The organism is Streptomyces sp. NPDC030820 (assembly GCF_055572075.1).
Genome location: NZ_JBVIEB010000007.1, coordinates 54,697 through 112,367, shown reverse-complemented (window position 1 = coordinate 112,367; position 57,671 = coordinate 54,697). Strand labels below are relative to the sequence as shown.

45 protein-coding genes and 2 pseudogenes (2 of these 47 only partly in view) are annotated in these 57,671 nt (G+C 73.3%); 19 read left to right on the top strand and 28 right to left on the bottom strand.

Annotation, left to right across the window (positions count from 1 at the left end):
* A protein-coding gene (locus tag ACZ418_RS20550; RefSeq protein ID WP_468364677.1) for a DUF885 domain-containing protein crosses the window boundary here: on the top strand, positions 1-1,235 show its 3' portion. Its footprint begins 457 nt before the window's first position; 1,235 of the gene's 1,692 nt are visible here — the last part of the coding sequence; its start codon lies off the left edge, out of view; its stop codon occupies positions 1,233-1,235.
* A 9-nt stretch (positions 1,236-1,244) separates the two neighbouring features.
* On the opposite strand, the gene ACZ418_RS20545 is transcribed toward ACZ418_RS20550, so the two are convergent.
* On the bottom strand, positions 1,245-2,093 hold the full coding sequence (locus ACZ418_RS20545; protein WP_468364674.1) for an SDR family oxidoreductase: 849 nt from the start codon (positions 2,091-2,093) through the stop codon (positions 1,245-1,247).
* Between the two features lie 535 nt (positions 2,094-2,628).
* Between ACZ418_RS20545 and ACZ418_RS20540 the strand changes: the two genes are divergently transcribed.
* From ACZ418_RS20540 to ACZ418_RS20525, 4 genes are all read left to right on the top strand, one after another.
* The gene (locus tag ACZ418_RS20540; RefSeq protein WP_468364671.1) at positions 2,629-3,306 is read left to right on the top strand and encodes a hypothetical protein; all 678 of its coding nucleotides are present in this window, start codon (positions 2,629-2,631) and stop codon (positions 3,304-3,306) included.
* 169 nt (positions 3,307-3,475) lie between these two features.
* Positions 3,476-3,706 (top strand): ferredoxin, encoded by a 231-nt coding sequence (locus ACZ418_RS20535; protein ID WP_468364668.1) that lies wholly within the window; start codon positions 3,476-3,478, stop codon positions 3,704-3,706.
* Positions 3,696-5,087, top strand: coding sequence for an NAD(P)/FAD-dependent oxidoreductase (locus ACZ418_RS20530; RefSeq protein ID WP_468364665.1), 1,392 nt, complete (start codon positions 3,696-3,698; stop codon positions 5,085-5,087). Before ACZ418_RS20535 ends, ACZ418_RS20530 begins: the two co-directional genes overlap by 11 nt.
* A gap of 33 nt (positions 5,088-5,120) precedes the next feature.
* Positions 5,121-6,347, top strand: coding sequence for a cytochrome P450 (locus ACZ418_RS20525; protein WP_468364662.1), 1,227 nt, complete (start codon positions 5,121-5,123; stop codon positions 6,345-6,347).
* An 18-nt stretch (positions 6,348-6,365) separates the two neighbouring features.
* Here ACZ418_RS20525 and ACZ418_RS20520 read toward each other — a convergent pair whose 3' ends face one another.
* Positions 6,366-6,881: an immunity 21 family protein gene (locus ACZ418_RS20520; RefSeq protein ID WP_468364659.1), complete on the bottom strand. Its 516-nt coding sequence runs from the start codon at positions 6,879-6,881 to the stop codon at positions 6,366-6,368.
* Positions 6,882-6,907: 26 nt separating this feature from the next.
* Positions 6,908-7,384 (bottom strand): rhodanese-like domain-containing protein, encoded by a 477-nt coding sequence (locus ACZ418_RS20515; RefSeq protein ID WP_468364656.1) that lies wholly within the window; start codon positions 7,382-7,384, stop codon positions 6,908-6,910.
* 94 nt (positions 7,385-7,478) lie between these two features.
* Here ACZ418_RS20515 and ACZ418_RS20510 point away from each other — a divergent pair, with 94 nt between their 5' ends.
* Positions 7,479-7,925 (top strand): Lrp/AsnC family transcriptional regulator, encoded by a 447-nt coding sequence (locus ACZ418_RS20510; RefSeq protein ID WP_468364653.1) that lies wholly within the window; start codon positions 7,479-7,481, stop codon positions 7,923-7,925.
* Between the two features lie 13 nt (positions 7,926-7,938).
* Here ACZ418_RS20510 and ACZ418_RS20505 read toward each other — a convergent pair whose 3' ends face one another.
* The 6 genes and pseudogenes from ACZ418_RS20505 to ACZ418_RS20480 form a co-directional block, all read right to left on the bottom strand.
* The gene (locus tag ACZ418_RS20505) at positions 7,939-10,929 is read right to left on the bottom strand and encodes an AAA family ATPase (protein ID WP_468364650.1); all 2,991 of its coding nucleotides are present in this window, start codon (positions 10,927-10,929) and stop codon (positions 7,939-7,941) included.
* The gene (locus ACZ418_RS20500; protein WP_468364647.1) at positions 10,926-12,089 is read right to left on the bottom strand and encodes an exonuclease SbcCD subunit D; all 1,164 of its coding nucleotides are present in this window, start codon (positions 12,087-12,089) and stop codon (positions 10,926-10,928) included. Before ACZ418_RS20500 ends, ACZ418_RS20505 begins: the two co-directional genes overlap by 4 nt.
* A gap of 106 nt (positions 12,090-12,195) precedes the next feature.
* A complete protein-coding gene (locus ACZ418_RS20495) occupies positions 12,196-12,822 on the bottom strand; it encodes a YigZ family protein (RefSeq protein WP_468364645.1) in 627 nt (208 codons plus the stop codon).
* Between the two features lie 126 nt (positions 12,823-12,948).
* Positions 12,949-13,491, bottom strand: coding sequence for a SixA phosphatase family protein (locus ACZ418_RS20490; RefSeq protein ID WP_468364643.1), 543 nt, complete (start codon positions 13,489-13,491; stop codon positions 12,949-12,951).
* Positions 13,488-13,832, bottom strand: a pseudogene (locus tag ACZ418_RS20485) (hypothetical protein); the annotation flags it as partial. The pseudogene ACZ418_RS20485 and the gene ACZ418_RS20490, both read right to left, overlap by 4 nt.
* Before the next feature lie 390 nt (positions 13,833-14,222).
* Positions 14,223-14,624 (bottom strand): annotated as a pseudogene (locus ACZ418_RS20480) (hypothetical protein); the annotation flags it as partial.
* Between the two features lie 107 nt (positions 14,625-14,731).
* Between ACZ418_RS20480 and ACZ418_RS20475 the strand changes: the two are divergent.
* From ACZ418_RS20475 to ACZ418_RS20465, 3 genes are all read left to right on the top strand, one after another.
* Positions 14,732-15,139, top strand: coding sequence for a CoA-binding protein (locus tag ACZ418_RS20475; protein ID WP_468364640.1), 408 nt, complete (start codon positions 14,732-14,734; stop codon positions 15,137-15,139).
* A gap of 214 nt (positions 15,140-15,353) precedes the next feature.
* Positions 15,354-16,997 carry an APC family permease gene (locus ACZ418_RS20470; protein WP_468364637.1) on the top strand — a complete coding sequence of 548 codons (1,644 nt, stop codon included), beginning with the start codon at positions 15,354-15,356 and terminating at the stop codon, positions 16,995-16,997.
* 63 nt (positions 16,998-17,060) lie between these two features.
* Complete coding sequence (locus ACZ418_RS20465) at positions 17,061-18,284, top strand: 4-hydroxybenzoate 3-monooxygenase (protein WP_468364634.1); 1,224 nt, start codon at positions 17,061-17,063, stop codon at positions 18,282-18,284.
* Positions 18,285-18,324: 40 nt separating this feature from the next.
* Here the strand turns inward: ACZ418_RS20465 and ACZ418_RS20460 are convergent, their stop codons facing one another.
* Both ACZ418_RS20460 and ACZ418_RS20455 read right to left on the bottom strand, forming a co-directional pair.
* Positions 18,325-18,882 carry a YbaK/EbsC family protein gene (locus ACZ418_RS20460; RefSeq protein ID WP_468364631.1) on the bottom strand — a complete coding sequence of 186 codons (558 nt, stop codon included), beginning with the start codon at positions 18,880-18,882 and terminating at the stop codon, positions 18,325-18,327.
* 32 nt (positions 18,883-18,914) lie between these two features.
* Positions 18,915-19,487 (bottom strand): XRE family transcriptional regulator, encoded by a 573-nt coding sequence (locus ACZ418_RS20455; protein WP_351807939.1) that lies wholly within the window; start codon positions 19,485-19,487, stop codon positions 18,915-18,917.
* Between the two features lie 106 nt (positions 19,488-19,593).
* On the opposite strand from ACZ418_RS20455, the gene ACZ418_RS20450 reads away from it, so the two are divergent.
* The gene (locus ACZ418_RS20450; RefSeq protein WP_468364627.1) at positions 19,594-20,451 is read left to right on the top strand and encodes an EamA family transporter; all 858 of its coding nucleotides are present in this window, start codon (positions 19,594-19,596) and stop codon (positions 20,449-20,451) included.
* 655 nt (positions 20,452-21,106) lie between these two features.
* Here the strand turns inward: ACZ418_RS20450 and ACZ418_RS20445 are convergent.
* Positions 21,107-21,871 (bottom strand): acyltransferase, encoded by a 765-nt coding sequence (locus ACZ418_RS20445; RefSeq protein WP_468364623.1) that lies wholly within the window; start codon positions 21,869-21,871, stop codon positions 21,107-21,109.
* 109 nt (positions 21,872-21,980) lie between these two features.
* Between ACZ418_RS20445 and ACZ418_RS20440 the strand changes: the two genes are divergently transcribed.
* Positions 21,981-22,508, top strand: a complete 528-nt coding sequence (locus tag ACZ418_RS20440) for a gamma carbonic anhydrase family protein (RefSeq protein ID WP_468364620.1) — start codon at positions 21,981-21,983, stop codon at positions 22,506-22,508.
* 15 nt (positions 22,509-22,523) lie between these two features.
* Here the strand turns inward: ACZ418_RS20440 and ACZ418_RS20435 are convergent, their stop codons facing one another.
* Complete coding sequence (locus ACZ418_RS20435; RefSeq protein ID WP_468364617.1) at positions 22,524-23,168, bottom strand: DedA family protein; 645 nt, start codon at positions 23,166-23,168, stop codon at positions 22,524-22,526.
* 250 nt (positions 23,169-23,418) lie between these two features.
* On the opposite strand from ACZ418_RS20435, the gene ACZ418_RS20430 reads away from it, so the two are divergent.
* Positions 23,419-24,480, top strand: a complete 1,062-nt coding sequence (locus ACZ418_RS20430; protein ID WP_468364615.1) for a lysylphosphatidylglycerol synthase transmembrane domain-containing protein — start codon at positions 23,419-23,421, stop codon at positions 24,478-24,480.
* A 7-nt stretch (positions 24,481-24,487) separates the two neighbouring features.
* On the opposite strand, the gene ACZ418_RS20425 is transcribed toward ACZ418_RS20430, so the two are convergent.
* The 8 genes from ACZ418_RS20425 to ACZ418_RS20390 form a co-directional block, all read right to left on the bottom strand.
* Entirely contained in the window at positions 24,488-25,600 is a 1,113-nt protein-coding gene (locus ACZ418_RS20425) for a class I SAM-dependent methyltransferase (RefSeq protein WP_468364612.1), read from the bottom strand.
* Entirely contained in the window at positions 25,597-26,778 is a 1,182-nt protein-coding gene (locus tag ACZ418_RS20420; protein ID WP_468364609.1) for a glycosyltransferase, read from the bottom strand. Before ACZ418_RS20420 ends, ACZ418_RS20425 begins: the two co-directional genes overlap by 4 nt.
* A complete protein-coding gene (locus tag ACZ418_RS20415; protein ID WP_468365476.1) occupies positions 26,775-27,572 on the bottom strand; it encodes an alpha/beta fold hydrolase in 798 nt (265 codons plus the stop codon). Before ACZ418_RS20415 ends, ACZ418_RS20420 begins: the two co-directional genes overlap by 4 nt.
* A 9-nt stretch (positions 27,573-27,581) precedes the next feature.
* Entirely contained in the window at positions 27,582-27,902 is a 321-nt protein-coding gene (locus ACZ418_RS20410; protein WP_468364606.1) for an acyl carrier protein, read from the bottom strand.
* Positions 27,899-33,082 (bottom strand): type I polyketide synthase, encoded by a 5,184-nt coding sequence (locus tag ACZ418_RS20405; protein WP_468364603.1) that lies wholly within the window; start codon positions 33,080-33,082, stop codon positions 27,899-27,901. Before ACZ418_RS20405 ends, ACZ418_RS20410 begins: the two co-directional genes overlap by 4 nt.
* Position 33,083: 1 nt before the next feature.
* Positions 33,084-40,373 (bottom strand): SDR family NAD(P)-dependent oxidoreductase, encoded by a 7,290-nt coding sequence (locus tag ACZ418_RS20400; protein WP_468364600.1) that lies wholly within the window; start codon positions 40,371-40,373, stop codon positions 33,084-33,086.
* A 388-nt stretch (positions 40,374-40,761) separates the two neighbouring features.
* Positions 40,762-42,690, bottom strand: coding sequence for an RICIN domain-containing protein (locus ACZ418_RS20395; protein ID WP_468364597.1), 1,929 nt, complete (start codon positions 42,688-42,690; stop codon positions 40,762-40,764).
* A gap of 427 nt (positions 42,691-43,117) precedes the next feature.
* On the bottom strand, positions 43,118-43,570 hold the full coding sequence (locus tag ACZ418_RS20390; RefSeq protein WP_468364595.1) for a DUF4442 domain-containing protein: 453 nt from the start codon (positions 43,568-43,570) through the stop codon (positions 43,118-43,120).
* Positions 43,571-43,696: 126 nt separating this feature from the next.
* On the opposite strand from ACZ418_RS20390, the gene ACZ418_RS20385 reads away from it, so the two are divergent.
* Positions 43,697-44,722: a DUF8017 domain-containing protein gene (locus ACZ418_RS20385; protein WP_468364593.1), complete on the top strand. Its 1,026-nt coding sequence runs from the start codon at positions 43,697-43,699 to the stop codon at positions 44,720-44,722.
* Between the two features lie 83 nt (positions 44,723-44,805).
* Here ACZ418_RS20385 and ACZ418_RS20380 read toward each other — a convergent pair whose 3' ends face one another.
* From ACZ418_RS20380 to ACZ418_RS20370, 3 genes are all read right to left on the bottom strand, one after another.
* Positions 44,806-45,651, bottom strand: a complete 846-nt coding sequence (locus ACZ418_RS20380; protein ID WP_468364590.1) for a spermidine synthase — start codon at positions 45,649-45,651, stop codon at positions 44,806-44,808.
* 16 nt (positions 45,652-45,667) lie between these two features.
* Positions 45,668-46,840: an elongation factor Tu gene (gene tuf / locus ACZ418_RS20375; RefSeq protein ID WP_468364588.1), complete on the bottom strand. Its 1,173-nt coding sequence runs from the start codon at positions 46,838-46,840 to the stop codon at positions 45,668-45,670.
* Positions 46,841-47,099: 259 nt separating this feature from the next.
* Positions 47,100-47,822 (bottom strand): DNA alkylation repair protein, encoded by a 723-nt coding sequence (locus tag ACZ418_RS20370; RefSeq protein WP_468364585.1) that lies wholly within the window; start codon positions 47,820-47,822, stop codon positions 47,100-47,102.
* Between the two features lie 140 nt (positions 47,823-47,962).
* Here ACZ418_RS20370 and ACZ418_RS20365 point away from each other — a divergent pair, with 140 nt between their 5' ends.
* Entirely contained in the window at positions 47,963-49,114 is a 1,152-nt protein-coding gene (locus ACZ418_RS20365) for a glutathione-independent formaldehyde dehydrogenase (protein WP_468365473.1), read from the top strand.
* Positions 49,115-49,213: 99 nt separating this feature from the next.
* The gene (locus ACZ418_RS20360; protein WP_468364582.1) at positions 49,214-49,981 is read left to right on the top strand and encodes a TVP38/TMEM64 family protein; all 768 of its coding nucleotides are present in this window, start codon (positions 49,214-49,216) and stop codon (positions 49,979-49,981) included.
* A gap of 12 nt (positions 49,982-49,993) precedes the next feature.
* Here ACZ418_RS20360 and ACZ418_RS20355 read toward each other — a convergent pair whose 3' ends face one another.
* Positions 49,994-51,163, bottom strand: a complete 1,170-nt coding sequence (locus ACZ418_RS20355) for a thiolase family protein (protein ID WP_468364579.1) — start codon at positions 51,161-51,163, stop codon at positions 49,994-49,996.
* A 136-nt stretch (positions 51,164-51,299) separates the two neighbouring features.
* Here ACZ418_RS20355 and ACZ418_RS20350 point away from each other — a divergent pair, with 136 nt between their 5' ends.
* On the top strand, positions 51,300-51,770 hold the full coding sequence (locus ACZ418_RS20350) for a winged helix-turn-helix transcriptional regulator (protein ID WP_468364577.1): 471 nt from the start codon (positions 51,300-51,302) through the stop codon (positions 51,768-51,770).
* Positions 51,771-51,835: 65 nt separating this feature from the next.
* On the opposite strand, the gene ACZ418_RS20345 is transcribed toward ACZ418_RS20350, so the two are convergent.
* Genes ACZ418_RS20345 through ACZ418_RS20335 form a run of 3 tightly spaced genes read right to left on the bottom strand, consistent with a single transcriptional unit; the run spans position 51,836 to position 54,677 of the window.
* Positions 51,836-52,576 (bottom strand): cupin domain-containing protein, encoded by a 741-nt coding sequence (locus ACZ418_RS20345; protein WP_468364574.1) that lies wholly within the window; start codon positions 52,574-52,576, stop codon positions 51,836-51,838.
* On the bottom strand, positions 52,570-53,499 hold the full coding sequence (locus tag ACZ418_RS20340) for a DUF6807 domain-containing protein (RefSeq protein WP_468364571.1): 930 nt from the start codon (positions 53,497-53,499) through the stop codon (positions 52,570-52,572). The genes ACZ418_RS20345 and ACZ418_RS20340 overlap by 7 nt, the downstream gene beginning before the upstream one ends.
* Entirely contained in the window at positions 53,496-54,677 is a 1,182-nt protein-coding gene (locus ACZ418_RS20335) for a Gfo/Idh/MocA family protein (RefSeq protein ID WP_468364568.1), read from the bottom strand. Before ACZ418_RS20335 ends, ACZ418_RS20340 begins: the two co-directional genes overlap by 4 nt.
* Positions 54,678-54,941: 264 nt before the next feature.
* Between ACZ418_RS20335 and ACZ418_RS20330 the strand changes: the two genes are divergently transcribed.
* The 3 genes from ACZ418_RS20330 to lnt all read left to right on the top strand — a co-directional run.
* On the top strand, positions 54,942-55,121 hold the full coding sequence (locus ACZ418_RS20330) for a hypothetical protein (RefSeq protein ID WP_468364566.1): 180 nt from the start codon (positions 54,942-54,944) through the stop codon (positions 55,119-55,121).
* Positions 55,122-55,780: 659 nt separating this feature from the next.
* Positions 55,781-56,257, top strand: a complete 477-nt coding sequence (locus ACZ418_RS20325) for a nuclear transport factor 2 family protein (RefSeq protein WP_468364564.1) — start codon at positions 55,781-55,783, stop codon at positions 56,255-56,257.
* 97 nt (positions 56,258-56,354) lie between these two features.
* A protein-coding gene (lnt, locus tag ACZ418_RS20320; RefSeq protein WP_468364562.1) for an apolipoprotein N-acyltransferase crosses the window boundary here: on the top strand, positions 56,355-57,671 show its 5' portion. 258 nt of this gene lie beyond the right edge of the window; only the first 1,317 of its 1,575 coding nucleotides appear in the window; its start codon is at positions 56,355-56,357; its stop codon lies off the right edge, out of view.

The window sequence follows — 57,671 nt, the reverse complement described above, 5'->3', positions numbered from 1 at the left end:
TGGACCGCAAGCTGTTCGCGGCGCCGCGGCCGACGGCGACGTACATCGAGCAGCTCACCGAGTGGACGGACACGGACGGCAAGGGCCGTGGCTGGTACGAGGACTTCACCGCCGCCGGGCCCCAGGCGCTGCGCGCGGAGCTGGACGAGGCGGCCCGCGCGGCGACCGGCGCCCTGGTCGAGCTGCGGGACTGGCTGCGGGACGTGTACGCGCCGGCGATCGAGGGCGCCCCGAACACGGTGGGCCGTGAGCGGTACGCGCGCTGGTCCCGCTACTTCAACGGCACCGATCTGGACCTGGACGAGGCGTACGCGTACGGCTGGTCGGAGTTCCACCGGATCCTCGGCGAGATGAGGCAGGAGGCGGAGAAGATCCTGCCCGGCGCCGAGACCCCCTGGGTGGCGCTCGCGCACCTCGACGAGCACGGCCGGCACATCGAGGGTGTGGAGGAGGTGCGGGAGTGGCTGCAGGGCCTGATGGACAAGGCCATCGAGGATCTGGACGGCACGCACTTCGAACTCGCCGAGCGGGTGCGGAAGGTGGAGTCGCGCATCGCCCCGCCCGGCGGCGCGGCGGCCCCCTACTACACGGCTCCGTCGGAGGACTTCTCCCGCCCCGGCCGCACCTGGCTGCCCACCATGGGACAGACCCGCTTCCCGGTCTACGACCTGGTCTCGACCTGGTACCACGAGGGCGTGCCCGGGCATCACCTCCAGCTCGCGCAGTGGGTGCACGTGGCGGAGAACCTCTCCCGCTACCAGGCGACGGTCGGCGGGGTCAGTGCCAACGCCGAGGGCTGGGCGCTGTACGCGGAGCGGCTGATGGACGAGCTGGGCTACCTCACGGATCCCGAGGAGCGGCTCGGCTATCTGGACGCGCAGATGATGCGGGCGGCCCGGGTGATCGTGGACATCGGCATGCACCTGGAGCTGGAGATCCCCGCCGACTCGCCGTTCCGCCCCGGTGAGCGGTGGACGCCGGAGCTGGCGCAGGAGTTCTTCGGTGCGCACAGCAGCCGGCCGGCGGACTTCGTGGAGAGCGAGCTGACCCGGTATCTGACGATTCCGGGCCAGGCGATCGGCTACAAGCTCGGTGAGCGGGCGTGGCTGCTGGGCCGGGAGAAGGCGCGCGAGCGGCACGGCGACGCGTTCGACCTGAAGGCCTGGCACATGGCGGCACTGTCGCAGGGTTCGCTGGGCCTGGACGACCTGGTGGACGAGCTGGCCCGGCTGTGACGTACGGCGTCAGCGCCGGAAGCCGCCTTCCGAGTTGATGACCTCCCCGGTGATCCAGCCAGCCTCGTCGGTGGCCAGCCACGCGATGAGGCGGGCCGGGTCGTCGGGGAGCCCCCAGCGTCCGCCGGGGAAGCGGGCGGCGACGGCGGCGTGGGCCTCGCCGGTGGCGTAACCGGTGTCCACCGGGCCGGGGTTGACGGCGTTGACGGTGATACCCTGCTCGGCCAGCGTGCCGGCCAGTGAGCGGGTGATCGAGGCGAGGGCGCCCTTCTGGAGGGCGTAGGCGATCTCGCCCGGCATGCCGCCGCCGAGGTCCTGTCCGGAGGTCATCAACACCACCCGCCCGCCGGGCGTGCCGCCGCCCTCGGGCAGCCGGGCGCGCAAGCGGGCGTAGGCCTGGACGAGCAGCAGGACGGAGCGGGTGTCGACCGCCCAGTGCGCGTCGAGCATCGCGGCGTCGATCTGGTCCAGGGTGCCGTCGGAGCCGCTGAGCGCGTGGTTGGCGACGAGGATGTCCAGACGGCCGAACTCACCGACGACCGCGTCGATCAGCCGCGCCGGCTCGGCCGGCTCGGCGAGGTCTCCGGGTCCGGCGACGACGCGGGCCCCGGGATCACCGAGCGCCTCACGCACGGAGCCGACGACAGCCTCGGGACGGTCGGCGCCCCACGGCATGGCGGCGTCGTGCGGCACATGGTGATGCAGATACACACTCGCCCCGTACGCCGCCAGCCGCCGCGCCACAGCATGCCCGATCCCGGCCCGCCGGCTCGCCCCGGTGACCAGAGCGGTACGGCCGCGCAGGGGCAACGGGTCGCGGCGCAGCTCTTCCGGGGCGGGGGGCGTGTTTGCCGACATGGCGGATCACCTTAGGGGGAGGGGGATCGGGGTGCGAGCGAATTGGGGGCGGGGGGTAAGGGGCGCGGTGTGGGCGGTGGGGGCGGTGGGGGGCTGGGGTACCTGGGCCGGCGGCGGGTAGGTGGGGGCGCGCGGGTGTGGGGGCAGGTGTCGGACGAGACCGCATCGGAGGCCGGGCGGGAGCAGGATCGGAGGCCGGCTCGAGGCACGCGCGCGTTGCGGGGCCGAGCCGAAGAACCCGCGCACGGGGAGGTCCGGGCCGAAGGACACGCGTGGAGGCCGGGCCAAGCCACACGCGCGTGGAAGGCTCGGCCGAGACAAGGCACACGCGCGGGAGGCTGGACCAATGCAGGGCACACGTGCGTGGAAGGCTGGACCGAGGCAAGCCACACGCAGCGGATGTGACGCCGACTCACGCCCCCCACCCCAGCCCACCCCACCGTGCATCGCTCGGCCGTCCGGCCGTCCCCGGTGGCGTGGGTCGGCGGGTGGGGGCTAGCTGGTGCCGGAGTCGATGCGGAGGAGGCGGGCCGGCATGCAGCGGAAGAGGTCGGCGCGGCACGCGCTGGAGACGCCGCGGGCCGCCGGGCTGGCCGGAGTCGTGTTCGCGCTGCTGCTGGCGGCGGCGATCGTCCTGGTCCGGCTGGGGATGCCCCAGGGAGCCGACGCGGTCACCGCCCAGGGGTTCACGGACTCCGCGCGGCGCAGCGCGCTGCAGACGGCCCTCGCGCTCGTGCCGTTCGCCGGCATCTTCTTCCTGTGGTTCATGGGCGCGATCCGGGCGCATGTGGGTGCGGCCGAGGACAGGTTTCTGGCCACCGTGTTCCTGGGCAGCGGCCTGGTCTTCACGGCCACGATGTTCGGGGCCGCCGCGGCGGCCGGTGCCGTCCTCTCCGTCACGCACCCGGCCGGCACGGCGCCCGCGCCCGCGTCCTGGGACTTCGGCCGCCACTTCGCGTACACGATGATGGTGGGGTACGCGATGCGGATGGCGGCCGTCTTCGTGTCCGCCGTGTCGGTGATCGGCCACCGTCTCGGTGTGCTGCCCCGCCCGCTCACCGCCCTGGGCGGCCTCACCGCCCTGACGCTGCTCTTCGTGTCGAGCAACGTGCCCTGGTCGGAGCTGGTCTTCCCGGCCTGGTCGCTGGTGCTCAGCGGGTACATCCTCCTGGCGGGCGACGGCTCACGCGCACGTGCCGCGTCTCGGGCGTGACGGATCGGTCCGGCGCGCCCGGCGTGGCCGCCGACCCGGACGGGTTCCCCGACGGGCGATCTCACCGCACGGGACCCATGCTGGCAATCGGGACATGACCGCCGTCCGGGTATGCCGCGCGACACGGCCGGCGCACACCGGACCTGGCCACCGGAAGGGCGGAGCGTCGATGCGGCTCGTCGTCGATCTCAACAAATGCCAGGGGTACGCCCAGTGCGCGTTCCTCGCTCCCGATGTCTTCGCGCTGCACGGCGAGGAGTCACTGATCTACAACCCGCACGCCCCCGAGGAGCAGCGGGAACGGCTGGCCCGCGCCGTCGCCGCCTGCCCGGTGCAGGCGATCACCGCGGACGGGCTGGACGACACGGGAGACGCTCGGGAGGCGTCCGATGGCCGCTGATCACATCGACTGGCTCAGGCGCGAGGGCCGGATCGTGATCGTCGGCGCCTCGCTCGCGGGGCTGCGGGCCGCCGAGACCCTGCGTGCGGAGGGCTTCGCCGGCGAGTTGACCCTGATCGGTGACGAGCCGTACGAGCCGTACGACCGGCCGCCGCTGTCCAAGTCCGTCCTGCTGGGCATGGCGTCCCCGCACCGCACGGAGCTGCCGCACCGCCGGGAGATCGACGCCAAGTGGCGGCTCGGTGTCCCGGCGACCGGGCTGGACCTGACGGCCAAACGGGTCCGGCTGGCCGACGGCGACGAGGTGGAGTACGACCGGCTGCTCATCGCGACCGGCGTCCGCGCCCGACCCTGGCCGAAGGAGGACGAGGCCCGGCTGGACGGCGTCTGCCTGCTGCGGACCCGCGACGACGCGGCCGATCTGTACCAGCGGCTCAAGGCAGGGCCGCGCCGGGTGTTCATCATCGGCGCGGGCTTCGCCGGTTCGGAGGTGGCGTCGGCCTGCCGGGAGATGGGTCTGCCCGTGACCGTGGCGGAACGCGCCGGGGCACCGCTGGTGGGCGCGCTCGGCGGGGTGGTCGGCGCCGTCGCCGCCGACCTGCAGACCGGAAACGGCGTGGACCTGCGCACGCACGTCACGGTGACCTCGCTGGAGGGCGACCCGGTCGGCCGGGTGCGGGCGGTCCATCTGTCCGACGAGAGTGTCGTCGAGGCGGACGTGGTCGTGGTCTCGCTGGGCTCGCTGCGCAACACCGACTGGCTGGCCGGGTCGGGGCTGGGCGCCGGGCCCCGGGGCATCGCCTGCGACGCGGGCTGCCGGGCCTTCGACTTCCGGGGCATCGTCACCGACGACGTCTTCGTGGCGGGTGACGTCGCGCGCTCCCCGCACGCGCTGTTCGGCTACCAGTTCCTCTCGCTGGAGCACTGGGGCAACGCCGTCGCGCAGGCGGAGACTGCCGCGCACAACATGATCTGCCGCGGTGCCGACCGGCGACCGCACCTGTGGATGCCCGCCTTCTGGTCGTCGATGTTCGGCGTGAACATCAAGTCGGTCGGCGTGCCGCCCATGGGTGACCAGCTCATGATCACGCAGGGTTCGCTGGCCGAACGCCGGTTCGTCGGTGTGTACGGCTACCAGGGCAGGATGATCGCCGCCGTGAGCTTCGACAACACCCGGTGGCTGGAGTTCTACGCGCGGCAGATCGAGCGGGGCGCGCCGTTCCCGGTGGAGCACCCGACGATGGACCGGCGTCCCGAGGGCCGGCAGCCGGTGGCGGCCGACTTCCCCGACCCGTCCCTGCCGTCCCACGGCCCCACCGTGACACTCACCGGTTACTCACCGGCCGACCAGCAGCTGGTCTTCCACCCCGCCCGGCACTGACCGCCGCCCGGCCCGACGCTCCAAGGACGTGTCATGACGCAGGCCTCGTTGTTCCGTCAGATCACCGACTTCGCCAACCGCGCCAACCCGTACCCGCTGTACGAGGAGCTCCGCAAGACTCCGGTGCTGCGCGAGGAGGACGGCCCGTTCGTCATCAGCTCGTACTGGGACATCGAGGCGCTGCTCCACGATCCGCGTATCAGCTCCGACGCCGCCAATCTGGCCGCCGCCGGGGACGACGAGCTGTCCGGGCCGGAGGCTACGGGGCTGCCTCCGAGCTTCATCCGACTCGACCCGCCTGAGCACGACCGGCTGCGGAGGATCGCCAACAGCTCCTTCGGGCCGCCGCACAGGCCGCGCCGGATCGAGAACATGCGGGGCGAGCTGGGTGAGATCGTCACCGGGCTGATCGACGGCTTCGGGGACGCGCGGCAGATCGACCTGGTCGACCAGTTCGCGTACCCCTTCCCGGTGGCTGTGATCTGCCGGCTGCTCGGCGTGCCGCGCGAGGACGAGCCCCGCTTCCGTGCCTGGGTGGACCCGATCGTCGCCGGCCTGGACCCCGACTCCCGCACGAGCGCCGAGTCCCAGCGAACCGCGCAGGAGGCACGGTTGCAGCTCGGCATGTACCTGAACGGGCTGGTGGAGCAGCGCGCCAAGGAACCCCGTGACGACATGCTCTCCGACCTGGTGAACGGTCACGGCCCGGACGGCGCCATGACGACGATGGAAGTACTCAGCACAGCGGTGCTGCTCCTCATCGCGGGCCACGAGACGACCGTCAACCTCATCACCAACGGCATGCTCACGCTGCTGCGCCATCCGGAGGTCCTGGAGCGGCTGCGCAACGACCCGGGCCTGTCGGTGCGGATCGTGGAGGAACTGCTGCGTTACGAACCGCCGGTGCAGATCGTGCCGCAGCGCACCACTATCGCCGACATCGAGCTGCGCGGAGTCACCATTCCCAAGGGCTCGCGCATCTGGCTGATGCTGGCCGCCGGCAACCGCGATCCCGAGCGGTTCAAGGACCCCGAACGCTTCGACCCGGACCGCGAGGACATCCAGCACCTCGGATTCGGCAGCGGCATCCACAGCTGCTTCGGTGCTCCGCTGGCCCGTCTCGAAACCCAGATCGCGCTGTCCGAGCTGGCCCGGCGGCTGGAGCATCCCCGCCTGGTCGAGGACCCGCCGCCGTACCGGCAGAACGCGGTGCTGCGTGGCCCCCGGCATCTGAACATCGCGTTCGACAACCTGCGTTGACAGCCGTCGGCGGTCGGGTCAGTGGCCGAGCCGTCTGAGCTGCACCAGCCCGACCCAGGTCTCGGGCCCCGGCTGCGCATACGCGGCCCGCACCGCGTACGTGCCCGGCTCCAGCGGCACCCTCAGGTGCTCGTTGCGGTCGGCCGCCGGGCCCGGCCAGGCCGAGTCGAACAGCAGCACCGGGCCGGGCACCCGCCAGTGCACCTCGCTCCCCCACACCGCCGTGTCCAGGGCGGCGGGGACACCGGCGAGGAGTTCCGCCTCCGAGTTCGCGGCGGACCACCGTACGAAGGTGGCGTGGTCCGGCAGGTACGAGGTGGCGGCGGGTTCGTCGCCGAACACCAGGGCCGCGCTGTCGCCGACGGGCAGCAGGCCGACGTAGCCGTCGACCTCGCACGCCCGGTCGTAGTCGGTGTCGAGTTCCTCGCTGTCGGCGCCCGCCCAGAACGGCAGCACCGTCTCCGGGACGGCTATCAGCGGGCCACCGCCCGACTCCACCCACTCCAGCGCGCCTGGATCCGCGTATCGAGCCATGGGCACAGAACCTACACGGGTGTCGATCAGCAGCCGCACTCGCCTTCGACGGGCGCGGTCAGCAGGTCGGCGTCGCGCTGTGCAGGCCCCTGCCAGGTCTCGAAGGCGAAGCCCTCGCGCGCCCAGTACTCGAAGCCGCCGAGCATCTCCTTGACCTGGTAGCCGAGTTCGGCGAGGGCGAGGGCGGCGCGGGTGGCGCCGTTGCAGCCGGGGCCCCAGCAGTACGTCACCACCGGCACGGACTTGTCCAGGAGCTGCTCTGCCTGCTCGGGGATGAGTGCGGTGGGCAGGTGGACGGCGCCGGGGATGTGCCCCTGGTCCCAGGACTCGATCGAGCGCGAGTCCACGACGACGAAGCCGGGGTCGCCGCCGGCCGCGAGCGCGGCGGCCACGTCGGAGACATCGGCGTGGAAGGCCAGGTTGGCCCGGAAGTAGGCGGCCGCCTCGGCGGGGGCGGCGGGGGCGACGCGCAGGACGGGGTTCTCAGTGGTCTTCGTGATCATGACTGGAAATCTACGGCTCGCGGCCCGGCCACTGAAGCGTGGATCCACGGCGTTGCCCTTGTCCACGCCGGGATTTCCCTGCTATCCATCCGGGATGACCGTGTATTCCCCGGACGCCACCGACTGGCGCATTCTCGAGGTCCTCCAGCGGGAGGGACGGGCCAGCTACGCCGAGCTGGCGCGGGCCGTCTCCATGTCGCCGAGTGCCGTCACCGAACGGGTCCGCCGGCTGGAGGAGGCGGGCGTGATCCAGGGGTACGCGGCCGTCGTGGACCCCGAGCGCCTCGGCCTGCCGATCCTGGCGTTCGTACGGCTGCGCTACCCGAACGGCAACTACAGGCCGTTCCACGATCTGGTGGCCGCGACGCCCGAGATCCTGGAGGCGCACCATGTGACGGGCGACGACTGTTTCGTCATCAAGGTCGCCGCGCGGTCCATGTCCCATCTGGAGGAGATCTCCGGGAAGATCGGCGCGCTGGGCTCGGTGACCACCAGCGTCGTGTACTCCTCACCCCTGCCCCGGCGCGCACTGGGCCACTGAGCCGGGTACCTGGTCAGACCCCCCGCTGCCGCAGCTCCGACCCCGTTCTGCCCTTGACGACCTCCAGTTGGGCGTGGATGCGGCGGCGCAGGTCGGGGACGTGGCTGACGATGCCCACGCTGCGGTCGCGTTCACGCAGGGAGTCGAGGACGTCGAGGACCTCGTCGAGGGTCTGGTCGTCGAGGCTGCCGAAGCCCTCGTCGATGAAGAGGGTGTCGAGGCGGACGCCGCCGGCCTCGTCGGTGACGACGTCCGCGAGGCCGAGGGCGAGGGCGAGGGAGGCGAAGAAGGTCTCCCCGCCGGACAGGGTGGCGGTGTCGCGTTCGCGTCCGGTCCAGGCGTCGACCACGTGCAGCCCGAGCCCGCTGCGGCCGCGCCCGCTGCGGTCGTCGGAGTGGACGAGGGTGTAGCGGCCCGACGACATGCGCTGCAGCCGCGCGGTCGCGGCGGCGGCGACCTGCTCCAGCCGGGCCGCGAGCACATACGACTCCAGGCGCATCTTGCGTTCGTTGTCGGCGGAGGTGCCCGCGGTGAGGGCGGCGAGGCGGGCCACCCGGTCGTACTCCTCACGGAGCGGAGCGAGCCGTCGTACGGCCTCGCCGGCGCGCGCCGAAAGGCGGTCCAGCTCGGCGCAGCAGCGGGCCGCCGCGTCGCGCGCGGACGCCGCCTCGCGCAGCCGGTGTTCGGCCGTGGCGGCCGCGCGCTCGGCCGTGGCCGGGTCGGCGGGCGGGCGCTGGGCGGCGGCCGCGGTGTCGGCCTCCGCCAGCACCGCGCGTACGGCGGCCTCCTCGGCCTGCCAGGCGTCCAGGCGGTGCTGCAGCTCGCGGTGGGCCGCGGCGTCCAGGAGGGCGGCGGCCGCGGCCTGCGGGGTGTCGAAGCCGGCCCGGTAGGCGGCGTCGGCGAGGCGGGCGTCGGCGTCCTTCAGACGCTGGGCGGCGTCCTCGGCGGCACGCACGGCGTCGGCGGCGTCGGTGAGCAGCGCCGCCTGCCGCTCCAGCTGCGCGGCACGTGCGGCCACACTGCCGGAGTTGCCGCGCGCCTTGCTCAACTCGTCTTCCAGTTGGGCCTGTTCGCGCTCCAGGGTCTCGCGCCGGGTGAGCCGGGAGGCGGCCCGTACGGCGGCCTGCTGACGGTCGGCGAGGCGCTGTTCGCGCTCGTGCTCGGCGCGCCGCAGCTCCTCGTGGGCGGCGTGCAGCGCGGAGGCGTCGCGGCGGGCGCGGGCGTACTCGTGCTCCAACTCGGCAGCAGCTTCTTCGAGTTGGGTGGTGGGCGTGTCGCCGGCCTCGGCAGTGGCGGCGGCCAGGGCCTCGCGGACGACGCCGAGCCGCCGCTCGTCCTCGGTGTGCTGCTCCTCGGCGCGCCGGCAGGCGGCCAGGGCCCGGTCCTCTCCCTCGCGGTCGACGTGCCCGGCGACCTTGCGGGCCGGCGCCGGGTGTTCGGTCGCTCCGCAGACCGCGCAGGGCTCGCCGTCGGTGAGGTGGGCGGCCAGTTCTACGGCGATGCCGTTCAGGCGCTGTTCCTTGAGGTCCAGCCAGTGGGCGCGGGCGTCCAGGGCGCGCTGACCCGAGGCGGCCGCTTGCAGCCGGGCCCCCTCCAGGTCGGCGGCCAGCTGGTCCCGGGTGCGGGCCGCTTCGAGGCGCCCGCGCATCGGTTCCCGCTGGACGGCGAGCTGTTCGGCTCGGGTGGCGGCCTCCTGGGCGGAGTCGACGCGGGACTGCAGCGACGCGCGGGTGGCGTCCCAGCCGTCGAGCCAGGCCTCGGCCTCGCGGAGCACGTCCTCGTCGGCGCGCTCCTGGCGGTCGAGCCCGGACCGCTCCTCGGCCAGCTCGGCGAGCCGCTGCTCGGCCCGCCGGGCCGCTTCCAGACCGCCCAGCTCCTCGGCGGCCCGGCGTGCGGCGGCGGCGAGTCCGGCCGCGCCCGCGTCGGCGTAGGAGTCGGGGAGCATGCCACGCGTGCGTGCCTCGGCCGCGGCCGTCTTGCGGTGCTCCTCCTCGGCGGCCTCGCGCAGCTCCAGCGCGGGCGCGACGGCCTCCGCCTTGCGGGACCGCTCCATGCGCCGCTGGGCCTCGTGATGGGCGCCCGCCCGCTCCTGAAGTCGCTCGGCGCGCTGCCGGGCCTCGGCGAACCGGCTCTGCAGACGGGCGAGTTCGCGTACGTCGTCCAGGGCGCGCCTGGCCTTGGCGTGGGCGGACTCCGCGGCGGCGAGCCGGCAGTGGGCGACGGTGAGGCGTTCGCGGGCGGTGGCGCGGGCGACGGCGGCGGCGCCGAGCACGGCGTCGGCCAGGCCCGGGTCGCCGGGGGCCAGCTCGGCCAGCTCCATGGCGTCGCCGGCCTCCTGCTGCATGCGGTGGGCGTCGGCGAGCAGCGCCGCGTCGCCTTCCCGCACGCGTGCCTCGGTGGCGCGGCGGCGCTCGGCGAGTCGCTTCTCGACGTCGGCGAAGCGCTGGGTGTCGAAGAGGCGCCCCAGCAGCCGGCCGCGGGCCTCGGCATCGGCGCGCAGGAAGCGGGCGAAGTCGCCCTGGGGCAGCAGCACGACCTGGCAGAACTGCTCGCGGCTCATGCCGAGCAGCTGGGTGATCTCCTCGCCGATCTCCTGGTGGGAGCGGCTGCGGTCCTTCCAGGCGCCGGCCGCGGCGTCGTACTCGCGCAGCCAGGTCTGGGCCTTGTCGACGGTGGTACCGGTGCCGCGCAGTTTGGGCCGCTCCCAGGGCGGCTGCCGGGTGATCTCCAGGCGGCGGCCGGCGACGGTGAGGTCGAGGCGTACCTCGGTGCGGGTGCGCGGCTCGGCGTGGTCGCTGCGCAGCAGCATGCCCTGGCCGCTCTGCCGGGCGCCGGGTACGGAGCCGTACAGGGCGTAGCAGACGGCGTCCAGGACGGAGGTCTTGCCGGCGCCGGTGGGGCCGTGCAGCAGGAAGAGCCCGGCGGCGGACAGGGCGTCGAAGTCGACGCTCTGGGAGCCGCCGAAGGGCCCGAAGGCGGTGATGTCGAGCCGGTGCAGCCTCACCGGGCCACCTCCCGTACGGCGGCGTCGGCGCGCACGGCGTCGAAGGCCTCGCGCAGCACGGCCGCCTCCCGTTCGTCGGGCCCGGCGCCGCGCACATGGGCGACGAAGTCCTGGGCGATCTGCTGGTCACTGCGGCCCGCGAGACGCCGGGCGTAGGACACCTGGGGGTCGTCCGGGCCGCGCTCGGGGGCGAAGACGAGGCTGAGGGTGTGCGGGAAGCGCTCGGTGAGCCGGGCCATGGGATCGGCGGGGCGGACCGGGTCGGTGAGGGTGGCCTCGACCCAGGCGTCCTCGTGGCGGGCCAGCGCGGGGTCGGCGAGGAGGTCGTCCAGCGTGCCCTTGATGCGGGCCAGCGGGCGCGGCACCGGGCAGTCGACGCGCTCGGCGGAGACGGAGCCGTCGGGGCCGAGGTCGATCAGCCACATGCTCTTGCGCTGGTCGGCCTCGGAGAAGGAGTAGGCGAGCGGGGAGCCCGAGTAGCGCACGCGCTCGGTGAGGGTCTGGCAGCCGTGCAGATGGCCGAGCGCCACATAGTCGACGCCGTCGAAGACCCCGGCCGGTACGGCGGCGACCCCGCCGACGGTGATGTCCCGCTCGCTGTCGCTGGCCTGGCCGCCGGTGACGAAGGCGTGGGCGAGGACGACCGAGCGGGTGCCCGGCGCGCGGCCCGCGAGGTCGGCGCGGACACGGTCCATGGCGGCGCCGAGCACGGCCTCGTGTCCGGCCTTGTCCACCGCGAACTCGTCCTTCACCAGGGCCGGTTCGAGATACGGCAGACCGTAGAAGGCGACGTCGCCGTGGGTGTCGGTGAGCACCACGGGGGTGCCGGCGGCCGACGGTTCGGTGCGCAGGTGGATGCCGGCGCGGTCGATGAGCCCGGCGCCGACGCCGAGGCGGCGGGCCGAGTCGTGGTTGCCGGAGATCATCACCGTGGGCACCCCGAGGTCCGCGAGGCGGTGCAGGGCGTCGTCGAACAGCTCGACCGCGGCGAGCGGGGGCACCGCGCGGTCGTACACATCGCCCGACACGACCACCGCGTCCACCTCGCGCTCGCGCACGGTGGTGACGAGGTGACCGATGAACTCGGACTGGGCCCCGAGCATGTTCACCCGGTGGAAGGCCCGGCCGAGATGCCAGTCGGACGTGTGCAGGAGTCTCATGATCCCCGAGACTAACGGCCGGGTCTGACATCACGGGCGGTTACTCCCGTATCGACCCGACACAGCCGGTCAACTATGGCCACTTTTGCCCGATCAGGGCGGAGTGTCAGGCATCTCCGTAGGCTTCGCCGCCCAGTTGGAACCCTGCCGTGCCCGCCGTCACATCGGCGAGCCAGGCGCGGAAGGCTTCCACGTCCGCGTCCGGCAGGCCGATCTCGATGGTGACCGCCTCGGCGTAGCGGACGTCCCGTACCTCGCGTCCGGTGGCGCGCAGGTCGTTCTGGACCTTGCCTGCGCGCTGGTGGTCGACGGTCACCGTGGCCAGCCGGAAGCGGCGCCGGGTGATCGTGCCGAGGCTGTCGAGGGCCTCGCCGACCGCGCCGCCGTAGGCCCGGATGAGTCCGCCGGCGCCGAGCTTGACGCCTCCGTAGTAGCGGGTGACGACCGCGACGACGTAGCGCATCTCGCGGCGCAGCAGCATCTGGAGCATGGGGACGCCGGCGGTGCCGCCCGGTTCGCCGTCGTCGCTGGCCTTCTGCACGGAGGCGTCGGCGCCGATGACGTACGCCCAGCAGTTGTGGGTGGCGTCGGCGTGCTCCTTGCGCACGGAGGCGATGAAGTCCTGCGCCTCCTGCTCGGTGGCGGCCGGGGCGAGGGCGCACAGGAAGCGGGAGCGGTTGATCTCGATCTCGTGCACGCCCGCGCGGGCGACTGTGCGGTACTCGTCCTGCATCCCGCAAGCCTATGTGGTGACGGGGAGTGTGCGGCGACGGGCGCATGCCGGCGGTGGAGGCACGGACGTCCGGGCACGCGCGTACCCCGGTCGTCCCGGCTCGGGCACGCCCACGCGCGCGTGGGCCTACTTCTTCTTCCCGCGAGCCACGATCAGCGAGGTCAGGAGGGCCGTGCCGGGGCCGAGGGCGGGCCAGCCGGTGCCGTGCCAGGACAGGACGGCGATCGCGGACGTGGGGAACTTCGTCCGCACCCGCTCCAGCGTGTCCTCGAGACCGTCCCGGGCCAGCTCCAGGACCAGCTCCTCGAGGCCGGGGTTGTGCCCGACCAGCAGCAGCGTCTCGACCTCGGGCGGCGTCTCGTGGACCACCTCCAGGAGCTCCGGTACGCCGGCCGCGTACAACCGCCGGTCGTAACGCACCGGTGGCGGAGTGCCCCACTCGGCGGAGGCCAGCTCCCAGGTGCGGCGGGCGCGTACCGCCGGGGAGCACAGGGCGAGGTCGGGCAGGCAGTCGGCCTCGGCGAGGGCGCGTCCGGCGGCCGGGGCGTCGCGCAGGCCGCGCGGCGCGAGCGGCCTGCGGTGGTCCTCGACGCCCTCGGGCCAGGCGGACTTCGCGTGCCGCAGGACCACCAGCCGACGCAGCGAGCCCCTGCCCGCCCGCGTGATCACGCCGGGCTCCCGAGGTCGCGGGCGAGGTCGAGGGCCAGCAGCCGGTCGGCGTAGACGTAGGTCTCGAAGCGGGCTCCGTCGGGCAGGTCCGGGGCGCTCTCCACGTCCCGCAGCACCTCCAGCACTCCGGGCAGGTCGAGGTCGTCCTCCCACGCGGAGCGCAGCCGTGCCCGCACCTCGTCGGGCACGGGCCGCGAGGGCTGCCGGGCCCACTCCGCCACCGCCCGCCGCCACCGGGCCAGCCGCCCGGCGGCCTCCTCCAGCACGGCGGAGTCCAGCCGGACAGGCTCGCCACGCGGGACGCAGAGCAGCGCGAGCCGAAGGGCAGCGGGGTCGGAGAGACCGGAAAGGAGGGCCGGGAGCGCGGGGTGGGCAGCGGGCTCGGGGGCACGGCCGGAACCGAGGCCAGGAGCGGGGCGGCGACCGGATCCAGAAGCGGGGCGACCGGCACCGGACTCACCCGCGCCGGACTCGGGAGCACCACCAGGAGGGGTCTCGTGGGCACCGCCAGGAGCCGGCGGCTCGGCAGCCTGCCCGTGAGCGGGCCGGCCGGCGGGCTCCTCCTGCCCCTCGGTGGACTGTCCTGCCCCTTCAGGCACCCCACCACCACAGGTCCGTCCGGCCTCACCAGCCGCCCCGGCCGCGGACCGGCCCGCACCCCTCGCCCCGGACGAGCCCACGCCCCCCGCCGAAGCCGTATCCGCCTCCCACCCGCCCCTGGGCTCCCCCGTCCACTCCACCGGTGCGACCCACACCACCGGCCCCCCGCCGGAGGCGTCCGGGGTTTCGGTCGTCACATGGAGCGTCTGCGCCTCCCCGAGGCCCGGTGTGACGTCGTGGGCGTCCTCGAAGGGGCGGATGGCCAGGGTGGTCGCGGCGGTGCGCAGGTCGGCGGGGCGGTGGGGTGCGGCGAGGGTCGCCCAGACCGGTGTGCCGCCCAGTTCCAGGGCGCGGACCAGGAGGTCGGCGGTGAGCAGCACGCGCAGGGAGGTCGGGTCCGGGCCACAGGCGTGGGCCTCGATGCGGGTCAGGCCGCGGCGGGCGGGCGCGGCTGGGACGGGCTCACCGGTTCGGGCGTCGAGGATGCGCAGCACGGGCTGAGCGTAGGCGGGCGGACGGTCGTACGCAGGCATCTTGTGTCCATTCCGGACAGGGTGGCGAGGTGGCGGGCCGGGAATCCGGACCGGCCGGGCTGCTGTTGTCCAGGGGACCAGTTTCCCGCAGCCCCGAGGAGGCGGCCGTGTATGGCGACGAAGCGACGATCCGCAGGATCCTGACCGAGCTGGGCGACACCTGGGCGGTGGTCGGCCTGTCCGGCAACCGGAGCCGGGCCGCGTACGGTGTGGCGCAGGTGCTGCAGCGGTTCGGCAAGCGGATCGTGCCGGTGCATCCGAAGGCGCAGACCGTGCACGGAGAGCAGGGCTACGCCTCCCTCGCGGACATCCCCTTCGAGGTCGACGTGGTCGACGTCTTCGTCAACGGCGACCGGGCCGGGGCGGTGGCCGACGAGGCCGTGACCAAGGGCGCGCGGGCGGTGTGGTTCCAGCTCGGTGTCGTGGACGAGGTCGCCTATGAGCGCACCCGGACGGCAGGGCTTGACATGGTCATGGATCGGTGTCCGGCGATCGAAATTCCCCGTCTGGGCTAACGAATCTCTCCTTCTACTCACAATTGGTCGCTGAATATTGACATTCCGACTAGGCATCTGACCTGTGACAAGTCAGTGACCGAGTGTGCGCCCAAGACACCGGAGATCCTGGGTCAAAATTTGGTTAACACTCTTTTGCTGAGTCGGAAAGTTTCCCTAGCCTGTGGCCTCCTTGCTCGTTAACCCTGCGTATAGATCTGAGAGGCCACTAGACATGGCGAAAGTCGACCAGGCTGCTACGCCGGTAGCCACAAGCGACACCGGCGGCGGCTTGCGCCGCGATGTGGGACTCATCGGCCTGATGTGGGCTTCGGTGGGTTCCATCATCGGCTCCGGCTGGCTCTTCGGTGCCGAGAAGGCGGTCACGGCGGCCGGCCCCGCGGCGATCATCTCGTGGGTGATCGGTGCCGTGGCGATTGTGCTGCTCGCCCTCGTGCACGCCGAGCTCGGCGGCATGTTCCCGGTGGCGGGCGGTACCGCCCGTTACCCGCACTACGCCTTCGGCGGCCTGGCCGGCATGTCCTTCGGCTGGTTCTCCTGGCTGCAGGCCGCGACGGTGGCCCCGATCGAGGTCGAGGCCATGATCGGCTACGCCAAGCACTGGCACTTCGCCGACGGCCTGCAGAACGCCAACGGCACGCTCACCACCAGCGGCATCGTCGTCGCGGTGCTCCTCATGGCCGTGTTCGTCGCGGTCAACTTCCTCGGCGTCCGCGTCCTGGCGCACACCAACAGTGCTGCCACCTGGTGGAAGATCGCGGTCCCGCTCGCGGCGATCTTCGTCATCGCCATCGGCAACTTCCACCCGGCCAACTTCACCTCCGAGGGCTTCGCGCCGTTCGGCGCCAAGGGCGTCCTCACCGCGATCAGCTCCAGCGGCATCATCTTCGCGCTGCTGGGCTTCGAGCAAGCGATCCAGCTGGCCGGTGAGAGCCGCAACCCGAAGCGTGACCTGCCGCGCGCGACGCTCGGTTCGGTCGCGATCGGCGCCACGATCTACGTCCTGCTCCAGGTCGTGTTCATCGCCGCCCTGCCGCACGCCACCTTCGCGAAGGGCTGGGCGAACCTGGCCTACGCCGGCATCAGCGGCCCCTGGGCGGGTCTCGCCTCGCTGGTCGGCCTGGGCTGGCTGGCCTGGGTCCTGTACGCCGACGCGATCATCTCCCCCGGCGGCACCGGCCTGATCTACACCACCGCCACGTCCCGCATCTCCTACGGCCTGGCCAAGAACGGCTACGCGCCGAAGGTCTTCGCCAAGACCGACTCGCGCGGTGTGCCGTGGTTCGGCCTCGCGATGTCGTTCGTGACCGGTGTGATCTGCTTCGCGCCGTTCCCGAGCTGGCAGACGCTGGTCGGCTTCATCACCTCGGCGAGCGTGCTGATGTACGCGGGTGCCCCGCTGGCCTACGGCGTCTTCGCCGACCGGCTGCCGAACCACGAGCGTCCGTACAAGCTGCCCTTCGGCAACTTCATCTCGCCGCTGTCCTTCGTGGTCGCCAACCTGATCATCTTCTGGTCCGGCTGGGACACCCTGTGGCGCCTGGGCTGCGCGATCCTGATCGGCTACGTGCTGCTCGGCTCCTACGCCTGGTACGCGATCCGCAAGAACCTGCCCAACGCGCCGCGCCTGGACTTCAAGGCCGCGCAGTGGCTGCCGCCCTACCTGGTGGGCATCGGCGTGATCTCCTACCTGAGCACCTTCGGCGGCACCAACGACCTGCCGCTGTGGTGGGACATCCTGGTCGTCGCGGTGTTCTCGCTCGCCATCTACTACTGGGCCAAGGCGACCGCCTCCAAGCCCGAGCAGATCGAGCGCGACATCGAAGAGGTCGTCGTCACCGACGCCCCCGCGCACTGACCCTGCTCCCCCTGGTGTCCCGTCGGCCGGATCCGGCTGACGGGACACCGTCATAATGCGGGGATGATCTCCCCTTCCCCCCACCTCGGCTCCGCGCCCGAGGAACGCCGTACGGTCGTCGTCGTGGGCGCCGGGCCGGCCGGGCTCACCGTCGCCGGCATCCTGCGGGCCGCCTCCGTCGACTGTGTCGTCCTGGAGACCGAGAGCAGGCAGTTCATCGAGACCCGGCCCAGGGCCGGCGTCATCGAGGAATGGGCCGTACGCGAACTCGGCCGACGCGGACTGTCCGAACGGCTGCTGGAGCGGGCCGAGTCGCACAGCGCCTGCGAGTTCCGCTTCGACGGCGAACGGTACCGCTTCCCCTACGCCGACCTGACCGGCAGCCATCACTACGTCTACCCGCAGCCGTTGCTGGTGACGGATCTGGTGCGGGAGTACGCCGACGTACGCGGCGGCGACATCCGCTTCGGCGTGCGCGACGTCACACTGCACGACCTGGACTCCGACCGGCCGGCGGTGTCGTACCGATGCCCGGACACGGGTGAACGGCGGCTGCTGCGCTGTGACTTCGTCGCGGGCTGCGACGGGGCGCGCGGGGTGACGCGGGACGCGCTACCCGCACAGCGCCGGCGGATCGCACGGCAGGACGACGGCATCGGCTGGCTGGCGCTGCTCGCGGAGGTCCCGCCGTCGACGGACTGCGTGCTGTTCGGCGTCCATCCGCGCGGTTTCGCCGGCCAGATGCCCCGCAGCCCGGAGCTGACCCGGTTCTACCTCCAGTGCCCGCCCGGCGACGATCCGGACAACTGGCCGCACGACAGGGTCTGGACCGAGCTGCGCGAGCGGCTCGGCGCGGCCGGAGCGCCCCCGCTCACCGAGGGCCGGCTGATCGAGAAACGCGTCCTGGACATGCACCACTATGTCGTCGAACCCCTGGCCCACGGGCGGCTGTTCCTGGCCGGCGACGCCGGTCATCTGGTCGCACCCATCGCCGCGAAGGGCATGAACCTCGCCCTGCACGACGCCTTCCTGCTCGGCGACGCGCTCGCGGCCCATGTCACGAAGGGCGACGGCACCGGCCTGGACGGCTACTCGGCGGCCTGTCTGCGCCGGGTGTGGGACTACCAGGAGTTCTCGCAGTGGCTGTCGGACATCTATCACGGTGTCGCGTCCGGCGATCCGTTCCGCGCCGGCACCACACTGGCCCGGCTGCGCCGCCTGTTCACCTCACCGACCGCGGCGGCGGCCTTCGCCGAGCAGTACCTCGGCACCGCCACCGCCTACTGAATTCCGCCACGGGCCGGGCCAGGGGCAAGCGGCAGCTGCCTCAGGCGACCCCGAGGCCCTCCAGCACCACGGCGCCCGGCAGTTCCGCGAGGGCCTTGCCGGGCACCAGCAGCTTGCCGCGTCGGCGTCCGCTGCCGACGAGGACGTAGGGGAGGTCCACAACCGCCGAGTCGATCAGCAGCGGCCAGCCGGCGGGCAGTCCGACCGGGGTGATGCCGCCGTACTCCATGCCGGTCTCGCCGGTCGCCGTCTCCATGGAGGCGAACGATGCCTTGCGCGCGCCGAGTTGGCGGCGGACCACGCCGTTGACGTCGACCCGCGTGGTGGAGAGCACCAGGCACGCGGCGAGGGTGGTCTCACCGCCCCGCTTGCCGGCGACCACCACGCAGTTCGCGGACTGCTCCAGCAGCTCGCGGCCGTAGTGCTCCACGAAGACGGCCGTGTCGGCCCAGCGCGGGTCCGTCTCGACGTAGAGGACGCGGTCGGCGGGGATCGCGCCCCGCCAGTCGCGTACGGCGTCGGCGACCGGGGCGGTCAGCTCCTCGAGGCAGTCCGGGACGGGGGTGGCGGTGTCGAAGTCTCCGATGGGTGCGCGCATGGCCGCACGCTAACAGGCCGCCGCAGTGCGGTTCAGCGCACTGGCGGCACCGAGACGGCCATCACCATCTCCATCGGTACGTCGCCCTCGTTGCCGTAGGTGTGCGAGGTACTGGCCTCGAACGTGGCGCTCGCGCCGGTCGGCACCAGGTGCTTGACGCCGTCCACGGTGAGGGTCAGTTCACCTGCGGTGACATGGACGAGTTCCACCGTGCCCACCGGGTGCGGCTCGGAGGGGCTCTGCTCGCCGGGCATCAGCCGCCAGTCCCACATCTCCAGCGGGCCGGGCGCCTCCGTGCCGGCGAGGAGGCGGTTGTAGCTGCCGGCGTCCGTGTGCCACAGCCGTACGGCCTGCTCGGCGGGGACGATGCGGACGGTGGGGCCCTGTTCGTAGTCCAGCAGGGTGGTGATGCTGATGCCGAGCGCGTCGCCGATCTTGACGACCGTGCCGATGCTGGGGTTCGTCCGGGCCTGCTCGATCTGGATGAGCATGCCGCGGCTGACGCCCGCGCGGGCGGCGAGCGCGTCCAGGGTGAAGCCGCGCTCGGTGCGCCAGCGCTTGACGTTGCGCGCCAGGGACTGGGTCAGCAGGTCGAGGTCCGACACATCACGTCCATCATGAGGGTTCAATATACGGGATGACAGAGTTCACTTCACTGAACTACGGTGAGGTGTACCTGATCGTTCATCAAACTGTACTGCGAGGCCGGCCGTGACAGCATTCTTCGCCCTGACCACCAGCCTCCTGTGGGGACTGGCCGACTTCGGCGGTGGACTGCTGACCCGGCGTACGCCCGCGCTGACGGTCGTGGTCGTTTCGCAGGCCATCGCGGCGACGGTCCTCGGCGCGATCGTCGTCGCGACCGGTGGCTGGAGCGAGGCCGGCCCCCGCCTGTGGTTCGGGTTCGCCGCGGGGCTGGTCGGACCGATCGCCCTGCTCTCCTTCTACAAGGCCCTCGCGCTCGGCCCCATGGGGGTCGTCTCCCCGCTCGCGACACTGAGCGTGGCCGTGCCGGTCGGGGTGGGCCTCGTCCTCGGCGAGCGGCCGGGTCTGCTCCAGGTCGCGGGCATCGCGGTCGCCGTCACCGGGGTCGTCCTCGCGGGCGGCCCGCAGCTGCGCGGCGCGCCGGTCCAGCGGCGGACGATCCTGCTCACCCTGATCGCGGCGCTGGGCTTCGGCACGGTCTTCGCCCTGATCACGGAGGCCTCGACCACCGTCACCGGCCTGTTCCTGTCCCTGTTCGTCCAGCGGCTGACGAACGTCGCGGTCGGCGGGGCCGCGCTCGCCGTCTCCGTACGGCGGGGCGGCCGGGCGGTGCCGGAGGGCGGCTTCCCGTGGGCTTCGCTACCCGCGCTGGCCTTCGTCGGGCTCGCCGACGTGGCCGCCAACGGCACCTACGCGGTCGCCGCCCAGTACGGCCCGGTCACCGTGGCGGCCGTCCTCGCCTCGCTGTATCCGGTGGTGACCGCGCTGGCCGCGCGCGGCTTCCTCAGCGAGCGGCTGCGGGCGATCCAGGCGGCGGGTGCGGGCCTGGCGCTACTCGGCACGCTGCTGCTGGCGACCGGTTGAGCAGGCCTGCGGCTTCCAGTTCCGGCTGGGCCGACCCGCGGACTCCGGCCCCGGCCAAACCGACCCGCGGAATCCACCACCACCGAGCCGACCCGCGGAATCCACCCCCGGCCAAACCGACCCGCGGAATCCACTCCCGCCCGAACCGACCCTCGTAATCCACTCCCGCCCGAACCGACCCGCGGAATCCGGTCTCCACCGAACCGGCCCGCGGATTCCGGTCTCCACCGAACCGGCCCGCGGGCTCCGGTCCCGGCCGAACCGACCGCGGACTCCGGTCCCGGCCGAACCGACCGCGGACTCAGGTCCCGAACCGACCCGCGGACTCCGGTCCCGAACCGACCCGCGGACTCCACTCCCGGCCAAACCAACCCGCGGACTCCCGCCCCGGCCAAACCAACCCCCGGACTCCGGCCCCAGCCAAACCAACCCGCGGAATCCACCACCACCGAGCCGACCCGCGGAATCCACCCCCGGCCGAACCGACCCGCGGAATCCACTCCCGGCCGAACCGACCCGCGGAATCCACCACCACCGAGCCGACCCGCGGAATCCACCCCCGGCCGAGCCGACCCGCGGAATCCACTCCCGGCCGAACCGACCCGCGGAATCCACTCCCGGCCGAACCGACCCGCGGAATCCACTCCCGGCCGAGTCAGCTCTCGGGTTCCAGTTCCGCGAGCCGGGTGACCGCGTCCTCGTCCAGTTCCGCCAGCGCGCGCAGCTGCTGCGGCGTCATCCCGTCCGGGATGGGCACCGGGGCCGGCGTCCTGAGCGGCGGCTGCCAGCCCTGCTCGGCCGTCCAGCGCCGGACGACCCGGGCGGGCGCCCCCGCCACCACGGCGTGATCGGGCACCGTGCCTCTGACCACGGCACCGGCCGCGACGACCACGTTCCGGCCCACACGCGCGCCCGGCAGGATCACCGCGCCGGTGCCGATCCAGCAGCCCGGGCCGATCTCCACCGGCTCCATGCGCGGCCACTGCCTGCCGATGGGCTGGTGCGGGTCGTCGTAGGAGTGGTTGGTGGAGGTGACGTAGACGTACGGGCCGAAGTAGCAGTCGCTGCCGATGGTGACCGTCGTGTCGGCGATGACATGGCTGCCGCGGCCGAGGACCACGCCGTCGCCGATGCGCAGGATCGGGTCCGGACCGAGGTCCAGGTCCGGCATCAGACCGGCGGTCAGCGTGACCTGTTCGCCGATGATGCAGTGCGAGCCGAGGTGGATCCAGGGCTCGCCGAACACCGTGCCGAGCGGGAAGGCGAGCCGGGTGGCTTCGCCGATCGCGCCGAACTTCAGGCGGCCGGGGTGCTCGGCGGAGACGGAGCCCGTGCGCTGCGCCCAGGCCCAGGCCGCGTGTACCGCGCGTTGGGCGAGGCGGCGGCGCCAGGACGAGAACGTGTTCTTGGGCTTCGGCACGGGCTTACGTTACTCAGCGGTTGCCTTCGGCGAGAGGGTGGGCTGCTGTGATCTTTGCCCCACGCCGTGTCGTAGCGTGCGGGGTACTTACGGATGCGAGGAGACGGTGATGACACAGCAGGCGCTGATCGTGGGCATCGGGGGCAAGGAGCCGCGGGTCGACCCGGAGGCGTTCGTGGCGCCTACGGCTTCCGTGATCGGTGATGTCACGCTGCACGCGGGGGCCAGTGTCTGGTACGGGGCTGTGGTGCGCGGGGATGTCGAGACGATCAGCGTGGGTGCGCAGGCGAATGTGCAGGACAACGTCACGCTGCATGCGGATCCCGGGTTTCCCGTGAGCGTGGGCGAGCGGGTGTCCATCGGGCACAACGCGGTGGTGCACGGGGCGACCGTCGAGGACGACTGTCTGATCGGGATGGGGGCGACCGTCCTGAACGGGGCGGTGATCGGGGCGGCGTCGCTCGTCGCGGCTCAGGCATTGGTGCCGCAGGGGATGGTGGTGCCGCCCGGGTCGCTTGTGGCCGGGGTGCCGGCGAAGGTGCGGCGGGAGCTCACCGAGGAGGAGCGGCAGGGGGTCACACTCAACGGCACGATGTACGCGGAGTTGGCCAAGGCGCATCGTGGGGTGCATGAGTAGGCGCGTCGGCGGGCCTCACTCGCCGGCGTTCACCGGTTCTGCCTCTCGTTCGACCGTCTGGGCCTTCTTCGCCTTGCGCTTGATGATCAGCATGGTGGCGAGGCCGAGCAGGACCGCGGCCGCGAGGCCCACGTAGGAGAACTTCTTCAGCCATCCCTCGGCGACCACGCCCACGTAGTAGACGGCGGCCGTGGTGCCGCCCGCCCAGCAGATGCCGCCGAGGACGTTGGCGATCAGGAACTTCCAGTAGGGCATGTGCAGGACGCCCGCGAGCGGGCCGGCGAAGATGCGCAGGAGGGCGATGAAGCGGCCGAAGAAGACGGCCCACATGCCCCACTTCTCGAACGACCGCTCGGCGGTGGCCACATGGCCCTCGCTGAAGTGTCTCGGGAACTTGTCGCCCAGCCAGGCCAGCAGCGGGCGGCCGCCCTTGCGGCCGATCGCGTAGCCGATGGAGTCGCCGATCACGGCACCCGCGGTCGCGCACGCGCCGAGGACGACCGGGTTGACGCCCGAGTGCTGGGAGGACATCAGCGCCGCCGAGACCAGGATGATCTCTCCGGGAAGCGGGATGCCCAGGCTCTCCACACCGATCACCAGGGCCACCACGACGTAGACGGCGGCAGCGGGCACCGTGTCGAGCCATTCCTGGACGTGCACCGCGGGATCCTCCCCTGTCGCTGTCCTTGCCTTCCGGGCCGCCGCATGCAAAGCACGCCCCAAGGGAAGGCTACCTGGTCGGCGGTGAACGGCGGCTTGCGCGCACCCGCCCGGCGGCACCGTCCCGCCCTCGCGCCTTCGGTTTTCGGACATCCCCGTGTCACGCGGGAGGGGAAGGCTCCCCGCGGTATCGCCCGACCCGCCTCCCCCAGGTCCCCGCAGGGGCCCGCTGCGGAAGGACGACGTCCCCGTGTCCTCACTGTCTCCGTCCCCCTCGCTCTCCGCCCCGCCGTGTCCCCGGACGGCGGATCCGCTCCCCGCCGACCCCGGTGCTCCGCCCGACACCGGTACCGAATCCGCTCCCCGGTCCGCGTCCCCCCTCGCGGCCCGGCACATCCGGCTGGCCCTGTGCCTGGCTCCCCTGCTGCTCGCCGCCGGCTGGGCCCTCGCCAACCGGCCCGTGATGTACGAGGGGGTCCGGCGGCTGATCGCGGCCGACCCGGGGTGGCTGCTGGCCGGGGCGGGTTTCACCTGCCTGAACTGTGTGGCGGCCGCGTGCGTCCGGCAGGGCGCGCTGCCCGACCGGGTGCCCCCGGGGCTGCTGCTGGCCTCGCAGTTCGCCGCCGGTGCCGCCAACCACGCGCTGCCGGCCGGTCTCGGCGCCCATGCCGTCACGCTGCGCTTTCTGCGCGGCCGAGGGGTGCCGCCGGCCCGGGCCACCGCGTCGATCGGGCTGTACTCGCTGGCCAAGTCGAGCGCGAAGACCCTGGTGCTGCTGGTGTTCCTCACCACGTCACCGGCCTGGCGGCGGCTCGGTGATGTGGTCCCGGACGGACGGCTGGTGGTTCCGGTCGCCGCCGTCGGGGGCGGGGCCGTCGCGGTGGCGGGGGTGCTGCTGACGGTCGTACGGCCGTTGCGGCGGCCGGTGACCGGGCTGCTGCGCTCCGCCCTCGCCGACGCCCGGGAGGTGCACACGCGGCCCTGCCGGGTGGTCGCGCTGTGGGGCGGGGCGGTCGCGATGCCACTCGTGCAGGGGACCACCCTGGCCTGTGTCGGTGCCTCGCTCGGGCTGGGGCTGCCCTGGGCGCACGTGGTGCTCGCCTATCTCGCGGCGGGCACGGCCGTGGGGGCGGTTCCGGCGCCGGGCGGGTTCGCGGTCGACGCGGCGCTGGTGTGGACGCTGGTCACGTTCGGCGCCGGGCCGGCGGTGGCCACGGCGACGGTCATCGGCTACCGGGTGCTGACCGACTGGGTGCCGCTGGTGCCGGGCACCCTCACGCTGTCCGCGCTGATCCGGGCCAAGGTGCTGTGAGTCCCGGTCACTCGCGGCGCGCCACCAGGCGGTAGGCGTTGGACAGGCCGAGGCGGTGGGACAGGGGGCGGATCGCGAACCGGTCGAGGAGCGTCGCCGTGATGAGCGCGGGCACCCCCGCGAGGAGGAGTGCGGTGCGCGCGGCGCGGCGCAGGGCGCCGGGCGGCTCGGCCAGCCAGGGGGCGTCCTCGCGCGGGGCGGCGTGGTCGAGGGCCAGCCAGACCGCGGCGAGCAGGTCGACCGGGTCATGCGCTTCGGCATGCTGCTCGGCGACCACCGTGAAGCCCAGCTCGGTCAGCCGCCGCCGGAGCCCCGCGACCGGCATGAAGTGCAGGTGCTGGGGCTGGAGCCAGGGCAGCCACCAGCGGCCGAGCAGCCGGGCGTAGCGGCTCTCCGGGTCCGGCACCTCGATGAGGAGGTGGCCGCCGGGGCGTACGACCTCGTGGGCGGCACGGAGTTCGCGGTCCGGGTCGGTGCTGTGCTCCAGGTAGTGGAACATGCTCACCACGTCGTAGCGCGCGGCGAGTTCGGGGGCGAGCTCGGGAAAGGCACCGCGGTGGGCGTGGTCCACGCGCCCTTCGCGGGCGGCGAGTTCGACGCCGTCGGTGAAGTCGAGCCCGTCGAAGGCGGTGCCGGGCAGGACGGCGCGGGCGCTCGCGCAGAAGTGGCCGTGGCCGGTGCCGACGTCCAGCCAGGTCTTCGGGGCGGGGTCGTACGGGAGCATCGCCTCGGCGCGGGCCCGGTACATGGCGCCACGGCCGCCGAAGGTGCCGCTCATGCGCTGTTCGCCGAGGCCGTCGTAGAAGTCCCGGTAATAGAACTCCAGCCCATCCTCGGTGAGTTGGGGGTTCTGGAAGGTGTGGCCGCAGTCGGCGCAGCGGTCGAGGGTGAAGCGGCCGGGCTTGTGCTGGAGCAGGTCGGTGGTGCGCAGGCGGGTGGTGAGCCGGTCCGAGCCGCACCAGGGGCAGTCGGGGCGGCGGGCGGTGAAGAAGCGGTCCGTACCGGCCGCCAGGTCGCTCTGGTAGGCGGGACGCAGGGCGGCGACACGCACCGTCCTGTCGTTCTCGACGCTCTTGGCGCTCTCGGCGCTCTCGGCGCTCTCTTCGTCGTGGTCGCTCATCGGCACTCCGCTGCCAGTCGTTCGAGGTGGGCCGCCGCGGCCCGGGCGCCGCCCGCCGCGCGGAACGCGGTACGGATGCGGACGGCGGCGGCCCGGTGGGCCGGGTCGGTGAGGACGGTGTCGAGGGCCGCGCCCAGCCGGTCCGCGCGGACCCGGCCGAAGCGGACCCGGACGCCGGCGCCGGCGTCCACGACCTGTCCGGCCACCACCGGCTGATCGTCGCGAATGGGCGCGACGACGAGCGGAACGCCGTGCCACAGGGCCTCGCACACGGTGTTGTGTCCGGCATGACAGATGACGGCGTCCATCCGCTCCAGCAGCGCGAGCTGGGGCACGGACGGAAGGACCAGGACGTCCTTGTCACCGGCCGGCACCGCGAGGGCGCCACCCGGGTCGGCGATCACCGCCTGCACCCGGTCGGCGCGTTCCCGCAGCGCGCTCAGGCACTCGGCGAGGAACCGGCCACCCGCGTCGGCGTTCGCCGTGCCCAGGGTCACCAGGACCTTCGTCCGGTGCCGGTCCAGCAGTTCCCAGGGGAACCCGGGGCCGGTCGGGCGGTCGGCGAGGGAGGGGCCGACGTAGTGGATGTGCGGTGCCAACGGGGCCTGGGGGCCGAGGAGTTCGGGCGTGCTGAAGATCAGCATCAGGTGCGGCGAGAAGCGTGGGTCGGCGGTCCCGGACGGGTCTCCGACGCGGGCGCGCAGTCCGGTCAGTCGGTCTCGCAGCCAGGCGGCGACCTTCGGCAGGCCGTCGTAGGCGCCCGTGAACTCCGCCGAGGTGGTGGCCGAGGTGGCCCACGGCAGTCCGAGGCGTTCGGCCACCAGGGCGCCGGCGAAGGCCTGCTGGTCGGCCACCACCACGTCCGGCCGGAACGCCCCGGCCGCCGCCCGGACACCGGGCGCCATGGCGTCGGCGAGCGGGAGCAGATACCACTCCCACAGGAACTTCAGCGCCTCCGCGCCGCGCAGGTCCGGCGGCCGTACGGCACCCTCGGCGCCCGGCACCGGGCCCGCGCAGCCGAACACCTCGGCGTCCGGACCCGCGAGCCGCCGTACCAGCGCCGGGTCCGCGCACACCCAGGCCACCCGGTGCCCGTGCGCGGCCAGCCGGGCGGCTACGCCGACGGCCGGGTTGACGTGCCCGGTCAGCGGCGGCACCACGAAGAGGAAGCCGCTCATCCGGCGGCCCCCGCCCCGGCGCCGATCAGGTCCAGGATGTGCCCGCCGACGGCCGCGTGCGCCTCCACGAGCACCGAGTGCTCGTGCCCGGGCAGCACGACCGCCCGGTAGTCCGTCAGCAGCGCCCGCATCAGCGGCACCAGGTCCGCGAGGTCCGACTCGCCGCCGTACACGCCGAGGACCGGGCAGCGTACGGCCCTGATCGCGGACTCGGTCAGCACCCGGCTGGCGGGGATGTCCCGGCCGAGGGTGGTCTCGCGGGCGAACCGGGCCGCGCCCTTGGCCAGCCGGGCGGTGTTGTGGCCGCGGCGGGCGGTGATCCAGGCGATCGCGTCGGGTTCGCTGTCGGCGAGTTCGGTCATGACCCGGTCGAGGATGCGACCGATTTTCGCCGCCCAGGCGGGGGTCGCGGGCTCGGACTCGATCAGCGTCAGACTGGCCGTGCGCGCCGGGTGGCGGGCGGCGAAGCCGAAGGCGATCGTTCCGCCGTAGGAGTTGCCGACGAGGTGGACGGGCCCGGTGACGGCCAGCCGGTCGAGGAGGGCCGCCAGGTCGTCGATGTTGTGGTCGAGGGTGTAGCCCTGCGGCGGGCGTTCGCTGCGGCCGTGGCCGCGCAGGTCGTACATGACGACGTCGAGGCCGGCCGCGGCGAACGCGGGCGCGACGGTGAAGTAGTAGCTGGCCAGGCTGTCGGTGAGCAGCCCGTGCACCAGGACGACCGTGGCGTGCGGGACGCGGCCGTCGGCCGGCCCCGTGCGCTGGACGTGCAGCCGAATCCCGCCGGCTTCGACCATCGCCACGGCTCAGCCCCCCTGCGCGTTCTTCAGGCTCCACACGACGTGCTCCACGAGCCGGCCGACGGTCAGCTCGATGATCTCGTCGAAGTCCATGCCGGCCAGGAACTCGGCCAGGTTGACCCGCTGCCCGTAGCGCTCCTCCAGCAGCCCGGCCAGGGTGACGAGATCGATGCTCTCCAACTCCAGGTCGCGGTTGAAGGTGGTGGACAGGCCGATGACCACGTCGTCGTCGCCGTACTCCGCGAGCACCGTACGGAGCATGCCGGTGACGTCGGCGAGCACGGTGTCGGCGGTGGGCTGCGCCGGGGCCGGCTGGGTGGGGTTCATCGGGGGTACTCCTCGGCTGCTTCGTCTGGTTGTCCGCCGTCGGGATGTCCGTCGTCGGCTGTGTGCCCCGTCGTCCAGGCCACCACATAGGTGCGCTGTGGCAGGGCGGGCGGGTTGGCCACCGGGGTGCAGTGCACGGTGTGGACGCGTTCCAGGCGGCCGGAGACCAGCAGCCTGCTGCCGTCCGGCGTGGCCTCCAGCACCGCGAAGTCCCGTGGTCTGCCGCCGAATCCGGTGCCCTCGGCCTTGGCGACGGCCTCCTTTGCCGCCCAGAACCGGGTGAACCACACGGCCTCCCCGCCGCCTGCCGCATGGGCGCGCAGCAGGCGCAGTTCCGTGGGGCCGAGCGCGGTGGCGAGGGTTGCCGGGTCGCGCTCGGCGACCTCTTCGATGTCGATGCCGGGGCCGGACCGGGGGGTGTGCGGCCGGACGATCGCCACGGCCGCCTCGGCGCGGTGGGCGAGCGACACGTCCAGCGGGGGCAGGGCGCGTCCGTGCACCCCGGTGACGTACGGGCGCCCCGACCCGTCGTTGCGCACGCGCAGTTCCGCGGGGAAGACGGGGCCTTCGCCGTGGCGCCAGAGCCACTGCCGCACGGCGTCCTTGACGGCGATCCGGCCGAGCAGCCACTGACGGCGACCACGCGGCGGGCGTTCGGCGTACTCGGCCCGTTCGGCGCCGCCGAGCGAGTTGCGCATGATCAGCTCGCGGGAGGCGAGGTCCGGCCAGCGCTCGTGCACCAGCGTCCAGCCGCCCGGCATGGCCTGGGACAGGGTGTGGCGTTCGGGGAAGCGTTCGACGGGCCGGGTGGTGGGATCGTTGTCGAAGCGGCGGTCCTGCCAGCCGCCGATCACCGCCCACACCCGGCCGCCGACGGTGAGCTCCGCATCGGCCTCCAGGACGGTGTCCGAGAGTGAGGTGATCCGCAGCACGCAGCCGACCGCGGTGCCGGGGGCCGGGTGCCGTCCGTGGAACCGCAGATGCCGTATCCGCACGGGGAAGACGACGGTTCGCTCGGTACGGGTGGTCATGATCCAGTAGCCGAGCAACTGGCCCACGTTGTCCAGCAGCGCGCCGGGGGCGGCGGGCGCTGTGATCACTCCCCGGATGTGCCGCTCGCCGACCGCGGTGAGGTCGGTCAGGCCCTGGAAGCCGGGGCCGTGGAACATCCAGCGGTCCCGGTAGATCTGTGCGGCGGTGTGCTCGGGGCGGCGTTCGGGTGCGTCCGGGAGGGGGCTGGGCGTGGGCGGTGCGGGGTGGTGCGGGGCGAGTTCGACCGTGGCGCGGGCCGTGGGGCCGAAGGCGACGGTGACGCGGACCGGGTGGCCGGGGGCCGGGGTGACGGTGACCGGTACGTCGACGGCAGGTGTGGCGGTGAGCCAGCGGTCGAACCGGGCCTCGTGCACGGCGACCGCCCGCAGACCGGGGGCCGCCGCCTGCGCCGCGTCCATCATGTGCCGGACGATCGTGGTGGCCGGGACGACCGGCCAACGGTCCTCCAGGTCCGGCCAGTCGGGGCGCTGGGGGAAGAAGCAGTGGTCGAGGAGGTGGGGCATGGTGTGGGGGGAGACGTGGACGGTGGTGGTCGTCGCGGTCGGCGTGATGGTGGTCGTGGTCGTGGTGGGCACGGCAGGCGGGGCGGTGGGTGCGGGGGGCGGGGGCGCAGGCGCCGTGGCTGTGGGGGCGGCGCTGCTCCGGTCGCGCCGGGCGCTCGCCGCGATCAACTGCGCCGCCGTCTCCGCGGTGTCCCGCAGCAGGGCGGTCAGCTCGGCGGCGGCCGGGAAGTACGGTGCAAGGTCGTCCAGGCCGCCGAGCCCCGGGCCGTTCGAGCGGGCCGTGGGCGCCGGGGGTGCGGCGGCGGACGGGCCCGGGTGGTGCGTGGGCGCAGGTTGTACGGCGGCGGTCGGGCCCGGGCGGTGCGCGTCGGCGGGTTGCACGGCGACCGACGGGCCCGGGCCGTGCGTGGGCACGGGCTGTACGGCGACCGACGGGCCCGGGCCGTGCGTGGGCACAGGCTGTACGGCGACCGACGGGCCCAGGCGGTGCGCGTCGGCGGGTTGCACGACGGCCGACGGGCCCGGGCCGTGCGTGGGCACAGGCTGTACGGCGGCGGACGGGCCCAGGCGGTGCGCGTCGGCGGGTTGTACGGCGACGGTCGGGCCCGGGCCGTGCGTGGGCGCGGGTTGTGCGGCAGGTGGGCCGGGGTGCAGTTCTGCGCGGAGCGCGTCGAGTGTCGGCCCGTCCAGCGAGACGAGAGCCCCGCCGAGATCGAGCCGGACAGGTGGGTGGCGCCGGGGGGCCGGTGGGGTCGCGGTGTTGGACGGCGACCCAGCGGGCGTTTTGGCCGTGGTGGCCGCCGTGATGTGCGCTGCCATGGCCGGCACCGCCGCCGCCACAGCCGCCCCAGCGGTCCACAACGCCGTTGCCGTACGGCGCAGTTGGGCCAGGCCGCTGCGCTCGGGCGCGTTGGCGGCCACGGCCAGGTGGTCGCGGTCGCCGAGGGTGTCGGCGATCAGGGAGGTGAGCCGACCGGGGCCCACCTGGACGAAGACGCGGTGCCCGGCGGCGTACAGGGCCTCGGTCAGCTCGCGGAAGCGGACCGGTTCCAGCAGATGCCGTACGAACAGCTCACGCACCGCCCGCTCGGCCCGGGGGAAGGGCGCGGCAGTCGTCCCGGACCACACCGGTACGGTCGGCGGGTGGAGCCTGAAGCGGTCGGCGGCCTCCTTGATGGGGGCGAGGTACGGCTCCAGCATCGGCGTGTGGAAGCCGGAGCGGAAGGGCAGCACCTGGCAGATCACGCCCTGCGCGCGCAGGGATCGTGCGAACTCCCCGACCGCCGCGCCGGGGCCGCAGACCATGGACTGGCGGGGCGCGTTGTCGTGCGAGAGCACGATCCCGGAGTCGGCCCAGGACTCGGCGAGCAGGGCGCGGACGTGCCCGGCGGACGTGCCGAGGGCGGCGAAGCTGAGACCGGGGACGGTGACGGTGTCCGGGTCGAACGCGGCCATGAACGCGTCCACTTGCTCCGGCGCGTACAGGCCGCCCGCCGCCATGGCCGTCCACTCGCCGACGCTGTGCCCGGCGACCGCGTCCGGTACGACACCCATGCGGCGCAGGGCCTGGTCCAGCAGGCGGCCCACCCCGACGACGCCGAAGCCGTGCCGGCCGACGTCACCGACCCGGACGTGCGTGCCGGGCAGCGGGGTGAGGCCGAAGTGGGCTGCGATGTCGTCGGTGCGGGGCGTGAAGTCGCCTTCCAGGCCGGGGAAGACGAACGCCAGCCTGCCGCCGCCGGCCCGGCCGAGCAGCGGGCCGGGCCGGAACCACACATCGCTCCGGCCGTGCCAGCCACGCCCCTTGGCGACCGCACGGCGGGCCAGGGCGAGCCGCCTGGCGGTCGGGTCCACGATCCCGAGCCGGACCGGGCCGGCGTCGGAGTGCGGCCGGCCCGGGTCGAGACCGGCGGCGAGGACGGCGGAGTCGTCGGCGCCGAGTACGGCCGCGAGGTCCGTCACCTCCTCGGCAGCGAGCAGCAGGATCCGCTCGGGCTCGCTGACCTGAGCGGAAGCGGAGACCGGAGGCGTGGCTTCGGCGAGGCCGGACCGCGTCGGCACGCTCTCTTGTGCCCCCACTCCAGCACCCGCCGTCTCGTTCACCCCCCATCCAGCACGCACTGTCTCCGCATGCTCCGGACGAACACGCGCGACCCCCGCCCGGCCGGCAGGCGCACCACTGGCCCCGCCCGGCTCGGAACCGGCACCCGGCGCCTCCTCCAGCACCACATGGGCGTTGATCCCGCCGAAGCCGAACGCGTTGACGGCGGCCCGGCGGACCGGCTGCCGGGAGTCCGTCTCCCAGGGGCGTGCCTGCCGCAGTGTGCGGAAGCGGGTGGCGGCGAGGGCGGGGTGGGGGTCGTCGCAGTGGAGGGTGGGCAGGAGGGTGCCGTGGTGGAGGGCGAGGGCGGCCTTGACCAGGCCGGCCACCCCGGCGGCCGGCATGGTGTGGCCGATCATCGACTTCACCGAGCCGAGGACCGGGCGGATGCCATGGCCGTCCGGTGGCCCGAACACCTCGGCAAGAGTGGTGAGTTCCGCCGCGTCACCGGCGGGGGTGGCGGTGCCGTGCGCCTCCAGCAGGCCGAGGGAGTCCGGTGCGGCGGGGTCGAGCCCGGCGGCCCGCCAGGCGTGGCGCACGGCTCTGGCCTGCCCGCCGGGGTCCGGTGCGGCAAGCCCCGCCGTACGACCGTCGCTTGCCACACCCGTGCCCCGGATCACCGCGTACACGCGGTCGCCGTCGCGTTCGGCGTCCGCGAGCCGCTTCAGTGCGACGACGCCCGTGCCCTCGCCGATGAGGATGCCGTCGGCGCCACGGTGAAAGGGGCGGATGCGCTGGCTCGGGGACAGAGCGCGCAGTTGGGCGAAGACGCTCCAGAGGGTGATGTCGTGGCAGTGGTGCACTCCCCCGGCCAGCATCAGATCGCAGCGGCCGGTGGTGAGTGCGGTGACCGCCTGGTCGACGGCGACCAGGGAGGAGGCGCAGGCCGCGTCCACGGTGTAGGCGGGGCCGCGCAGGTCGAGCCGGTTGGCGATGCGGGAGGCGGCGAGGTTGGGGACCAGACCGATCGCGGACTCGGGGCTGTCCGGGCCGAGCCGTTCGGTGAACGCCGCCCGGATCCGCTCGAGTTGGGCGGCGGCGAGGCCGGGCAACAACTCGCCCAGGGTGCGGGTCAGTTGTCCGGCCGTGCGTACCCGTTGGTCCAGACGGACCAGGCCCGGGGTGAGATAGCCGCCGCGGCCCAGGGCGACCCCGATCCGGTCCCGGTCCGGGAGCCGTTCCTCGCCGCCCGCGTCCGCGAGCGCGGCGGCGGCCACGTCGAGGGCGATCAGCTGGTCGGGCTCGGTGCCGGGCACCGAGGCGGGCATGACGCCGTAACGGGTGACGTCCACCTCGGCGAGGCCGTCCACGAACCCGCCGCGCCGGCAGTAGATCCGGTCGGGGGCGGCAGGTCCGGTGGCCGAGCCGGGCCGGTAGTAGGCGGCGTCCCAGCGGCCCTCGGGGACGTCGGTGATCGCGTCGACGCCTTCGCGCAGGTTGCGCCAGTAGGCGTCCAGGCCGGGGGCGCCGGGCAGCAGCACCGCCATCCCGACGATGGCGACGGGGACCTGACGGGATGTCATGTCACCAGCCCGACGCGGTGTAGACGACGGCGCGGGCCGACGGTTCGCCCCAGGCGAGTTCCCGCAGCAGGGCCGCGGTGCCCTCGTCGGGGTCGATCAGCTCGATCCCGCGCCGGGCGTACTCACGGCCGAGTTCCGCGCCGACCATGCCGCTGTGCGTCGCGGACGGCGCCCAGGGTCCCCAGTGGACGGTCAGCGCGCGAGCGCCCGTCCGGGCGGCCCAGTCGGCGCCGAGGACTTCCAGGGCGTCGTTGGCGGCGGCGTAGTCGGCCTGGCCGCGGTTGCCGAGCACGGCGGCGATACTGCCGAACAGCACGGTGAACGCGGGTGCGCGGGGCAGGTCGTCCAGGGCGGCGAACAGCGCCGCGGCCCCGGCCGTCTTCGTGCCGTAGACCCGCTGGAAGGACTCGGGGGTCTTGTCGGCGATCAGCCGGTCCTCGATCACCCCGGCGGCGAAGACGACCCCGTCGAGCCGGCCGTGTTCGGCGTGGATCTCCTTGACCGCCCGCAGGACGGCGTCCCGGTCCCGGAAGTCCACCGAGCGGTAGCGTGCCTCGCTGCCGAGTGCGCCGAGTTCCGTGAGGGTCGTGGTGATCTCGCGCTGGGCAAGGATCAGTCCGGCGGCCCGGCTGATCTCGGCGGGGCCGGCCGCGCCCGGTCCAGCGGCGAGCGCCGCCCGCAGGTCGACCGGGGTGAGCGCGGCGGCGGTGTGCGGGGCCTCGGGTGCGGTGGGCGCGGGCGTACGGCCCAGCAGCTCGATACGGCAGCGGCAGGCGCCGGCCAGCGTGGCAGCGAACCTCGCGGTGATGCCCCGGGCGCCGCCGACCAGCAGCACGACGGAGTCCGGGTCGAGACCGAGTGCCGCCGCTTCGGCCGCGCCGTCCCCCGCGGGTCCGGCGCCGGTGGTCGCGAGCGGGCCGAGAGGCGCGGGCACCAGCGCGAGACCCTGCCGGGCACCGGCCGCCGTACGGAGGACGACGGGGGCCGGTTCGGGCGCCCGCAGCTCGGCGAGCACGGCGTCGGCGACGGCCGCCGGGGCGGTGTCCGCGACGGCGACGACCCGTGCGAGCAGGTCCGGGTACTCACGGCTGACGCTGCGGAACAGGCCGTCCAGTCCGGCCGCCCGGAGAACGCCCGCACGGTTGGCGGCCCGCAGAGTGCCCGCACCGTCGGCGGTCCGCGGAGCGCCTTCGCCATCGTCGGCCCGCGGGGTGCCTTCACGGTCGGCGGCCCGGAGGGCGAGCAGTCGGCGCGGGCCGCGCGCGAGTGCCGCGCGGAGCACCGGGAAGGCGTCCGGCAGCACCGGGAGATCCGGGCCGGGCAGCGCGCCGAGGTGGACGACATCGTCCACCGGGCCGTCGGCCGCGGTGAGGAGGTGGCCCGCGTCGAGCAGTACGGCTTCGGCGCCGTGCTCGGCGAGCCGCGCCGCGACCTCCGTCGCCGCGCCCGCGCCGTCCCCGAGGAGGACGAAACGCCGGCCGGACAGGGCGTCATCGTGTTCGTCGGCGGCAGGCGGGTCCGGCTCCGGGAGGGGCACGGGCCGCAGCTCACAGCGCCGGGGTGGAACGCCGAGGGCCGGGATGGGGGCGTGTGCCGCCTCGGCCGGTTCCCGGGTGGGCCCGGCCGCCGAGTCGGTGGAGGCCTCCTCGATCGGCTCCTCCGCGTACCCGGCCTGGCCGCCGGTACGGGACTCCTCGTGCCGGCCTGTCCCGCCGCCGGACCGCGCCCCCACTCGTGCCGTCAGCCACTCCGTCACCGCGGCAGCCGTACGCGCCTTGGCCAGTTCCTCCAGTTCGGCGTCGTCCAGCACCTCGGCGCCGCCCGCGATGCCCAGCCGCCTGGCGAGTTCGCCCGCTATCTCGGCCCGCTTGATCGAGTCGATGCTGAGGTCCGCCTCCAGGTCGAGGTCGGGCTCGATCATGTCGACGGGGTAGCCGGTGCGTTCGCTGACGATCTCCAGGACGACTCGCTCGATGTCGTCGACCGGTCCGACGTCGTCGACCGGTCCGACCGACTCGGCCTCAGCTGGTGGTGGTTCAGCTGTGACCGTCTGCGGAAGTGGTGCGGGTGGGACGGGCGCCGGCGGTGTCGCGCCGGGTGCCGCGCCGAAGTGGGCGAGCAGGACATCGCGCTGGGCGGCGATCATCTCGCGGCTGGTGCGCAGGAATTCGGAGATGAGCGCGTCCCGGTCGGCCGGGGCGCCGTACGGCTGGTCGGTGGTCACGGTCGTCTCCACGACTCGTCGGGCCGGTGCGAGGGCACCGGGCAGAAGTGCTCCGTCGGCGGTGCGGACGAGGTGCCCGTCGACCGTCCAGCCGGGCCGTTTCGGTGCCGGGCCGCGCAGCGCGTCGACGGCGTCGCGGCCCCGCAGGAGCCAGGAGGTGCGCACCGGCTGTCCTGCGACGGCGAGCCGGGCGAGGGCGTCGAGCCAGCCGCGCAGGCCGCTGTCGGCCTCCGGTTCGCAGGCGATCGTGCGATGCGGACGGTCGCCGAGGATCCGTGCGACGAGCCGGGTGAGGACGGTGCCGGGGCCCGCCTCGACGAAGACGCGCGCGCCGGCCTGGTACATGGCCTCGATCTGGGCGGCGAACGCGACGGGGGCACCGATCTGGGCGGCGAGTTCGGCGCGCACGTCGTCGGGGTCCTGCGGATAGGGCGCGGCGGTGCGGTTGGCCCAGACGGGGAACTCGGGGGGCCGTACCGTCTTGTCGGCGAGGATCTTGGCGAACCGTTCCCCCGCCGCGGCCACGAGCGGGCTGTGGAAGGCACAGGCCACGGGGATGCGCCGCGCGCCGAGCCCGCCGTCGCGCAGCAGCCGTACGGCCGCCTCGACATCCGCCGTCGGTCCCGAAATCACCGTCTGGTCAGGCGAGTTGAGGTTGGCGACGACGACGGAGGCGGGTGCGCCGGTCGTGTGCAGGGTGCGTACGACGGTCTCGGCGGGGGCGCCGACGGCGGCCATGGTGCCCGGGTCGTCGCCCGCCGCCGCCAGGATGGCGCCGGCTCGTTCGGCGCTCAGGTCGAGCAGCGTCTCGGGGTCGAGGGCGCCGGCTGCCGCAAGGGCGACCAGCTCGCCGTAGCTGTGCCCGGCGGCCTGGTCGGGGTGGACCCCGGCCGAAGTGAGGAAGGCGTGGGCGGCGAGGCCCGTGATGCCGAGGGCGGGCTGCGCGGCCCGGGTGTCGGTGAGGGCGGCCCGGCGGCGCGCTCGCGCGGCGTCGTCGAAGGCGGCGGGCGGATGGACGGTGTCGGCGTGCACGCGACCGAGGTCCAGGTAGTACCGCAATTCGGGAAGGTGAACCAGGAGCTCGGCGAGCATGCCGGGGCGCTGACTGCCCTGGCCGGGGAAGAGAAAGGCGACCTTGCCGACCACGGCGTGGGTGCCCTTGCCGGCCGCCGGGTGGGCGTTGTTGCGGACCGCTGGGTGGGTGTCCTTGCCGGCCGCCGGGTGGGCGTTGTTGCGGACCGCTGGGAGGGTGCCCTTGCCCGCCACCGGGTGGGCGTCCTTGCGGACCGCTGGGTGGGCATCCTCGCCCGGCACCGGACCGGCGACCTCGCCCCCCACCCCATCCGGCACACCCTCCCGCACCGGATGCGCGGCCTCCCCCTGTGCCGGGTCCACGGCGGTCTCGTTCTCCGAGTGCGTCAGCGGGTCGGCGAGGTGGATACCGGCAGCCGGGTCGTGCTCCCCGGCGAGGAGCCGTCGTAGCTGACCGGTGAGTTCCTCGGTGTCGCGGGCCACGAGCGCGGCCCGGACCGGTTCGTGTGAGGTGTCGGCGCGGTGGGCCGCGGCGAGGGCGAGGTCGCGTAGGCGCCAGGGGGCACCGTCGGCCTCGGCGGCCCGGAGGATCTCCTCGGCCTGGCGATGAGCCGCCGCCGTGTCCCGGCCCCGGAAGAGGAAGAGCTCGGCCGGCCAGGCGTCCACAGACCGGCGGGGTGGTACGGCGTCGTCGTGGGCGGCCAGCACCACGTGGAAGTTGGTGCCGCCGAAGCCGAACGCGCTGACTCCGGCGAGGCGTTCGGCGGCCGGTGCCGTCCAGGGCCGGGCGCGGGTGTGGAAGGCGAACGGGCTGTCGCCCTCCGCCCAGGCGGGGTTGGGCCGCTCCAGGTGCAGGGTGGGCGGGGTGACACCGGTGTGCAGGGCGAGGGCGGTCTTGATGAGGCCCGCGAGGCCGGCGGCGCACTTGGTGTGGCCGATCTGCGACTTCACCGAGCCGAGTGCACAGCCGCCTGCCTGCGCGCCCGCCTCGGTGAACACCTCGGTGAGCACGGTGAGTTCGGTGCGGTCGCCGACGACCGTGCCGGTGCCGTGCGCCTCGACCAGACCGACGTCCGCGGGCGAGACACCGGCGTTGCGGTACGCCCGCTCAAGCGCCGCCCGCTGGCCTTCCGGGCGGGGTGCGGTGAGGCCGAGGGAGCGGCCGTCGCTGGCGGAGCCGAGGCCCTTGACCACGCCGTAGATCCGGTCGCCTGCCCGTTCGGCGTCCGCGAGCCGCTTGAGGACCAGGCAGGCCACACCCTCGCCGAGCGCGATGCCGTCGGCGGAGGCGTCGAAGGCGCGGGAGCGTCCGGTCGGGGAGAGCGCGTGGACGGACGAGAACAGGACGTAGTCGTTGATGCCGTTGTGCAGGTCGGCGCCGCCGCACAGGACGACGTCGCTGGTGCCGGAGACGAGTTCCTTGCAGGCCACGTCGAGGGCGGCGAGGGAGGAGGCGCAGGCGGCGTCGACGGTGAAGTTGGCGCCGCCGAGGTCCAGCCGGTTGGCGATCCGCCCGGAGATGACGTTGGCGAGCATGCCGGGGAAGGAGTCCTCGGTCAGCCGGGGCAGTTGCTCGTCCAGCCCGTCGGGCACCGTGCCGTAGTACTTCGGCAGGACCGCGCGCAGGGTGACGGCGTTGGACAGGTCGCTGCCCGCCTCCGCGCCGAAGACGACCGAGGTCCGCGCCCGGTCGAACTCCCGTCCCTGCTCGCCGTATCCGGCGTCCTCCAGCGCCCGCCGGGCCGCCTCCAGGGACAGCAGCTGGACGGGTTCGATGCTGCCGAGGGAGGCGGGCGGGATGCCGTAGCGCAGCGGGTCGAAGGGGATGCGGGGCAGGAATCCGCCCCACTTGGAGGCCGTGCTGCCGGCCACGTGGTGCACGGCCGGGTCCCAGCGTTCGGGCGGCACCTCGGTGACGGCGTCGCGGCCGGTGACGATGTTGGACCAGAATGCGGCGAGGTCGGGGGCCTCGGGGAACATGCAGGCCATGCCGACGATGGCGATGTCCAGCGGTGCGGGCGGCTCCGGCTCGGCGGCGCGAGCCGCGCCCGGGTTCGCGGCCCGCCGCGTCAGGACATCGCCGGCGCGCCGCGTCAGGAGATCGGCGGCGCCGTCGGTGACCGAGCGGTGCAGATCGGCCAGCGTGGTGGTCGCCGAGCGCAGGACGGTCACCTCGCCGGCCATGAACATCCCGTCCATGAGCTGCCGTTCCTCGGCCACGGTCGCCAGCGCGCCGTCGGCTGCGCGCTCGACGCCCTTGCTGGCGATGCGCAGCCGGCCCACGTTGAGCCGTTCCAGCGCCTCCCAGACCTCGCGGCCGGTCAGCCCCTGCGCGCGTAAGGCGGCCTCACGGGCGCGGTAGTCGGCGGTGAAGGGGCTCGGGACGCAGCGGGTGGCGTGGCCGGGGGCGGTCTCCAGGAGGGTCGTCGCGGTGGCGGTGAGCACCTGCCGCTGGAAGAGGGGCAGTACGGCGCCGTGGGCGACGGCCTCCTCGGTGAACAGGTAGGCGGTGCCCATGAGCACGCCGATGGCAGCGCCCCGGGCGGTGAGCGGTGCGGCCAGGGCCGCGACCATGGCCGCCGACCGCTCGTCGTGGATGCCGCCCGCGAAGAACACCTCCAGCCGCCGGGCGGTCGCGTCGTCGGCGTCGGCCAGGAAGTCCTGCAGTACGGCGAGTTGGGCCTCCCAGAGGGGAAACGAGGCCCGGGGTCCGACATGACCGCCGCACTCGGACCCCTCGAACACGAACCGGCGTGCGCCCGCGTCGAGGAACTGCCGCAGCAGTCCCGGCGAGGGCACGTGCAGGAAGGTACGGATCCCGGCCCGCTCCAGCGTCTCCGCCTGGGCGGGCCGTCCGCCTGCGATGATCGCGTGCGTGGGCCGCAGTTCCCGGACCGCGTCCAGTTGGGCGTTCCTGATCCCCTCGGGCGCGAAACCGAGCACGCCCACGCCCCAGGGCCGCCCGTCCAGCGCGGCCCGCGCCTCGGTGAGCATCGACCGGGTCCGCTCGCCGTCGGCGAGGGCCAGCGCCAGGAACGGCAGCGCCCCGTCCGCGGCGACGGCCGCGGCGAAGCCCGGCTGGTCGCTGACCCGGGTCATGGGCCCCTGTGCGACGGGGATCCGGGTGCCGAGCGCCCGGCTCATGGCCGACCCGGGGCGCAGCGCGGCGGCCGCACCGCCGTCGGCCACGGCGTGCATCGCCGCCGACAACTCCCGCACCGACCGCTGTACGTCCCCGAACCGTTCGGCGAACCGAGCGGCGAGGAAACCGTCCTGGCCGACCGGCAGCAGCCGGCCGCGCAGATCGCCGGCGCCCAGCAGGGACGCGACCGCCTCGGGGTCGTCCACCGGCGGGCGCGGAACGTCCGGTCCCCGGCGCCGCAGGACCCGGTGGCCGCCGAGCACCGCGGTCTCCGAGCCGTCCACGGAGCGCAGCACCGACCGGACCGTCTCGGGCAGCCCCGACTCGGTGAGCAGGGCCAGCTGGCTGTCGAGGACCACCCCGGCGGCACCGCCGGCCACGGCGGCCGCCGCCGTACGCGGGCCGATGCCGCCGCAGGCCCAGACCGGGGCGCGACTCGACTCCTCGTCGGACAGCAGCTGTTGCAGCAGCACGAAGGTGCTCAACTCACCGACCCGGCCGCCGCTCTCGCCTCCGCGGGCGATGAGCCCCTGGGCACCTGAGCGCAGGGCCGCGTGCGCCTGCCGGATGTCCGTGACCTCGGCCAACACACGGCAGCCGGAAGGGAGTTCAGCCGCGGACCAGGTTGCGTCCGCGGTGAGGACCACGGTGTCGGGGGCGTCGCCGACCTCGGCCGGGGTCAGGGCGCAGCGCCCGGTCACCCGCACCCCGAAGGGGCCCGGCGCCGACCGTCTCAGCCGGGACAGCGCCTCTCGGTATCTCCGGTCTCCGGTGCCGAGGTCGAGGATGCCGAGCGCGCCGGCGGCACAGGCCGCGGCAGTGAGACCGGCGTCGGGTTCGGCGAAGGGGGTGAGGCACAGGATGAGGTCATGGGGGCGCACAGGCGAGGTCATGATGCTCCGGCACGATCGGCGAGACAGCACGGTGGGGGGTGTGCGGCGGAACGCTCTGGTGCGAGGGCACCGGAAACTAGCCTCGGGCTACTCACGGGTCAATAACGCCGCCCCCTTTTCGTGCCCGGTGACATGGATTCGGCCAGTGGGTCGAATTCCCCGCAAGAACCGGAAAACGCGGTAATTCCCCTCACCGGTGCGGGCGGGGGACCACCCGGGCCCCCGCGCCACACCACCACAACCCCGGCAAAGTGCCCGCCCGCTGCACCGCGCACCCACCCGGCCGCAACGCGGCGGGACATCCGCTGGACGTCTGTAAATTCCGCATGACTTCGGCGCCGTGGCTCGATCGCGGTCAGGGGGTCCGGGGGACGTCCCGCGCCGCGCGTCAGCGCAGCAGTCCGCCCACGGTCGCCGGTACGGCGGCGACCCGTTCGGCGACCGGCGGGAGGGCCCGGTGCACTGCGCGCACGACCCGGGCGGGCGACCCGGACCCGGTGCGCCGCTGGTCGTGGCCGGCGCGGACCTGGGCGATCCGGGTCTCGTTCGCCTCGTCCGACTCGCCCGGAACCCCCGACGCCCCCGGTCCGCCGCCCGCGCCCTCCGGCTCCCCGCGCGAGGTGTTCCCGTGCGGCGGGCGTTCGCCCTTTGAAAGTCCATCACCCTTCGAAGGTTCATGGCGCTTCGAGGACCCATGGCCCGGCGAGCACCCATCGCCCTCGGAGAACCCCGGCTGCCGACTTCCTGGCGTCTCCGCCCCGCCCTGCGCCGCGTGCGACCGCCCTGCTCCTGCCGCTTGCGCCCCCGGCTCCAGCACCCAGAGCTGCTGCGGCGAACCGTCGCGCGGTGCCGGCGCGACGCGTACGGACGCTTCACCGGTGCCCGGTGCGAGCGCGAGGCCCTCGTGCCGGCGCGGCAGGATCTCGCCGCGCACGGTGATGTCGTACACCACGTCTCCCGCGTGCACGACGCAGGCGGCCAGCGCGACGCGCTTCGTCCCGGGGTCGGCGGCCAGGCACGGGGACGGGTCGGCGGCGCTGCGCAGCAACCCGTCGTCCTGGTACGACCACTGCTGCGAGGCGGCGGAGGAACACGGCGCGAGCCCGACGCCCGCGCCCTCCCGCACGCTGTCCGCGAGCACGTCGAGGCAGCGCCCGGAGGCGAGGCCGCGCAGGCCGCCGCGGGCCACCTCGACGGGTTTGCCGACCGAGGCGGCGGACGGGGCGGTTGCGGCCCGGGCGCCGGTGCCGCCCGGGTGGTTGGTGTGGCCGGCCGGGGCACCCCAGGTGGCGCCGGGCGTGGGGACACCGTTGCCATCCGACCAGCTCTTGGCCACGAGGACGGTGGCCAGCAGCGCGAGTGAGGTCAGTCCGACGCCGATGACCACTGCCTTGCGGTGGCGGCTGCCCGGCCCGGTGCGGTGTCTGCCGCCGGAACCCGTGCCCGCCGGGGCGGCCTGCGGCGCACACGGCGACTCCTCGGCGGTGGCGCGTCCGGGGCGCGAGTCGAGATAGCGGCGGGCGCCCCAGCCGAGCACGGTCTCGGCGAGCAGGAGGCCCAGGCCGTCGTCGAACAGCCCGAAGGTCTCGGCGGCGTGCCGGCAGTACGCGCAGACGGTCAGGTGCTGTCGTACATCGGGCAGCAGGGTGCCGCCACGGCGCATGGGGACGTCCAGGAGCCGGTTGTAGAAGCGGCATTCCTTGGAGGGCGCGAGTTCTCGGTGGGCGCGTACGCAAGCCGCCCGGAATTGCCCGCGCGCCTGTTCCAGGGCGGCCGTCGCGGTGGCCGGGTCGATGCCCAGCAGACCAGCGGGTATGTTTATGGTTTCCGCTTCAACCTCTGTGTGCCACAGGAGGCATTGAGAGGCGCCGGGAAGTGCCCGGAACGCGCGTTCGGCGAGTTGTCGCCTTTCCGGCGTTCCGGGCTTTGTCGCACGCAGTCCGCGCCCTCCGGCGGGTTTGCGCAATTCCGGCAGAGTCGCGCAGGCCACGTCGTCCGCCGCCCAGGCGCGGACGGTGTCACGTACGGCGACCAGCAGCTGCGGGCGCAGGGCGCCGCCGGCCGCTCCGCCCGCCATCCGGCCGAGGACCTCGTGGAAGGCTGCGGTGGCCACGAGTTGGGGCGTGGGACCGGCGGAGGCCAGGCAGACGGCGGCGTAGTCGCGGGCAGCCCGCCAGTGGCGGGCCAGCAGCAGGGCGACGGCGTGATGGCGGACGGGATGCGGGCCGCCGAGCCGGGCGGCGAGACTGCGGTCGGACTCCCCGGGCGAACCGGGCAGCGGCGGATACGGCGGGCGTGGGGGGTAAGGGGACTGCACGGAACCATTTCCTTCCAGCCGCAGGACCGCACACGAAATGCCGTCCTGTCGGAAAGCAGTGCCGATGTGGGGGCGTACCTGGTTCTGGTACATACCTAAAGGGCCGGCATGGGCGTTCGACGCCTGCCTTTGCCCTCCCGCGGGAAGGCTCACCTTCGCACACGCGACTCACAGGAAACAAGAAGTCCGATTGACTCGGCTTCACATTCAGTGGAATGCATGAGAGTTACCTGGGCCGCCTGATCGCCGGACTCGGCACCCGCTTCCTGCCCGCGCCCTCTTCGACGGTCTGCGCCACGACGGGAGTTCGTGGTGGGACCGGAGGAGGGCACGAGCCGCAGCCGGGACGGGCGCCGGGCGGCGTGGACCGACGCACGCAAGAAGAGGGGCCGTTCTACCGGGCCCCTCTCGAATGCCCCATGAGTGCTCAGCCGTTGGGCCGCAGCGTCCACAGGACGGTCATCTCGCCCGTCACGGCGCCGTCCGCGCGGCGGATCTCGATCGTCACGGGGAACTCGGGGCGCTGCCCGGCGTCCAGCTCGGCGACGACCTCGGCGGCCGGACGGCCCAGCGTGGCGGTCGCGGTGACGGCGCCCATCGCGAGCTTCTTGTAGGCGATGTCGGCACGGACCGCGAGCGGCACCGCGCGGGAGAGCTGGTCCCCGAAGGCGGCCAGCACGATGGCACCGCTGGCCGACTCCCCGAGGGTGAACATCGCACCGGCGTGCGGCCCGCCCACATGGTTGTGATACGCGCCCTGGTCCGGCAGGGACACGACCGCCTTGTCCGGAGAGGTCTCCTGGAACTCCAGGTTCAGCGTCCGGGCCATGGGCACGGTGGCGGCGAGCATCTCGCCGATCGACATCTGGTCTGCGCTCATGGCGCCATGTTACTCACGAGTAGTCGAAACTGACCAGCACGGAATGAGCGTCCACCCCTCTTCGCTACGACCCTGACGAGGGCCGGTGACCGAATCGTGTCCGTGGCGGCACTAGGGTTACTGGCCATGTGGCCAGATCAGCAGCCGCCAGGGGGCGCGCCCAACCCGCAGAACAATCCGCAGCACAACCCGTATCAACAGCCGGGTTACCAGCAGCCGAACCCGTACCAGCAGCCCGGATACCAGCAGTATCCGCAGGCCGGGCCGTACGGTCAGCAGCCGCAGTGGGGGCAGCCGCAGCCGCCCGCCGTGCCCGTCCCGCAGCCACCACAGGGGGGTGGCGGGCGCACCAGGCTGATCGCGATCGCCGCGGCCACGGCGGTCGTGGTGGCCGCGGGAGTGACCGGCTATCTCGTCCTCGGCGGGAAGGACGACAAGAACGACCAGGCGGACAGCGGCAAGGGCGGGCAGCATACGAGCCAGTCGCCCGCGTCCCAGCCCACGTCCGGTTCGTCGGCGACGGAGGACCCGCGCGGCACCGGGACGGAGAAGCCGACCGTCGCCGGCTGGAAGGTCGTGGTGAACCCCAAGTGGGGCGTGGCCTTCGACGTACCCGCCGGCTGGGAGGTGCAGTCCCCCGGCATGAGCATCGGCTTCGACTTCCCGAAGAGCGAGCAGGACAAGGGCATCATCATGTCGGGCGTCGCCGAGTACCAGCCGAAGTGGTGCACCTCCGACGACGACAAGGACGGACGTACCGAGGACACCTCGCTGGGGACCGTGGGCGTCAAGGGTGCCAGCGGCGCCAAGAACACGGACGAGATCGCGATCAACACACCGGCCTGGTGGGTCTACGGCGGCTACACCCAGCCCGACAAGAAGAGCATCTCCTGGGACAAGAAGGCCACCTCCTTCACCACGGATTCGGGCATCAAGGGCAGCTATGCGTGGGCCCAGTCGACGCACACGCCGAAGAAGGGCAAGTGCATCAGCGACGGCAAGGCGCTCACCTTCGGCTTCCAGAACTCGGTGCACGACTATGTGTCGTTCAACTTCTACGGAGCCACGGGAGTCAACGGCGAGGTGCCCAAGGCGACCGTCCTGAAGATTCTGCGCACGGTCCGGCTGCACGGAGACCCGACGCACGAGTAAGCCCACGAGGTGTTCCGTCCCGCCGCACCCCGGCGGGACGGAGGCCGACGTGCACCGGAGTGAATTCCGGTGGCCGCCCCGCGTCAGCCGATGCTGAACGCCCCGCCGGGGGGCTCCGGTGACGGTACGGCGTCGGCGTCCTCGACCGGCCGTGCGGAGCCGGTGAACTCCCGTACCGACGCCCCGTGTTCGACCCGCGCCGGAAAGGCGTCCGCCGCAGTACGGCGGGCCAGCGCAACGGTGTCGAGGGGCCGGTGCGCGGCGACGAGCACCGCGTTGCCGAATCGCCGCCCGCGCAGCACCGCCGGCTCGGCGATCAGCACCAGCTCCTCGAAAAGGGCGGCCAACGTGGCCAGTTGGGACCGCAGGAACCCGAACGGCGCGGCGTCCGCGAGGTTGGCCAGATAGACCCCGCCCGGCCGCAGCACCCGCTCGGCCTCCCGCGCGTAGGCGAGCGTGGTCAGATGCGCCGGCACCCGGGACCCGCCGAAGACGTCGGCGATCAGCACATCGGCGTGGTCGTCCGGGGCCGCCTCCAGCCAGGCCCGGGCGTCGGCGGCGTGCACCGCGACACCCGAGCCCTCCGGCAGCGGCAGATACTCGGCGACCAGCTCCAGCAGCCCCCGGTCGGCCTCGACGACATCCTGCCGCGAGCCGGGCCGGGTGGCCGCCACATACCGGGGCAGTGTCAGCGCCCCTCCCCCGAGATGCAGCACATCCAGGGGCCGCCCGGCCTCGGCGACGGTGTCCAGGACATACCCGAGCCGGCGCGCGTACTCGAACTCCAGATGCGCCGGATCGTCCAGATCGACGTACGACTGCGGCGCCCCGTCGACGGTGAGCAGCCAGGCCCGCGCACGGTCGACGTCGGGCATGAGTTTGGCGGTCCCGTGGTCCGTGGTGCGGGTGACGGGTATCGATTCGTTCACTCATCCATTGTGGGTCTCACTCCACGGTGGACACCGTCCCCGCCCCCACGGTCCGTCCACCCTCACGAACGGCGAACCCGAGCCCCGGCTCCAACGGCACCTCCCGCCCCAGCTCAACGACCATCTCCACGGTCTCCCCGGGCCGGGCGACAGCCACCGGACCAAGGTCGACGTCCCCCACCACATCCGCCGTACGGATATAGAACTGCGGCCGGTACCCGGTCGCCACGGGCGTCGTACGACCCCCCTCGCGCCCCGACAGCAGATACACCCGAGCCGAGAACCGCCGCGCGGGCACGACACTCCCCGGAGCCGCCACGACGTGCCCGCGCCGCACGGCGTCGCGTGGAACGCCCCGCAGCAGTACCGCCACGTTGTCCCCGGCCTGCGCCTCGTCCATGGGCTTGCCGAAGGTCTCCAGCCCGGTGACGACGGTTTCCACATCGGCGCCGAGCACCGACACCCGGTCCCCCAGGCGGAGCCTCCCCCGCTCCACGGCGCCGGTGACGACCGTGCCCCGGCCGGTGATCGTGAGCACGTTCTCCACCGGCAGCAGGAACGGCGCGTCCAGGTACCGCTCCGGCATGGGCACGTAGGTGTCCACCGCGTCGAGCAGTGCCTCGATGGATGCCGTCCAGCGCGGGTCGCCCTCCAGCGCCCGCAGCCCGGAGACCCGTACGACCGGTACGGCGTCGCCCGGGTAGCCCTGGGCCGTGAGCAGGTCGCGGACCTCCAGCTCGACGAGGTCGATCAGCTCCTCGTCGTCCGTTCCGTCGGCCTTGTTGAGCGCGACGACGATGTGGTCGACGCCCACCTGCCGGGCGAGCAGCACGTGTTCGGCGGTCTGCGGCATGATCCCGTCGAGCGCGGACACGACGAGGATCGCCCCGTCGAGCTGCGCGGCGCCGGTGACCATGTTCTTGACGTAGTCGGCGTGCCCCGGCATGTCCACGTGGGCGTAGTGCCGGGTGTCGGTCTCGTACTCGACGTGCGCGATGTTGATGGTGATGCCGCGCGCGGCCTCCTCCGGGGCCCGGTCGATGCGGTCGAACGGCACGAAGGTGCCGGTGCCGCGCTCGGCGAGGACCTTGGTGATGGCGGCGGTCAGGGTGGTCTTGCCATGGTCGACGTGCCCCATGGTGCCGATGTTCAGGTGCGGCTTGGTGCGCACGTAGGCCGTTTTGGACATGGCTGTACCTCGAAGCCTCTCAGCCGTGAGAAGGAAATGCGGGACCCCGAGGACTGGCCGACCCTCCCCCTGCGGGGTCCGCCGGACATTCCGGAGAGGGTCAGCTTCGGGCGCCGTCGACAGCGGCCACGAGGATCGGGACGGCAGCCTTCGGCGCATCCGCGGCGGCGGATGCTGCGAGGAGGAAGGCGTACCGGAACATGCGTCGATCCTCGTCGACGGCGCGTCCGGCGTCGAGTGGTTTTCCGTCGCGGGGAGTTCAGCCGCCGATGTTCTTCAGCGCCTCCCGGACGGTCAGCGGCGCGAACCGGCCCCGCTCCCGCGCCAGAAAGGCCCGTACGGCCTCGGGGTCGGTCCTGGCGTACTCGCGCAGGGCCCAGCCGATCGCCTTGCGGATGAAGAAGTCGGGATGCCCGGACTGGAGCAGGCAGTAGGTGAACAGCCGGTCGGCGTCGGTGCTTTCCTTGCGGGCCAGCTGGTGGAGCAGGGCCGTGCGAACCGGCCACAGGTCGCCGTCGGTGATCCAGGCGTCCATGTGGGCGGAGAGCCCGGGGTCGGCGGCGACCAGGCGCCCGACCACGTGCGCGGCGAGCGCATCGACGGTGTCCCACCACGGGACGGTGGTGACGAGGTGCCGGGTCACCGGCAGGAAGCCGGAGGAGCACCGTCCGGCGTGCCGGCGCAGATAGTCCACCGCGAAGTAGTGGTACTCGCGCTCGGGCAGTGCCCAGCAGCGCAGCGCGATCGCGGTGCAGTCGGCCTCGTCGGGGCGCGGGGTGCCCGCGAGGACGGTGCGGGACAGGGCGCGGCGGTCCGGGGTGGGGATGCCGAGGAAGGGCGCCACGTCCTTCATGTACGCCCGCATCGGGCCGGCCCGCCCGGGGTCGGCAGCGGCCGGGAACACGGCCGTCACCCGCTCCAGCACGGTGTCGGCGAGGGCGCTGCGCGGCAGAGGCGGCAGGGCCGCGCCTGGGACGGTCATGAACGAACCCTACTGTCGAATGTACGTTCGCACATGCCGCGCGAACCACAGCTCAGCGGCGCCTCCCGACGCGGGTTGCACCGCCTTGCGCACCGGCGTTCGATGGAAATAGTGGCGGTGGAACGGCGGAGGTGACAGAGGTGAAGGCCGTCGTCTACGAAGAACCCTTCAGCGTGGTGGTGAAGGACGTCCAGGATCCCCGGATCCAGCATCCCAACGATGTGCTGGTGCGCGTCACGTCGAGCGCCATATGCGGCTCGGACCTGCACATGTACGAGGGCCGCACGGCGGCCGAGTCGGGCATCGTCTTCGGGCACGAGAACCTAGGCATCATCGAGGAGGTCGGCAGCGGCGTGACCTCCCTGAACCAGGGTGACCGTGTCGTGATGCCGTTCAACGTCGCCTGCGGATTCTGCAAGAACTGTCTCGCCGGCAAGACCGGCTTCTGCCTGACGGTCAATCCCGGATTCGCGGGCGGGGCCTACGGCTACGTGGCGATGGGCCCGTACAAGGGCGGCCAGGCCGAGCTGCTGCGGGTGCCGTACGCCGACTTCAACTGCTTGAAACTGCCCCCGGGCGACGAGTTCGAGACCGATTTCGTGCTGCTCGCCGACATCTTCCCGACGGGCTACCACGGTTGCGAACTCGCCCAGGTGTCCCCTGGCGAGAGCGTCGCCGTCTACGGCGCCGGACCGGTGGGGCTGATGGCCGCCTACTCGGCACTGCTGCGCGGTGCGTCGAAGGTGTTCTCCGTCGACCGGGTGCCCGAGCGGCTCGCCAAGGCGGAGGAGATCGGGGCCATCCCGATCGACTTCACCAAGGGCGACCCGGCGGAGCAGATCAAGGAGCAGACCGGAGGCGAGGGCACCGACAAGGGTGTCGACGCCGTCGGCTACCAGGCCCAGGCGCACGACGCCAGCCACGAGGAACCCGCCATCGTCCTCAACGAGCTGGTCATGACGGTACGTCCGACGGGCATGCTGGGCGTGCCGGGTCTGTACGTGCCCTCGGACCCGGGTGGTCCCGACGAGCACGCCAAGCACGGCCAGCTGCTGATCTCCATCGGCAAGATGTTCGAGAAGGGCCAGCAGATGGGCACCGGTCAGTGCAACGTCAAGCGGTACAACCGCCAGCTGCGCGACCTGATCATCGCCGGGCGCGCCAAGCCCAGTTTCGCGGTCTCCCACGAGCTGCCGCTGGACCAGGCGCCGCAGGCGTACGAGAAGTTCGACAAGCGGGTCGAGGGCTACACCAAGGTGGTACTGCACCCAGGTCACGCGCTCGCCGCGTGAGACACCGGTCCACGGGTCCGGGCGCCACGGGTGCCCGGGCCCGCTGCGGTGCGACACTCTTGACGGCGATCACACGCGTTCGTCGGTTAATGTCACCGGATGCTCGATGCCAACCGCTCTGGCACCGCCACGGCCTCTCCCCGGGCCGCCGCCACGGAGTTCGTCGTCCCCGTGTCACCCCTGCCCCGCGCCGGTTTCGCCGGGCGGTGTGCGCGGGCGCTGGCACACCCTTACGCCCGCCTGTCGCTGTTGCTCGCTCTGCTCGCCGGTGCCGCCGCATGCGTGCTGGTCTTCGAGCCGCAGCGGCTGCTGACGCACGGCTGGCCGCCGCAGCTGGGCGGGGCCGCGGCGGCCGCGGTGTTCGGCGTGGCGTACGGGCTGTGCACCGTGGCGTTCGTGCCGCGTCCCTTGCTCAACCTGGCGGCGGGCGCGCTGTTCGGCTCGCAGCTGGGGCTGACGACGGCGCTGGCGGGCACGGTGCTCGGGGCGGGCGTGGCGTTCGGTCTCGGCCGGGTTCTCGGGCAGGACGCGCTGCGCCCGCTGCTGCGGGGCCGCTGGCTGAAGGCGGTCGACGGTCAGCTGAGCCGGCACGGGTTCCGGTCCATGCTGGCGGCCCGCCTCTTCCCGGGTGTGCCGTTCTGGGCGGCGAACTACTGCGCGGCCGTCTCCCGCATGGGCTGGTGGCCGTTTCTGCTGGCCACAGCCGTCGGCTCGATCCCGAACACCGCCGCCTACGCGGTCGCCGGCGCCCGCGCCTCCGCGCCGACGTCGCCCGCCTTCCTGATCGCGATGGCCGGTATCGCCGTACCGGCGCTGCTGGGCGCGGTGGTGGCCTGGCGCAAGCGTCACCACCTGCGCGGCCGGTAAGGGTCACTTCGGTCAGACTCCTTCGAGGATCATCGCGTTGGCCAGTCCGCCCGCCTCGCACATGGTCTGCAGGGCGTAGCGGGCGCCGCGTTCCCGCATGGCGTGGACCAGGGTGGTGGTCAGCCGGGTGCCACTGGCACCGAGTGGGTGCCCCAGTGCGATCGCGCCGCCGTGCACGTTGACCTTCGCAAGATCGGCGCCGGTCTCCTGCTGCCAGGCCAGCACCACGCTGGAGAACGCCTCGTTGACCTCGAAGAGGTCGATGTCGGCCAGGTTCAGGCCCGCCCTGCGGAGCACCTTCTCCGTGGCCGGTATGACGCCCGTCAGCATCAGCAGCGGATCGGAGCCGGTGACGGCGAAGCTGTGCAGGCGGGCCAGCGGGCGCAGACCGAGGCGGGCCGCGGTGTCGCCGGAGGTGATCAGCACGGCGGAGGCACCGTCGTTGATGGGGCTGGCGTTGCCCGCGGTCACGTTCCACTCGATCTGCGGGAAGCGCTCGGCGAAGCCGGGGTCGTGGTAGGCGGGCCTCAGGCCGGCGAGGATCTCGGGAGTGCTGTCGGGGCGGACGCACTCGTCGCGGGCGACGCCGTCCAGCGGCGCGATCTCGGCGTCGAAGAGGCCGGCCTGCCACGCGGCGGCGGCCTTGCGGTGCGAGGAGACGGCGAACTCGTCCATCCGCGCGCGGGTGAGGGACCACTTGGCGGCGATCAGTTCCGCGCTGATGCCCTGGGGGACCAGGCCCTCGGGGTAGCGCTCGGCGACGCCGGGACCGAAGGGGTCCTTGCCGGCGGGCACGTTGGACCACATCGGCACCCGGCTCATCGACTCCACACCGCAGGCGATCACGAGGTCGTACGCCCCGGACACGACGCCCTGTGCGGCGAAGTGCACGGCCTGCTGGGAGGAGCCGCACTGGCGGTCCACCGTGGTCGCCGGGACCGTCTCCGGGAAGCCGGCGGAGAGGACGGCATACCGGGTGGTGTTCATGGCCTGCTCGCCGACCTGGTCGACGGTGCCCCCGATGACGTCGTCGATCAGCGCGGGGTCGACGCCGGAGCGCTCGACCAGGGTGCGCAGGGTGTGGGCGAGCAGTTGCACGGGGTGGACGTGGGCGAGGGAGCCGTTCGGCTTGCCCTTGCCGATGGGGGTGCGTACGGCTTCGACGATCACTGCGTCGCGCATGGCGGGGCCTCCTTGGCCGCCTGGCTGTCCGCAGCGAGCCGGACGGCGGGCTACGGCAGCTACCAGTGAGTAGGAAATCCAAACTCACCATAGCCTGTAGGGTTGGAAAAACAAACCCTCCTCTAGACTGGCCCTCATGGCCGCCACGAAAGACCCGCGTCCCTGCTCCATCGCCGACGCCCTCGCACTGGTCGGCGAGAAGTACTCCCTGCTCGTCCTGCGCGAGGTGTGCCTGGGCAACGGCCGCTTCGACCAGCTCGTGCGCAACATCGGCGCCCCGCGCGACATCCTGGCCGCCCGGCTGCGCCGGCTCGTGGACGCCGGGATCCTCACCAAACGCGTCTACAGCGAGCGCCCGCAGCGCTTCGAGTACCGGGCCACGCAGGCGGGCCTGGAGCTGGAGCCGGTCCTGATGACGCTCAAGGAGTGGGGCGACCGCCACATCCGCAAGGGCGCCGACCTGCCCATGGCCGTCGAGCACAGCTGCGGCAACGAACTGGTCCCGGTCGTCACCTGCCGGGCCTGCGGCGAGGAGGTCCGCCACGAGGACCTCACGGCCCATCCGCAGGCACCCGGATGGACGCGCACCGGTCCCGCAGTGGCGTAAAGCGCCCCAAAGGGGCGCGAGGAACGGCGCGACCAGCCACGAGGCAGCTGCAGCCGCGCGACGGCCTACCGCGGCACCTGCGGCGGCGCACCATACACATCAAGCCGCCCGCACATCCCGAACCGCCCCTCCTCCAAGGGCTGCTCGGCCTGTACGACCGCCCCGGCGAGGTGCGCCGAGTCCCCCTCCGCCAGCCGGTCCAGATACCGGCCCGTGGCCTCGGCCGCCGCCAGCGCACCCTGCAGCCACCGCTCTCGCCACTCGGCGACCCGGGGCCGTACGAGCGCAACGGCGGCACGGTGGAAGGCGGCCAGCGTCTCCGGCCCCGAGGCCTCACGCAGCGACCGGTAGCCTTCCAGGGCCAGGTCACGCCGAGCGCGAGCGACCCGCTCCCGCTCGGTCTCCGGGGCGGCGGCCGGGATCGTGGTCGCGGTGGCGTACGTCTCCGGGTCGGCCAGGTACTCCGGCGGGAGCGTGAGCACCGCGTCCCCTGCCTCCGGCAGCCCGCTGTTCTGCATGAGCACGGTGATTCGCAGATCGCCCTCGTTGACCAGCCGGTGGATGGTGCCCGGCGTGAACCAGGCGACCGTGCCGGGCGCGAGCGGGATGACCTCATAACCGGACGCGGTCAGTGTCTGGACCGCACCCCGGCCACCGGTGACGACGTACGCCTCCGAACAGGCCAGATGGACATGGGGAGTGCCGCCGCACACTCCGTCGGCGGCGGGCCAGTCGTACACGCACAGACCCGAGACGGCGACCCCGCCCGGCAGACCCGTGAACGTGTGCTCCCCGGCACTCACCACGGATGCGCCTCCAGGTACTTGACGACGTCCGCCCGCTGCCAGGCACCGTCCGCCACGACGACCCGGTAGCGGCGGCGGAGCGTGTCGCCGGGGGCGAGTTCCAGTTCCGCGAAGAAGGACCAGGAGGGGGCGACGGCGGCGAAGGGATCGTTGCGCACGAACCAGTGGGCGGGGTGGGTTCCACCCCCGCCGGAGTGGTCGTTCTCCGGGGCGTGCGCGAAGACGAGAGTGGCGTGGCCGTCGGTGCCGTCGTGTTCGCCGGAGTACGCGAGCCAGGGCGCCCGGGTGCCCATCAGCGCGGGCCCCTCCCCCCGCGGGCCGGTGATCCGCCCCTCCCGGAAGGCGCGCGGGCCCCGCCAGAACAGGCCGGTGTAGCCCGCCAGTTCACGCCCGGCGGTGGTCGGGCTGCCGAAGACGAGCGGCTCGGCGCGCCGGTTGGTGATCGCACTGGTCCATGTCAGCGCCCAGGAGCCGGAGTCCGGCTCGACGTCGTGGACCTCGATCCGCCGCTCCTCCTCGGCCCACAGCTCACCGTCGTACGGATGCCAGGTCAGCCGCTCGGCGATCGTCGCCCCGCCGTCGGCCGCGGAGACCTCGTCGAAGCCGGCGTGGCGCATCGAGCCGACCCGCTCGGGCAGTTCGAGATACCCCTGCCCGTGCACATACGTGTTGCCGCCCCACAGGTTCGCCCCGGACAGGTGCGAGGCGGTCAGGGTCAGGCCCTTGTGCCAGCGGTGGTCGTTCGGGCGGTAGTCGGTGACGACCGCGCCGGCGAGGGTGCGGACCGGGTGGAGGTAGGGCCGGGGGGCCTCCCAGGCGGCTTCGGCGCGATAGACGTAGGCGAACAGCTCGACGCCGGTGGCCGGTTCGCAGACGGTGATCCGGTCGCCGTAGGCGTGAACCACTCGCAGTCCGCCGGTCATGCCGGGACCTCCTCGGCGGTCGCGGGCGCCCAGCCGGGGGCGCCGCCGTGCAGGGCGGTGTAGTAGGGGTCGCCGGGGCCGATCTCGCCGGCGCGGACGGTCGTGTCGGTGAAGGCCGACTTGTACAGGGCCGTGATCAGCTCCAGGCTGGTGCGCCCGTCCGCGCCGCTGCTGCGCGGCCGCTCGCCCGCCCGCATGCTCGCGACCAGTTCGCGCAGTTGCGCCAGGTGCGAGCTGGGCACGTCCGGGCCGAAGTCCCGCCACCGCTCCGCCTGTTCGCCGGGGACGTCCGGGGCCGGGGTGATGCGCCAGTTGTCGTTGGCGTGCCCGTAGAGGTGGGTCAGTTCGACGGTCGCGCGCTCGCAGTCGATGCGGACGCGGCTGACCTCGGCGGGGCTCAGCACGCTGTTGACGACGGTCGCGAGGGCGCCGCTCGCGAACCGGACCAGTGCGGTGGAGACGTCCTCCGTCTCGACGTCGTGCACCAGCCGCCCGGCCATGGCCCGCACCTCGCTCCACGGCCCGAGCAGGTCCAGCAGCAGGTCCATCTGGTGGATGCCGTGGCCCATGGCCGGGCCGCCGCCCTCGGTGTGCCAGCGGCCCCGCCAGGGCACGGCGTAGTAGGCGGTGTCCCGGTACCAGGTGGTCTGACAGTGCGCCACCAGGGGCCGTCCGAGGGCGCCTTCGGCGAGCAGCCGACGCACATGCCGGGATCCGGAACCGAACCGGTGCTGGAAGACGATCGCCGCGTACGGCCCGCCGTCCGCGCCCTCCTCCGCCTCGATCGCGTCGAAGTCGGCGAGCGAGGGCACCGGCGGCTTCTCGCACCACACCCAGGCCCCGGCGCGCAGCGCTGCCACGGTCTGCGCACGGTGCAGGGTGGGCGGAGTGCAGATGCTGACCAGGTCGGGCCACTGTTCGGCCAGCATCCGGTCGAGGTCGGTGTAGGCGTGCGGGATGCCGGTCTCGACGCAGAAGGCCGCCACGGCGCCCTGGTCGATGTCGACGGCGGCGACGACCTCCGTCTCGCCCTCCTCGGCGAGCTGTGCCAGGGCGGGCAGATGGGAGCCGCGCCCGATGGCGCCGGTGCCGATGACGGCGGCCCGGATGCGTCGGCCGGTGAACGGAGTCGTCGGACGAGGGCGGTCGGGCCTGGGCAGGAGGGGAGAGGGTGGCATGGGCGGGTTCAGCACTCCTCCGGTACGGGCGGGCGCGCGGGCCGACAGTGCGGCAGGCAAAGCAGCAAGCGCTTTCCCCTGTGCTGCAACGTAGGCGGCGGCGCCGGGACCGGTCAACACCGGGGAGCAGGTGAGCCGTTCACCTCCTGATTCGGCGCGGTGGCTCCGGCCCGCTAGGCCGCCCTCGGTGACGGTGACCAACCGCATACCTTCTGTGTAGCCGGGTGGTAGCGCAGTGTCAGTGCTTGCCCCTAGGCTGTCCGCATGTCCCCCGATTTCCCGCCCTCTGGTTCCGTGCGGTCTGCCGCCGAGGTGAACGAGCAGATCAGGGCGCTGTGGCTGCGTGCGGGCGGCACCCTGTCGGCCCAGGAGCGCGCGGAGTACGAGCTGTTGGTGGTCGAATGGGCCGAGGCGATCCGCTGTGAGGTCGTCAAGGCGGCCTGACCCGGCCGGCGGTCCGGCTGGCGCCGGTCTGCGCCCGCAGATGCGCGAGCGCCTCGCCCGCCACCGGACACGGCCGCTCCTGGGGCAACAGCGCCGCCGCCCGCTCCGGTTCATGCCGGCGGGCGGGGTGCTCGCCTCCCCCGGCTGCGCGGCAGAGCCTGATCGCCGGCGTTGACCCCGTACACGCGACGCGCACACAGTCTGCGGGCCCGCGACGCACGTGCCGCGATGCCTTCCTCGCACAGCGGCCTGGTCAGTACCTCGGCCGGCGCCGCGGGGTTTCGCGCGAGTGCGGCAAGCGTCTCGCGGTGACCGCACCCGGCGCACATCGGCGCCCCTCCCTGCCCGCCGGCGTTCCGCCGTCGCCGCGACGTTTTCGGCGAACGCTGCCCGCAGCCTGTGGTGGGTGTGCGTGATGACGGCGTCGACCACCTGGTCCGGCAGCGCGCGCCAGGCGATCGTGTCCCCGGCCGGTCACCCCGCGCTGCCGGTCGATCCCATCGAGTCCGCCCCCGGAAGCCATGCACCGATACCTCGACGATGCGGGCATCCCTCGCTGACGCGGACAGATCAGAAGCGGCCGGCGGTTCCCTGCCCGCACCACCGATTGTCCCGGCGCGCCTCTTGGCTCCGCGCCCGCCATGCCCAACACTGTGCCGATGACGCAGCGCGCTGAGCTCGCGACCGTGATGGACCGGCTGGCCGTGGACGAGCTGATCACCGCGTACGCGGTGGCGGTGGACGACGGCGACTGGACCGCGTACCGAATGCTGTTCACGGCGGACGGGCGGGCCGACTACCGTTCGGCCGGCGGCATAGAGGGCGACGCGGGGCAGGTCGCCGGATGGCTCGCCGAGAGCCTGGCACTGTTCGCCATGCGCCAGCACCTGATCGTCAACCGCCAGATCCGGTTCGGCCTCCTGGAACACGACACGGGCGACACCGCCTCGGTACGGGCCGACTACCTCAACCCGATGCGCTTCGCGACCAACGGCAGCCCTACGGCTCCGGACCTGGTGTGCGGCGGCCGGTACGACTTCGCGCTCCTGCGCACCCCGGAGGGCTGGCGCCTGCGGGGGGTGACGGTCGAGGAGAAATGGCGGCGCCTGCCGACCAAGGGCACTGCAACCCCCTAGGGCGCGGGTCCCGAGGCATCCCTTGCATCCCGCGCCCCCCTGTCGTAGATCGCCCCCACCGCGCACACTGGAATAGGCGCAGGGTAGGGAGGGCCCCATGAGGACGATCAACCACTGGCTCGCCTCCCCTTGGCGGCGCTCGGGCGTAGCCGCGATCGCCGGCACCCTTCCCGTGCTCTCGTTCCCCGCGCCGGCCCTGTGGTGGTTCGCCTATGTCGCCCTGGTCCCCTGGATCCTGCTGGCCCGGTCGGCTCCGACCGGGCGCCGCGCGGCGTACGACGGCTGGTGCGGCGGCTTCGGCTTCCTGGTGGCCGTGCACCACTGGCTGCTGCCGAGCCTGCACGTGTTCATCTTCCTGATAGCCGCCCTGCTGGGCGTGCTCTGGGCGCCCTGGGGCTGGCTGGTGCGCCGCTTCCTCGGCGAGCAGCCGTCCCCGGGGCGGGGCGCCGCCGCGGTGCTGGTGCTGCCGTCCGGCTGGCTGATGGTGGAGCTGGTGCGGTCCTGGCAGGGGCTGGGTGGGCCGTGGGGCATGCTGGGCGCCAGCCAGTGGCAGGTGTCGCCGGCGCTGCGGCTGGCCTCGGTCGGCGGAGTGTGGCTGCTGAGCTTTCTGGTGGTGGCCGTCAACGTGGCGGCGGCCGTGCTGATATCCGTGCGCGAGGCCCGCGTACCGGCCGTGGCCTCGCTGGTCGCCACGGCCGCCGCGACCTCGGCCGCATGGGCCTGGGCACCGCGCCCGGAGGTCGACGGGCAGGTGCGGATCGCCGTCGTACAGCCCGGGATCGTGGACGGGCACGACAGCGGCGAAAAGCGGTTCGACCGCGAGGAGCAGCTGACCCGGCGGCTCGTCGGGCAGGACCTCGACCTGGTCGTGTGGGGCGAGTCCAGCGTCGGGTACGACCTGGGCCACCGGCCCGACCTGGCCCGGCGGATCGCCGCGCTGTCCCGCGAGACCGGCGCGGACGTGCTGGTGAACGTGGACGCCCGCCGCTCCGACCGACCCGGGATCTACAAGAGTTCGGTGCTGATCGGTCCGGACGGCCCGACCGGCGAACGGTACGACAAGATGCGCCTCGTGCCCTTCGGCGAGTACATACCGGAACGCTCGCTCCTCGGCTGGGCCACCTCGGTCGGCAAGGCGGCCGGCGAGGACCGCAGGCGCGGCACCGAGCAGGTCGTGCTGAACGTCGGGCACGGGCTGCGGATCGGCCCGCTGATCTGCTTCGAGACCGCGTTCCCCGACATGAGCCGCCATCTCGCCGAGGACGGCGCCGACGTCCTGCTCGGGCAGTCGGCCACGTCCACCTTCCAGGACAGCTGGGCGCCGGAGCAGCATGCCTCGCTGGCCGCCCTGCGGGCCGCCGAGACCGGCCGCCCGATGGTGCACGCCACCCTCACCGGCGTCTCGGCCGTGTAC

Coding starts and splice junctions, on each gene's coding strand:
- ACZ418_RS20545 (WP_468364674.1), bottom strand. CDS start 2,093: ATGTCGGCAAACACGCCCCCCGCCCCGGAAGAGCTGCGCCGCGACCCG.
- ACZ418_RS20540 (WP_468364671.1), top strand. CDS start 2,629: ATGCAGCGGAAGAGGTCGGCGCGGCACGCGCTGGAGACGCCGCGGGCC.
- ACZ418_RS20535 (WP_468364668.1), top strand. CDS start 3,476: ATGCGGCTCGTCGTCGATCTCAACAAATGCCAGGGGTACGCCCAGTGC.
- ACZ418_RS20530 (WP_468364665.1), top strand. CDS start 3,696: ATGGCCGCTGATCACATCGACTGGCTCAGGCGCGAGGGCCGGATCGTG.
- ACZ418_RS20525 (WP_468364662.1), top strand. CDS start 5,121: ATGACGCAGGCCTCGTTGTTCCGTCAGATCACCGACTTCGCCAACCGC.
- ACZ418_RS20520 (WP_468364659.1), bottom strand. CDS start 6,881: ATGGCTCGATACGCGGATCCAGGCGCGCTGGAGTGGGTGGAGTCGGGC.
- ACZ418_RS20515 (WP_468364656.1), bottom strand. CDS start 7,384: ATGATCACGAAGACCACTGAGAACCCCGTCCTGCGCGTCGCCCCCGCC.
- ACZ418_RS20510 (WP_468364653.1), top strand. CDS start 7,479: ATGACCGTGTATTCCCCGGACGCCACCGACTGGCGCATTCTCGAGGTC.
- ACZ418_RS20500 (WP_468364647.1), bottom strand. CDS start 12,089: ATGAGACTCCTGCACACGTCCGACTGGCATCTCGGCCGGGCCTTCCAC.
- ACZ418_RS20495 (WP_468364645.1), bottom strand. CDS start 12,822: ATGCAGGACGAGTACCGCACAGTCGCCCGCGCGGGCGTGCACGAGATC.
- ACZ418_RS20470 (WP_468364637.1), top strand. CDS start 15,354: ATGGCGAAAGTCGACCAGGCTGCTACGCCGGTAGCCACAAGCGACACC.
- ACZ418_RS20465 (WP_468364634.1), top strand. CDS start 17,061: ATGATCTCCCCTTCCCCCCACCTCGGCTCCGCGCCCGAGGAACGCCGT.
- ACZ418_RS20460 (WP_468364631.1), bottom strand. CDS start 18,882: ATGCGCGCACCCATCGGAGACTTCGACACCGCCACCCCCGTCCCGGAC.
- ACZ418_RS20440 (WP_468364620.1), top strand. CDS start 21,981: ATGACACAGCAGGCGCTGATCGTGGGCATCGGGGGCAAGGAGCCGCGG.
- ACZ418_RS20425 (WP_468364612.1), bottom strand. CDS start 25,600: ATGAGCGACCACGACGAAGAGAGCGCCGAGAGCGCCGAGAGCGCCAAG.
- ACZ418_RS20420 (WP_468364609.1), bottom strand. CDS start 26,778: ATGAGCGGCTTCCTCTTCGTGGTGCCGCCGCTGACCGGGCACGTCAAC.
- ACZ418_RS20415 (WP_468365476.1), bottom strand. CDS start 27,572: ATGGTCGAAGCCGGCGGGATTCGGCTGCACGTCCAGCGCACGGGGCCG.
- ACZ418_RS20410 (WP_468364606.1), bottom strand. CDS start 27,902: ATGAACCCCACCCAGCCGGCCCCGGCGCAGCCCACCGCCGACACCGTG.
- ACZ418_RS20405 (WP_468364603.1), bottom strand. CDS start 33,082: ATGACATCCCGTCAGGTCCCCGTCGCCATCGTCGGGATGGCGGTGCTG.
- ACZ418_RS20400 (WP_468364600.1), bottom strand. CDS start 40,373: ATGACCTCGCCTGTGCGCCCCCATGACCTCATCCTGTGCCTCACCCCC.
- ACZ418_RS20390 (WP_468364595.1), bottom strand. CDS start 43,570: ATGAGCGCAGACCAGATGTCGATCGGCGAGATGCTCGCCGCCACCGTG.
- ACZ418_RS20385 (WP_468364593.1), top strand. CDS start 43,697: ATGTGGCCAGATCAGCAGCCGCCAGGGGGCGCGCCCAACCCGCAGAAC.
- tuf (WP_468364588.1), bottom strand. CDS start 46,840: ATGTCCAAAACGGCCTACGTGCGCACCAAGCCGCACCTGAACATCGGC.
- ACZ418_RS20370 (WP_468364585.1), bottom strand. CDS start 47,822: ATGACCGTCCCAGGCGCGGCCCTGCCGCCTCTGCCGCGCAGCGCCCTC.
- ACZ418_RS20360 (WP_468364582.1), top strand. CDS start 49,214: ATGCTCGATGCCAACCGCTCTGGCACCGCCACGGCCTCTCCCCGGGCC.
- ACZ418_RS20355 (WP_468364579.1), bottom strand. CDS start 51,163: ATGCGCGACGCAGTGATCGTCGAAGCCGTACGCACCCCCATCGGCAAG.
- ACZ418_RS20350 (WP_468364577.1), top strand. CDS start 51,300: ATGGCCGCCACGAAAGACCCGCGTCCCTGCTCCATCGCCGACGCCCTC.
- ACZ418_RS20340 (WP_468364571.1), bottom strand. CDS start 53,499: ATGACCGGCGGACTGCGAGTGGTTCACGCCTACGGCGACCGGATCACC.
- ACZ418_RS20335 (WP_468364568.1), bottom strand. CDS start 54,677: ATGCCACCCTCTCCCCTCCTGCCCAGGCCCGACCGCCCTCGTCCGACG.
- ACZ418_RS20330 (WP_468364566.1), top strand. CDS start 54,942: ATGTCCCCCGATTTCCCGCCCTCTGGTTCCGTGCGGTCTGCCGCCGAG.
- ACZ418_RS20325 (WP_468364564.1), top strand. CDS start 55,781: ATGACGCAGCGCGCTGAGCTCGCGACCGTGATGGACCGGCTGGCCGTG.